The organism is [Borrelia] turdi (genome assembly GCF_030439285.2).
In the GTDB taxonomy this organism is placed as follows: Bacteria; Spirochaetota; Spirochaetia; order Borreliales; family Borreliaceae; genus Borreliella; species Borreliella turdi.
This window is the reverse complement of sequence record NZ_CP124018.1, coordinates 288,358-346,028: the sequence shown is the minus strand read 5'-3', so window position 1 is coordinate 346,028 and position 57,671 is coordinate 288,358. Positions and strand designations below refer to the sequence as shown.

60 protein-coding genes (2 of these 60 only partly in view) are annotated in these 57,671 nt (G+C 29.2%); 48 read left to right on the top strand and 12 right to left on the bottom strand.

The features are described from left to right. Positions 1 to 320: the 3' portion of a 50S ribosomal protein L13 gene (gene rplM / locus QIA31_RS02195; RefSeq protein WP_301394075.1), read on the top strand. The gene continues 145 nt to the left of window position 1, outside the view; 320 of the gene's 465 nt are visible here — the last part of the coding sequence; the start codon falls outside the window, past its left edge; its stop codon occupies positions 318 to 320. Beyond that, positions 317 to 727 carry a 30S ribosomal protein S9 gene (gene rpsI / locus QIA31_RS02190; protein ID WP_301394074.1) on the top strand — a complete coding sequence of 137 codons (411 nt, stop codon included), beginning with the start codon at positions 317 to 319 and terminating at the stop codon, positions 725 to 727. Before rplM ends, rpsI begins: the two co-directional genes overlap by 4 nt. A gap of 51 nt (positions 728 to 778) precedes the next feature. On the opposite strand, the gene eno is transcribed toward rpsI, so the two are convergent. Continuing rightward, entirely contained in the window at positions 779 to 2,089 is a 1,311-nt protein-coding gene (gene eno, locus QIA31_RS02185) for a phosphopyruvate hydratase (RefSeq protein ID WP_301394073.1), read from the bottom strand. 114 nt (positions 2,090 to 2,203) lie between these two features. Here eno and QIA31_RS02180 point away from each other — a divergent pair, with 114 nt between their 5' ends. Beyond that, positions 2,204 to 2,959: an early set domain-containing protein gene (locus tag QIA31_RS02180; protein WP_301394072.1), complete on the top strand. Its 756-nt coding sequence runs from the start codon at positions 2,204 to 2,206 to the stop codon at positions 2,957 to 2,959. Between the two features lie 4 nt (positions 2,960 to 2,963). Here the strand turns inward: QIA31_RS02180 and QIA31_RS02175 are convergent, their stop codons facing one another. The 7 genes from QIA31_RS02175 to QIA31_RS02145 form a co-directional block, all read right to left on the bottom strand. Next, positions 2,964 to 3,944, bottom strand: a complete 981-nt coding sequence (locus QIA31_RS02175; RefSeq protein ID WP_301394071.1) for an ATP-binding cassette domain-containing protein — start codon at positions 3,942 to 3,944, stop codon at positions 2,964 to 2,966. Beyond that, positions 3,945 to 4,817 carry an ABC transporter ATP-binding protein gene (locus QIA31_RS02170; protein ID WP_301394070.1) on the bottom strand — a complete coding sequence of 291 codons (873 nt, stop codon included), beginning with the start codon at positions 4,815 to 4,817 and terminating at the stop codon, positions 3,945 to 3,947. A gap of 11 nt (positions 4,818 to 4,828) precedes the next feature. Then, a complete protein-coding gene (locus tag QIA31_RS02165; RefSeq protein ID WP_301394069.1) occupies positions 4,829 to 5,878 on the bottom strand; it encodes an ABC transporter permease in 1,050 nt (349 codons plus the stop codon). Positions 5,879 to 5,890: 12 nt separating this feature from the next. After that, positions 5,891 to 6,811: an ABC transporter permease gene (locus tag QIA31_RS02160; protein WP_301394068.1), complete on the bottom strand. Its 921-nt coding sequence runs from the start codon at positions 6,809 to 6,811 to the stop codon at positions 5,891 to 5,893. Between the two features lie 356 nt (positions 6,812 to 7,167). Further along, positions 7,168 to 8,793: a peptide ABC transporter substrate-binding protein gene (locus QIA31_RS02155; protein WP_301394067.1), complete on the bottom strand. Its 1,626-nt coding sequence runs from the start codon at positions 8,791 to 8,793 to the stop codon at positions 7,168 to 7,170. Between the two features lie 137 nt (positions 8,794 to 8,930). After that, positions 8,931 to 10,517, bottom strand: a complete 1,587-nt coding sequence (locus QIA31_RS02150; protein WP_301394066.1) for a peptide ABC transporter substrate-binding protein — start codon at positions 10,515 to 10,517, stop codon at positions 8,931 to 8,933. Between the two features lie 97 nt (positions 10,518 to 10,614). Continuing rightward, on the bottom strand, positions 10,615 to 12,186 hold the full coding sequence (locus tag QIA31_RS02145; protein ID WP_301394065.1) for a peptide ABC transporter substrate-binding protein: 1,572 nt from the start codon (positions 12,184 to 12,186) through the stop codon (positions 10,615 to 10,617). 419 nt (positions 12,187 to 12,605) lie between these two features. On the opposite strand from QIA31_RS02145, the gene QIA31_RS02140 reads away from it, so the two are divergent. Genes QIA31_RS02140 through QIA31_RS02130 form a run of 3 tightly spaced genes read left to right on the top strand, consistent with a single transcriptional unit; the run spans position 12,606 to position 17,486 of the window. Continuing rightward, complete coding sequence (locus tag QIA31_RS02140) at positions 12,606 to 13,499, top strand: 1-acyl-sn-glycerol-3-phosphate acyltransferase (RefSeq protein ID WP_301394064.1); 894 nt, start codon at positions 12,606 to 12,608, stop codon at positions 13,497 to 13,499. A gap of 22 nt (positions 13,500 to 13,521) precedes the next feature. After that, positions 13,522 to 16,326, top strand: a complete 2,805-nt coding sequence (flcA, locus tag QIA31_RS02135; RefSeq protein ID WP_301394063.1) for a periplasmic flagellar collar protein FlcA — start codon at positions 13,522 to 13,524, stop codon at positions 16,324 to 16,326. A gap of 50 nt (positions 16,327 to 16,376) precedes the next feature. Further along, on the top strand, positions 16,377 to 17,486 hold the full coding sequence (locus QIA31_RS02130) for a vWA domain-containing protein (RefSeq protein ID WP_301394062.1): 1,110 nt from the start codon (positions 16,377 to 16,379) through the stop codon (positions 17,484 to 17,486). A 13-nt stretch (positions 17,487 to 17,499) separates the two neighbouring features. Here QIA31_RS02130 and QIA31_RS02125 read toward each other — a convergent pair whose 3' ends face one another. Together QIA31_RS02125 and QIA31_RS02120 are read right to left on the bottom strand one after the other, a co-directional pair. Then, a complete protein-coding gene (locus tag QIA31_RS02125) occupies positions 17,500 to 17,853 on the bottom strand; it encodes an outer membrane protein assembly factor BamD (RefSeq protein WP_301394061.1) in 354 nt (117 codons plus the stop codon). Between the two features lie 95 nt (positions 17,854 to 17,948). Beyond that, positions 17,949 to 19,085, bottom strand: a complete 1,137-nt coding sequence (locus tag QIA31_RS02120) for a LysM peptidoglycan-binding domain-containing protein (protein WP_301394060.1) — start codon at positions 19,083 to 19,085, stop codon at positions 17,949 to 17,951. Positions 19,086 to 19,373: 288 nt separating this feature from the next. On the opposite strand from QIA31_RS02120, the gene QIA31_RS02115 reads away from it, so the two are divergent. The 5 genes from QIA31_RS02115 to QIA31_RS02095 all read left to right on the top strand — a co-directional run bounded on the left by QIA31_RS02115 (position 19,374) and on the right by QIA31_RS02095 (position 24,962). Continuing rightward, on the top strand, positions 19,374 to 20,417 hold the full coding sequence (locus tag QIA31_RS02115) for a hypothetical protein (protein WP_301394059.1): 1,044 nt from the start codon (positions 19,374 to 19,376) through the stop codon (positions 20,415 to 20,417). A gap of 299 nt (positions 20,418 to 20,716) precedes the next feature. Continuing rightward, positions 20,717 to 21,766 carry a BMP family ABC transporter substrate-binding protein gene (locus QIA31_RS02110; RefSeq protein ID WP_301394058.1) on the top strand — a complete coding sequence of 350 codons (1,050 nt, stop codon included), beginning with the start codon at positions 20,717 to 20,719 and terminating at the stop codon, positions 21,764 to 21,766. Next, the gene (locus tag QIA31_RS02105; RefSeq protein ID WP_301394057.1) at positions 21,766 to 23,226 is read left to right on the top strand and encodes an ATP-binding cassette domain-containing protein; all 1,461 of its coding nucleotides are present in this window, start codon (positions 21,766 to 21,768) and stop codon (positions 23,224 to 23,226) included. Before QIA31_RS02110 ends, QIA31_RS02105 begins: the two co-directional genes overlap by 1 nt. Then, complete coding sequence (locus tag QIA31_RS02100) at positions 23,223 to 24,155, top strand: ABC transporter permease (protein ID WP_301394056.1); 933 nt, start codon at positions 23,223 to 23,225, stop codon at positions 24,153 to 24,155. The genes QIA31_RS02105 and QIA31_RS02100 overlap by 4 nt, the downstream gene beginning before the upstream one ends. Beyond that, positions 24,156 to 24,962: an ABC transporter permease gene (locus QIA31_RS02095; RefSeq protein ID WP_301394055.1), complete on the top strand. Its 807-nt coding sequence runs from the start codon at positions 24,156 to 24,158 to the stop codon at positions 24,960 to 24,962. A gap of 1 nt (position 24,963) precedes the next feature. Here the strand turns inward: QIA31_RS02095 and QIA31_RS02090 are convergent, their stop codons facing one another. Further along, positions 24,964 to 25,647 carry a tetratricopeptide repeat protein gene (locus QIA31_RS02090; RefSeq protein WP_301394054.1) on the bottom strand — a complete coding sequence of 228 codons (684 nt, stop codon included), beginning with the start codon at positions 25,645 to 25,647 and terminating at the stop codon, positions 24,964 to 24,966. Continuing rightward, a complete protein-coding gene (locus QIA31_RS02085) occupies positions 25,647 to 26,690 on the bottom strand; it encodes a polyprenyl synthetase family protein (protein ID WP_301394053.1) in 1,044 nt (347 codons plus the stop codon). The genes QIA31_RS02090 and QIA31_RS02085 overlap by 1 nt, the downstream gene beginning before the upstream one ends. Before the next feature lie 50 nt (positions 26,691 to 26,740). Here QIA31_RS02085 and QIA31_RS02080 point away from each other — a divergent pair, with 50 nt between their 5' ends. The 37 genes from QIA31_RS02080 to QIA31_RS01900 form a co-directional block, all read left to right on the top strand. Further along, positions 26,741 to 27,319, top strand: a complete 579-nt coding sequence (locus tag QIA31_RS02080) for an SAM-dependent methyltransferase (protein WP_301394052.1) — start codon at positions 26,741 to 26,743, stop codon at positions 27,317 to 27,319. 45 nt (positions 27,320 to 27,364) lie between these two features. After that, positions 27,365 to 27,895, top strand: a complete 531-nt coding sequence (locus tag QIA31_RS02075; protein WP_301385569.1) for a chemotaxis protein CheW — start codon at positions 27,365 to 27,367, stop codon at positions 27,893 to 27,895. Next, positions 27,885 to 28,724 (top strand): NAD(+)/NADH kinase, encoded by an 840-nt coding sequence (locus tag QIA31_RS02070; protein ID WP_301394051.1) that lies wholly within the window; start codon positions 27,885 to 27,887, stop codon positions 28,722 to 28,724. The genes QIA31_RS02075 and QIA31_RS02070 overlap by 11 nt, the downstream gene beginning before the upstream one ends. A 318-nt stretch (positions 28,725 to 29,042) precedes the next feature. Next, entirely contained in the window at positions 29,043 to 29,801 is a 759-nt protein-coding gene (locus tag QIA31_RS02065; RefSeq protein WP_301394050.1) for a hypothetical protein, read from the top strand. Between the two features lie 29 nt (positions 29,802 to 29,830). Further along, entirely contained in the window at positions 29,831 to 30,907 is a 1,077-nt protein-coding gene (locus QIA31_RS02060; RefSeq protein ID WP_301394049.1) for a hypothetical protein, read from the top strand. After that, the gene (locus QIA31_RS02055) at positions 30,904 to 31,740 is read left to right on the top strand and encodes a hypothetical protein (protein WP_301394048.1); all 837 of its coding nucleotides are present in this window, start codon (positions 30,904 to 30,906) and stop codon (positions 31,738 to 31,740) included. Before QIA31_RS02060 ends, QIA31_RS02055 begins: the two co-directional genes overlap by 4 nt. After that, positions 31,733 to 32,623 (top strand): 16S rRNA (cytosine(1402)-N(4))-methyltransferase RsmH, encoded by an 891-nt coding sequence (gene rsmH / locus QIA31_RS02050; protein WP_301394047.1) that lies wholly within the window; start codon positions 31,733 to 31,735, stop codon positions 32,621 to 32,623. Before QIA31_RS02055 ends, rsmH begins: the two co-directional genes overlap by 8 nt. Next, positions 32,620 to 32,901 carry a hypothetical protein gene (locus tag QIA31_RS02045; protein WP_151059971.1) on the top strand — a complete coding sequence of 94 codons (282 nt, stop codon included), beginning with the start codon at positions 32,620 to 32,622 and terminating at the stop codon, positions 32,899 to 32,901. The genes rsmH and QIA31_RS02045 overlap by 4 nt, the downstream gene beginning before the upstream one ends. Positions 32,902 to 32,923: 22 nt before the next feature. Next, positions 32,924 to 34,315: a UDP-N-acetylmuramoyl-tripeptide--D-alanyl-D-alanine ligase gene (locus tag QIA31_RS02040; RefSeq protein ID WP_301394046.1), complete on the top strand. Its 1,392-nt coding sequence runs from the start codon at positions 32,924 to 32,926 to the stop codon at positions 34,313 to 34,315. Between the two features lie 17 nt (positions 34,316 to 34,332). Next, the gene (gene mraY / locus QIA31_RS02035; protein WP_301394045.1) at positions 34,333 to 35,388 is read left to right on the top strand and encodes a phospho-N-acetylmuramoyl-pentapeptide-transferase; all 1,056 of its coding nucleotides are present in this window, start codon (positions 34,333 to 34,335) and stop codon (positions 35,386 to 35,388) included. Positions 35,389 to 35,430: 42 nt separating this feature from the next. After that, complete coding sequence (ftsW, locus tag QIA31_RS02030) at positions 35,431 to 36,489, top strand: putative lipid II flippase FtsW (RefSeq protein ID WP_301394465.1); 1,059 nt, start codon at positions 35,431 to 35,433, stop codon at positions 36,487 to 36,489. 35 nt (positions 36,490 to 36,524) lie between these two features. Next, the gene (locus tag QIA31_RS02025; RefSeq protein WP_301394044.1) at positions 36,525 to 37,268 is read left to right on the top strand and encodes a cell division protein FtsQ/DivIB; all 744 of its coding nucleotides are present in this window, start codon (positions 36,525 to 36,527) and stop codon (positions 37,266 to 37,268) included. Beyond that, a complete protein-coding gene (gene ftsA, locus QIA31_RS02020; RefSeq protein ID WP_151059967.1) occupies positions 37,268 to 38,509 on the top strand; it encodes a cell division protein FtsA in 1,242 nt (413 codons plus the stop codon). The genes QIA31_RS02025 and ftsA overlap by 1 nt, the downstream gene beginning before the upstream one ends. 21 nt (positions 38,510 to 38,530) lie before the next feature. Next, positions 38,531 to 39,730 (top strand): cell division protein FtsZ, encoded by a 1,200-nt coding sequence (ftsZ, locus tag QIA31_RS02015; RefSeq protein WP_301394043.1) that lies wholly within the window; start codon positions 38,531 to 38,533, stop codon positions 39,728 to 39,730. Further along, positions 39,731 to 40,423 carry a tetratricopeptide repeat protein gene (locus QIA31_RS02010; protein WP_301394042.1) on the top strand — a complete coding sequence of 231 codons (693 nt, stop codon included), beginning with the start codon at positions 39,731 to 39,733 and terminating at the stop codon, positions 40,421 to 40,423. Between the two features lie 9 nt (positions 40,424 to 40,432). Beyond that, positions 40,433 to 41,380 carry a DNA-processing protein DprA gene (dprA, locus tag QIA31_RS02005; protein WP_301394464.1) on the top strand — a complete coding sequence of 316 codons (948 nt, stop codon included), beginning with the start codon at positions 40,433 to 40,435 and terminating at the stop codon, positions 41,378 to 41,380. A gap of 8 nt (positions 41,381 to 41,388) precedes the next feature. Next, a complete protein-coding gene (hslV, locus tag QIA31_RS02000) occupies positions 41,389 to 41,937 on the top strand; it encodes an ATP-dependent protease subunit HslV (RefSeq protein ID WP_151059964.1) in 549 nt (182 codons plus the stop codon). Further along, the gene (gene hslU / locus QIA31_RS01995) at positions 41,930 to 43,276 is read left to right on the top strand and encodes an HslU--HslV peptidase ATPase subunit (protein ID WP_301394041.1); all 1,347 of its coding nucleotides are present in this window, start codon (positions 41,930 to 41,932) and stop codon (positions 43,274 to 43,276) included. Before hslV ends, hslU begins: the two co-directional genes overlap by 8 nt. Before the next feature lie 32 nt (positions 43,277 to 43,308). Continuing rightward, positions 43,309 to 43,716 (top strand): flagellar basal body rod protein FlgB, encoded by a 408-nt coding sequence (flgB, locus tag QIA31_RS01990; protein ID WP_301394040.1) that lies wholly within the window; start codon positions 43,309 to 43,311, stop codon positions 43,714 to 43,716. Positions 43,717 to 43,739: 23 nt separating this feature from the next. Next, complete coding sequence (gene flgC, locus QIA31_RS01985) at positions 43,740 to 44,198, top strand: flagellar basal body rod protein FlgC (protein ID WP_301394039.1); 459 nt, start codon at positions 43,740 to 43,742, stop codon at positions 44,196 to 44,198. Between the two features lie 12 nt (positions 44,199 to 44,210). Then, a complete protein-coding gene (gene fliE, locus QIA31_RS01980; RefSeq protein ID WP_301394038.1) occupies positions 44,211 to 44,546 on the top strand; it encodes a flagellar hook-basal body complex protein FliE in 336 nt (111 codons plus the stop codon). Positions 44,547 to 44,560: 14 nt separating this feature from the next. After that, the gene (gene fliF, locus QIA31_RS01975; protein WP_301394037.1) at positions 44,561 to 46,270 is read left to right on the top strand and encodes a flagellar basal-body MS-ring/collar protein FliF; all 1,710 of its coding nucleotides are present in this window, start codon (positions 44,561 to 44,563) and stop codon (positions 46,268 to 46,270) included. Between the two features lie 15 nt (positions 46,271 to 46,285). After that, positions 46,286 to 47,320 carry a flagellar motor switch protein FliG gene (gene fliG / locus QIA31_RS01970; RefSeq protein ID WP_002556889.1) on the top strand — a complete coding sequence of 345 codons (1,035 nt, stop codon included), beginning with the start codon at positions 46,286 to 46,288 and terminating at the stop codon, positions 47,318 to 47,320. 14 nt (positions 47,321 to 47,334) lie between these two features. Beyond that, positions 47,335 to 48,255 (top strand): flagellar assembly protein FliH, encoded by a 921-nt coding sequence (gene fliH / locus QIA31_RS01965; RefSeq protein WP_301394036.1) that lies wholly within the window; start codon positions 47,335 to 47,337, stop codon positions 48,253 to 48,255. Positions 48,256 to 48,273: 18 nt separating this feature from the next. Next, positions 48,274 to 49,584 (top strand): FliI/YscN family ATPase, encoded by a 1,311-nt coding sequence (locus tag QIA31_RS01960; RefSeq protein ID WP_301394035.1) that lies wholly within the window; start codon positions 48,274 to 48,276, stop codon positions 49,582 to 49,584. Then, complete coding sequence (locus QIA31_RS01955; protein ID WP_301394034.1) at positions 49,581 to 50,012, top strand: flagellar protein FlbA; 432 nt, start codon at positions 49,581 to 49,583, stop codon at positions 50,010 to 50,012. The genes QIA31_RS01960 and QIA31_RS01955 overlap by 4 nt, the downstream gene beginning before the upstream one ends. Continuing rightward, positions 50,005 to 50,622 carry a periplasmic-type flagellar collar protein FlbB gene (locus QIA31_RS01950; protein WP_301394033.1) on the top strand — a complete coding sequence of 206 codons (618 nt, stop codon included), beginning with the start codon at positions 50,005 to 50,007 and terminating at the stop codon, positions 50,620 to 50,622. The genes QIA31_RS01955 and QIA31_RS01950 overlap by 8 nt, the downstream gene beginning before the upstream one ends. A gap of 7 nt (positions 50,623 to 50,629) precedes the next feature. After that, entirely contained in the window at positions 50,630 to 51,817 is a 1,188-nt protein-coding gene (locus QIA31_RS01945) for a flagellar hook-length control protein FliK (RefSeq protein WP_301394032.1), read from the top strand. Between the two features lie 13 nt (positions 51,818 to 51,830). Further along, on the top strand, positions 51,831 to 52,274 hold the full coding sequence (flgD, locus tag QIA31_RS01940; RefSeq protein WP_301394031.1) for a flagellar hook assembly protein FlgD: 444 nt from the start codon (positions 51,831 to 51,833) through the stop codon (positions 52,272 to 52,274). Between the two features lie 4 nt (positions 52,275 to 52,278). Beyond that, a complete protein-coding gene (gene flgE, locus QIA31_RS01935) occupies positions 52,279 to 53,607 on the top strand; it encodes a flagellar hook protein FlgE (protein ID WP_301385550.1) in 1,329 nt (442 codons plus the stop codon). Between the two features lie 21 nt (positions 53,608 to 53,628). Continuing rightward, entirely contained in the window at positions 53,629 to 53,853 is a 225-nt protein-coding gene (locus QIA31_RS01930) for a flagellar FlbD family protein (RefSeq protein WP_301385549.1), read from the top strand. Next, complete coding sequence (locus QIA31_RS01925; RefSeq protein WP_301385548.1) at positions 53,850 to 54,632, top strand: motility protein A; 783 nt, start codon at positions 53,850 to 53,852, stop codon at positions 54,630 to 54,632. Before QIA31_RS01930 ends, QIA31_RS01925 begins: the two co-directional genes overlap by 4 nt. Continuing rightward, entirely contained in the window at positions 54,632 to 55,414 is a 783-nt protein-coding gene (gene motB, locus QIA31_RS01920; protein ID WP_151074278.1) for a flagellar motor protein MotB, read from the top strand. The genes QIA31_RS01925 and motB overlap by 1 nt, the downstream gene beginning before the upstream one ends. A gap of 47 nt (positions 55,415 to 55,461) precedes the next feature. Further along, positions 55,462 to 55,998, top strand: coding sequence for a flagellar basal body-associated protein FliL (gene fliL / locus QIA31_RS01915; RefSeq protein WP_151059948.1), 537 nt, complete (start codon positions 55,462 to 55,464; stop codon positions 55,996 to 55,998). Positions 55,999 to 56,018: 20 nt separating this feature from the next. Next, positions 56,019 to 57,077, top strand: a complete 1,059-nt coding sequence (fliM, locus tag QIA31_RS01910) for a flagellar motor switch protein FliM (protein ID WP_151059947.1) — start codon at positions 56,019 to 56,021, stop codon at positions 57,075 to 57,077. A gap of 45 nt (positions 57,078 to 57,122) precedes the next feature. Further along, positions 57,123 to 57,464, top strand: coding sequence for a flagellar motor switch protein FliN (fliN, locus tag QIA31_RS01905; protein WP_151073456.1), 342 nt, complete (start codon positions 57,123 to 57,125; stop codon positions 57,462 to 57,464). Beyond that, positions 57,457 to 57,671, top strand: the 5' end (the start) of a protein-coding gene (locus tag QIA31_RS01900) for a flagella biosynthesis regulatory protein FliZ (RefSeq protein WP_301385547.1). It continues 412 nt past the right edge of the window; 215 of the gene's 627 nt are visible here — the first part of the coding sequence; the start codon lies at positions 57,457 to 57,459; its stop codon lies off the right edge, out of view. Before fliN ends, QIA31_RS01900 begins: the two co-directional genes overlap by 8 nt.

The window sequence follows — 57,671 nt, the reverse complement described above, 5'->3', positions numbered from 1 at the left end:
ATTATGCTCCCCATCAAGATTTAGGTGACAATGTTATTATTATTAATGCTTCTAAGGTTAGACTGACGGGGAAAAAATATCAACAAAAACTTTACTATAGGCACTCAAGATATCCGGGAGGTCTTTATTCTGACACCTTTAGAACATTGTTAGAGAGAAAGCCTTGTGCGCCTCTCGAGATTGCTATTAAGGGGATGTTGCCAAAAGGCCCTTTGGGGCGCAATCTTTTTAGAAATTTAAAAGTCTTTTCTGGTTCAGAGCATACTCTTAAAGCTCAAAATCCTATAAAACTGGAAGCTAATTTAAGAGAGGTAAAATGAAGAAATCAAATTTTAGCAATGTTAATTTGTCAATGGGAACTGGTAGGAGAAAATCCTCTGTTGCTAGGGTTTATATTAGAGAGGGTAGTGGCAATATCAAAGTAAATAATAGAGACTTTGACTCTTACATTCAACTTGAAAATTTAAGGACAATGGCGCTATCGCCTTTAGTTATGACAAATACACTTGGGAAATATGATCTTTATATTAATGTTTATGGGGGAGGAATTTCAGGTCAATCCGGGGCAATAAGGCATGGCATCTCAAGGGCTCTTTTTGAGCTTGATGAATCTAATAAGATGGCTTTGAGATCTAATGGGTTTTTAACAAGAGATTCAAGGAAGGTTGAACGTAAAAAATTTGGGAAGAAAAAAGCGCGAAAAAGTTTTCAATTTTCCAAAAGATAATTTTATTTTTTATACATTTTGTATTTTTATTTAAGCAAAAAAATCCCTCTTCTAAAGGGATTTTTTTTGCTTAATGGAATAAAATACGTTTTTACCGTGGTATTCGGCAGTTGTTTCTAATTCTTCTTCTATTCTTATGAGTTGATTATATTTTGCTATTCTGTCTGTTCTTGAGAGTGAGCCTGTTTTAATTTGCCCTGTTCCAAGAGCTACAACAAGGTCAGCTATTGTAGTATCTTCTGTTTCTCCTGATCTGTGGGAAACTATTGCTGTATATCCTGCTTTTTTGGCCATTTCCACAGCTTCAAATGTTTCTGTTAGTGTGCCAATTTGGTTAACCTTGATAAGAATTGAATTAGCGACCCCCATTTCAATTCCTTTTTTAAGGAATGAGGTATTTGTTACAAATAAATCATCCCCAACAAGTTGAATTTTGTTTCCAATTTTGTCTGTAAGTTTTTTCCATCCATTCCAATCTTCTTCGGCCATGCCATCTTCAATTGAAATGATTGGATATTTCTCTACCCATTTTGACCAATATTCAACCATTTGTTCAGAAGTAAGCTCTTCTTTTGTTGACCATTTAAGTACATATTTTTTTGTTTTAGAATCATAAAGCTCAGATGTTGCTGGATCAAGAGCTATCGCTATGTCTTTTCCAGGTTCATATCCTGCTTTCTTTATTGCTTCTATAATCATCTCGCAGGCTTCTTCATTTGATTTTAAATTTGGAGCAAATCCGCCTTCATCCCCAACAGAAGTTGCATACCCTTTCCTATTTAGAATGCCTTTTAGTGTATGAAAAACCTCTACTGCCATTCTTATTGCTTCACTAAAAGTTTTTGCTCCTATTGGCATTATCATGAATTCTTGAAAGTCAACAGAGTTGTCAGAATGTGCACCACCATTAATAATATTGCACATAGGCGTAGGCAAAATGTTAGCTTTGTATGCTCCAAGATATTGATAAACCTTAAGTCCAAGGTAATTCGCAGCAGCTTTAGCTGTAGCCATTGAAACTGCTAAGATTGCATTAGCTCCAAGCTTTTCTTTTGTAGGGGTACCATCAAGTTCAAGCATTTTTCTGTCGATTGCAACCTGATTTAAGGCGCTCATACCTTCAAGTTCTGGGGCAATGATGTTTTTTATATTTTCAATTGCTTTTAAAACCCCTTTTCCCATATATACAGACTTATCACCATCTCTAAGCTCAACAGCTTCGTTAATTCCTGTTGATGCACCTGATGGTACTGCAGATCTTCCGCAAGTTCCATCCTCTAAAATGACATCAGCTTCAACTGTTGGATTCCCTCTGGAATCAATAATTTGTCTGGCTTTGATTTCATAAATGTGAAAATCCATTTTTCTACTCCTCGTATTATTTACTTTAATGTATGTTTTTAGTATAATGTTAAAAAGTTTAAATGTGTAGTCTTCTCTAAAAGAATTATTTATTGTGAGCTTTGTATATAATCTATGAAAGTAAGGTGTTTGTATTTATTTGTTTTTGTGGCTTTATGTGTTGACAATCTTTTCTCAGATGGTTATTTGATGTATAATTTTGATTTAAGCTTAAATGAATTTTTAGAAGTTTCAACAAGGAAAGACAACTTTGAGCCTGTGGTTGATTCCAAGCGTATATTATTGTTTTATCCTCCCAATAAGGAGATTAGAAAAATTTTTGCTGCTTTTGACTTTGATCAGTATTCTAAGAAATATTTATTTAAAAAAAATGAGTACGGAGTTTTTTTTGTTAAAGTTAATATTCCTCATGGCACAAGCAATATAAAGTATAGGCTTATTGTAGACGGTGTTTGGACTAATGATGAGTATAATAAAAATGTGGTTTATAATGAGGATTTAACCCCATTTTCTAAAATTGAGGTTACTAAAGAGAAGGCAAGTTATATTTCTTTGAGAAATCCAATACAATCGTATGATAATAATGAGGTTGAAATTTTTTATATAGGTCGCCCCGGACAAATAGTTACGATAGCTGGTAGTTTTAATAATTTTAATCCTTTTTTGAATAGGCTTGTTGAAAAAGAAGACAATAGAGGGATTTATACTATTAAGCTTAAAAATTTACCCAAGGATAGAATTTATTATTATTTTATTGATTCTGGTAACAAAGTAATAGATAAAAATAATGTTAATAGGATTAATTTATACTTTGTTGAAGGGATTGATAATAAAATAGATTTTGAAGTCTCCTATTTTGACCATAAATAAGCTTTTAAATTATTTGTTTATTCATCTCATCAAAAAGGTATTTAGATACAAAGTGATCTTTTTCTACTTCTTCAAATTTTGGGCACACTTGTGTTGATAAATGAATTTTTCTAATGTTTGCTAGAGTTTGTTCGTCTAGTTTTATATTTTTGTTGTTTCTTTTTTCAGGGTTGATTTCAGGAATTGATGCTATTAGCATTTTAGTATATGGATGAATTGGGTTTGAAAATAGCGTTTCTCTGGGCGCAAGCTCTAGAATAACCCCAAGGTACATTACAGCAATTTTGTCACTCATATATTTTACTACAGCAAGATCGTGAGAAATAAATAAATAAGACAAATTAAATTCTCTTTGTAGAGTTTTAAGCAGATTTAAAATTTGAGCTCTGATTGACACATCAAGGGCAGAAACAGCTTCGTCTAAAAGTAAAAGCTTGGGATTTAAAGCTAGTGCTCTAGCAATCCCTATTCTTTGTCTTTGTCCTCCTGAAAATTCATGAGGATATCTAGCTAGCATACTTTTATGTAGCCCAACAATATCTGTTAGTTCGTTTACTCTTTGTTCTATTTCTAGCTTTGTTTTTGGAAGAATTTTGTTTTCACTGTATATTTTTAGTGGTTCTGCTATTATTTCTTTTATTGTCATTCTTGGATCAAGTGAAGTATGAGGATCTTGGAATACCATTTGCATATCTTTTTTTGTTTTTAAGAGTTCTTTTTTTGAAAGTTTAGTTATGTTTTTTCCATTAAAGTAAATATTTCCAGAAGTTGGCGTGTAAAGCTGCATTATTGAGCGAAGAGTAGTAGACTTGCCACAACCAGATTCCCCGACAAGTCCTAAAGTTTTATTTTTTTCAACTTCAAAACTAACATTGTTTACTGCATTTACTTTTTGCTTGTTTTTCCAAAATAAAAAATCTTCTCCAGTTGTGAATGTTTGTATTAAGTTTTCTACTTTAAGAATTATTTCTTTTTTACTGTTCATTTAAAACTCCTCAATACTGGTTTTTGTGGTTTTAATAGAATTTTCTTTTATCGAATAAAGTTTTTTATTCGGATCTTGTTCTAGCGTAAGAATTGATTTTAAAAGCCCAATAGTGTAAGGATGTTTGGGATTATTAAATATTTCTTCTACTGTTCCTTCTTCTACAATTTTTCCTTGATACATAACAGATACTGTGTCACAAATTTCAGCAACAACTGCAAGATCATGAGTTATAAATATGGTAGAAGTATTGAATTTTTTAGATAGGTTTTTGATTAATAATAATATTTGTTCTTGAATTGTAACATCAAGGGCTGTTGTAGGTTCATCTGCTATTAATAAGGATGGATGACAGCTAAGCGCCATGGCGATCATGACTCTTTGTCTCATTCCTCCTGAAAATTGATGAGGGAAATGTTTTATTCTCTCTTCTGCATTTACAACACCAACAGTTTTTAACATTTCTATTGCTTTTTCTTTGGCTTCTTTTTTCCCTAATCCTTGGTGTAAGATTATTGTTTCTTCAAGTTGAGTTGATATTCTTAAAAATGGGTTTAATGAAGTCATTGGGTCTTGAAATATCATTGATATTTTATTCCCTCTAATTTTTAAAAGTTCTTTTTCGCTAAGTTTTAGCAGATCTTGATTTTCAAATAGTATTTCTCCACTTTTATATACTGTTGTAAGTTCTGGTAATAGTTTTAAAATAGCCATGCTTGTTACGGATTTTCCACTCCCAGATTCTCCAACAATAGCTTTAATTTCTCCTTTTTTTACAGATAGGTTAATATTGTTTACGGGATGAATTGTTGTATGTTTTAATCTAAATTCAATTGCTAAATTTTTTATTTCTAGTATATTTTCTTTTTCCATTCAATTTCTCCTTAGATACTATCTTTTGGATCAAATGCATCCCTTAGCCCGTCTCCTAAAAAGTTCATAAATAATAGAAATATTGTCATAACTATAGCTGGAATAAAAACTTTCCATGGATATTCAACAAATGTAGCAATTCCATTTTGCACTAATTCTCCCCAGCTTGTCATTGGAGCCGAAATTCCAAGTCCTAAAAAGGATAAAAATGCTTCAGCCATAATAAAGCTTGGAACTCTTATTGTTGTGAATATAACTATCATCCCAATACTATTAGGGATTAAGTGCTTTAAGATTATTCTTTGATTTGTTGCGCCAAAGGTCTTGGCTGCTTGTATGAATTCTGAACTTGATAGTGATTGTACTTGCCCTCTTACAACTCTGGCTACTGTTAACCACGATACAAATGCGAGCGCTATAAATAATCCTACTATACTTCTTTCCATTATTGCCATTAGTATTATCACAATAAGTAAATAGGGTAATACATAAAGAATTTCGACTGCTTTAGTGATTATTTTGTCAACCAATCCCCCAAAAAATCCTGCTATTGAGCCTAGAATAGTTCCTATTATCATAGACAAGAAAGCTCCAATAAATCCTACAGAAAGAGAGATTTGACTGCCCTGTATTAATCTTGCAAGCAAATCTCTGCCAAGATTGTCTGTGCCAAGCAAATACACTCTTTTATGTATTTTTACTTCCCTTTTATCTATTATTTGAACTTCATTTTCTATTTTTCTTTTTATGTCTTCGAGTTTTTTTAGTTCGTCTTCATTTATTTCTCTTTTTTCTTTTTTTGCTAATTTTTCAATAAATTTTTTTTCTTTCTTATACCATAGTTCTCCAGCAGCTTGGAAAGATGGTGGTAAATCGGAATGTTCTACTATTTGAGTATGGTATTTATATATTGGCAATATTGGTTGCAGAATGGCGATTAAGATATAAAACCCAATTACAAAAAGACTGCCAAATGCTAGTTTATTTTCTTTAAATCTTGACCAAGCTCTTCTTTCGGGTTTAGAATTGTTTTTTTCATTTTGTTTTTCAAGGCTATTCATTTTGATTTCCCCTTATACTCTTGGATCTAATATTTTATATATAATGTCTGATATTAATATGGAAATAAGCAGTATTATTGAATATAATAACAATCCTCCCATTAATACTGGATAATCTCTGTTTAGTGCAGATTCTGTTATAAACATTCCCATCCCAGCAATTCTAAATATTTTTTCAATAACCACGCTTCCAGATATTATAGCAGCAAATGCTGGGCCTATATAGCTTACTACGGGCAGCATTGCTCCTCTTAGCATGTGCTTTATAACTATCTTTTTGAAATTTAGCCCTTTTGCACGTGCAGTTCTTATAAAGTCACTCTGTATTATTTCTAGCATCGAGCCTCTGATTATTCTTGCAAAAATAGCTATATTAGGCATACTAAGAGTTATTATAGGTAGAATTAAATTTGAAAATCCCCCTCTTTCTGTAATCCATCCAGAGGTGTAAAGTAATCCCCATTTAATTGCAAAAAAGTATTGTAAAATTGGTCCTATTACGAATAATGGTATAGAAATCCCTAATATTGCTATTGATGTTATTATGTAATCTATATAAGTATTTTTATAAATAGCAGCCAATATTCCTATTGGTATTCCTATTGATAGCGATATGATTAAAGATATTACTCCGAGTGTAAGTGATTTTGGAAATCCTAATTTTATGTATTGATTAACCGTAAGGTCTTTCTTTTTTAAAGAAGGTCCCAGATCTCCTTTGAGAACGTTTGAAATATAATAAAAGGCTTGAATATAAAAAGGTTTGTCAAGATGATATTTTTCCATCAATCTTGCTTTTACTTGAGGATCAATAGGCTTTTCAGAATCAAATGGACTTCCAGGAGCCATTCTCATTACAAAAAAGCATAAAAAAATTATTGCTAGTAAAGTTGGTATCATTCCTATTATTTTTTTTAAAGTAAACCTTAACATTTTTGCTCCTTTGTAAATAGATATTGGCAACATTATGTATTAGTCAATTATATCATATCATATAGTATTTATTGTTTTTCAAGCTATAATTGATAATTTTTAATTTAATAGAAGTTTGTTTGCATTGTGATTAATAATTTAATTTTAATAAAAATATACTTTATCTTTTTTATTTAAAATTTTGTTATGCTAATTAGAGGAGGATTTATTTTTTGTTTAAAAATTCTAAGGTAATTTAGCCTTAGAATTTTTAAACAGGGCCCATGTATTTTTACTTTATATATAATAATATATAAAGTAAAAATTTTATTTAAGTCTAATATAACTTGTTTAAAGCCTTTTTAATAAAAAATTAATTAATTGCGTTTTGCATTCTTAATTGGCTTTAATTCAGATAAATAATAAACTTCTGATACATTGGGATTCCATCCAGACCATTTGTCGTTTCTGAAAAGATAATGTCCAGAATATATGTATATTGGTGCAGCAGGAAAATCTTTTTCAATAATTATTTCTTCTGCTTTTCTGAGTAATTTCTTTCTTTTTGTAGGATCTTTTTCATAATCTGATTCTCTGAGGAGTTTGTCAAATTCTAAGCTTGAATATCTGTATGATGCAAGTTGTGAATTTTCGCTTGTGAATATAGTGAAGTATGTGTGTGGATCCAAATATTCTCCAATGCGACCAATTCTTATTATTTCAAAATTGCCCGTATTTCTACTATTGGTAAGAACAGGCCAATTTTCATTAGTAAGCATAATGTTTATATTTAAAATTTTTTTCCATTGGTTTTGAATAAACGCAGCAACTTTTTTATGAGTTTCGTTTGTATTATATTTTAGTGTTAGCATTGGAAATCCTTTTCCATTAGGATATCCAGCTTTTGTTAAAAGCTTTTTAGATTTTTCAGGATCAAATAAGGCTAATTTTTTACCGTAATTGTAATTTTCAAGATTAGGAGTTATTTCTCTTGTGGGAACTGTGCCGTCATTGAGTACTTTGTAAGTTAAAGTTTCTCTGTCAATAGCTAATGTTAAAGCTTCTCTAACTCTAACATCATCAAGGGGTTTTATTTTTGTGTTAAACGAGTATAAATAAATTGCATTACTTTTGTGTTGATAGTAGTCGTTTTGTAGTTTTATTTCATTTACAATGTCTGGCGGAATGCTGTTAAAAATAGCATCAATTTCGTTGTTTTTGTACATATTGTATACAGTTAGATCATTGTCAGATGTAATGTAGACAAGCTCTTCGAGTTCTACTTCTTTTGAATTGTAATAGTGTTCGTTTTTTTCAAATATAATTTTTTCATTAGGTAATCTTTCTTTCAATTTAAAAGGACCACTGGTAACCATGTTTTCAGGGTTTGTCCAATTTTTCTTATATTTTTCAATAACATGAATAGGTACCGGCATGAATGCGTGATGTAGAAGTAATTCAAGAAAATAGGGTTTTGGAGATTTTAGCGTTATTTCTAATGTTTTGTTATCGATTGCCTTAATTCCAAGTTCAGAATCAGATACTTTTCCGTCAAAATACTCTTGTCCATTTTTTATTATTGATTTAAGCATGTCAACATGTATAGATTCTGTTGTTTTATTTAAAATTCTTAAAAAAGATTTTCTTATCCCTTCAGCAGTAATTGGTATTCCATCACTCCAAACAAGGTTGTCTCTTAGGTAAAATTGATATGTTTTTTTATCTTTTGAGGCTTCCCAATTTTTAGCAAGTCCAGGCTTAAGCTTTCCTGTTTTGGTGTTTAATGTCAAGAGTCCTAAAAATACTTGTTCTAAAATTCTTGCCCCAATTGTTTCATCCACTAAGTGTGGGTCAAGTGATGAAGGTGCTCCCCCTATATATACTTTAAATGTTAATTTTCCCTTTTCCGAATTATTGTTGCATGTAATTAAAGCCATGGTAAGTATAATTAGTGTTGTTATTTTAATTTTTTTATTGATTTTTTCAGTTTTATTAAAGCTCATTTTAACCTTTTCCCAAATAAAATTGTTTTATAAGCTTTAAGCTATCTTCTTTTTAGAAGAAAGTCAATAAAAATCGTCTATAAAAAATAAATTAATAGACGATTTTTAATTAATTAATTAATTAATTAAAAAAATAATTAATTAATTAATTTTAGTAGAGATAAATCAAATCTTTCTGAAATATTAGTATTCCAGCCCGTCCACTTGTCATTTCTGAAAAGGTAACTATTTCCATATATGTATATTGGAGCTATTGGAAAATCTTTTTCAATAATTATCTCTTCCGCTTGTCTTAGAATATCTTGTCTTTTTATTGGATCAAGTTCAAGATCGGATTTCTTAATAAGTTCGTTGTATTCTGGATTTGAGTAATTGTAAGATGAAAATTGTGTGTATCCTTGTGTAAATATATTTAAAAATGTTGAAGGATCAGCATAATCGCCTATCCATCCTGCTCTTGCTATTTCGTAATTTCCATTTGCTCTAGCGTTTAAGTAGGTTGTCCACTCTTCGTTTTCAAGTTCTACATCAATATTTAAATTTTTTTTCCATTGGTTTTGAATAAATTCACAAATTTTTTTATTTGATTCATTTGTATTGTATTTTAATTTTAAAATAGGAAATCCATTGCCATTAGGGTATCCAGCTTCAGCTAGAAGGGTTTTTGCAATTTCAGGATTAAATAATTCTAAATTTTTAGCATAAGAATATGAGCTAAAGTTAGGAGTTGCTCTTCTTGTAGGAGTAGTTCCGTTATCAAGAACTTTATACGTAAGCGTTTCTCTGTCAATAGCAAGAGTTAAGGCTTTTCTAATTTTAACATTGTCAAGCGGTTTAATGTGTGTGTTGAATGCGTAAAAGTATACGGCATTAATAGCTGATGAGTAATAATCGTTTCTTAATTTTAGATCTTTAATTAAATCGGGTGGTATAGCTGTAAAGATTGCATCTAATTCTTCATTTTCATACATTTTATATGCTGTTGAGTTGTCATTTGTTGTATAAAATATAATCTCTTGTACTTCTACTTGGTTTGAGTTGTAGTATTTATCATTTTTTTCGACCACATATTTTTCGTTAGGAATTCTTTCTTTTAATTTAAAAGGACCGCTAGTAACTATGTTCTCAGGACTTGTCCAGCTTTGTCCGTACTTTTCAGTAATATGAATTGGTACTGGAACAAATGATTGGTGTACTAACATATCAATAAAATAGGGTTTTGGAGATTCTAGTGTTATTTCTAATGTTTTTTCGTCAATCGTCTTAATTCCAAGTTCGGAGTCAGACACTTGTCCATCAAAATATTTTTGACCATTCTTAATCACTGATTTAACCATTTCAACATACTTTGAGCCAGTTTCTTTATTTAAAATTCTAAGATAAGATTTTCTGATTCCCTCCGCAGTGATTGCAACCCCATCACTCCAGGTTATGCTTTCTTTTAGAGTAAATGTGTAAACTGTTCCATCAGGAGAAATATCCCAACTTTTTGCAAGTCCTGGTTTGTTCCCCCCTGTGTTAGGATCGCCTGTAATAAGACCTCTAAACATTGTGTCTATCATTTTTGACCCTACATTATCTTCTGCTAATTGAGGATCAAGGCTGCTTGGTTCTGATCCTAAGCTTATTTTAAATGATACTATTTCTTTTTTTACCTCGTTAGTGGTACAGCAAAGAAAAGTTAGAAAAAATATTATTAAAAATAATGACTTTTGTAATTTCATAATTTTTTATACCTCCGTTTTAAAGCTAACTTTGATTTTATAATTGCTCTTCTATAGATATTAATTTTAAATCTTAATTTTTAAATTACTTATTTTATTATTTTTTAGTTTTAATATCTTCGTATAAATAGCTTTCTGCAATATTTGGCATCCATCCCGTCCATTTATCATTTCTGAAAAGGTAATGAGATTTGGGTATAAATAAGGGCGCCACGGGAAAATCTTTTTCTACTATTATTGCCTCAGCTTCTCTTAGGATGTCTTGTCTTTTTATTGGATCTAATTCTAAATTAGATTTTGCTATTAAAGCATCATACTCTTTATTAGAATATTTGTATGCTCCAAAAAAATGATTTTCTGTTGTAAATAAACTTTCTAAGAATGTTAAAGGGTCAAAATAGTCTCCTATCCATCCCACGCTTGAAATTTGGTAATTTCCAGTTCTTTTGCTTCCTAAAAATGTTGTCCATTCTTCATTCTCGATTTCTAAGTTGATGTTTAGTATTTTTTTAAATTGTTCTTGGAAGAATTCTGCTGTTGTTTTGTTTCCTCCCGAGATTTTATATTTTAATGTAGGAAATCCTTTTCCATCTGGATATCCAGCTTCAGCTAAAAGTTTTTTTGCATTCTCAGGATCGAATAATATTAAATTTTTTCCATAAGAATAATCGTCAAATTTTGGAGTTAAATTTCTTGTTGGATCTGAACTTCCTTTTAAAACTACTTTAGATAAAGTTTCTCTATCAATAGCAAGTGAGAGGGCTTGTCGAACTTTTGAATTGTTTAGTGGCTTTAAGGTTGTGTTAAATGTTACGTATGCCATTGCATTTTTTAATCCTGAATAATAATCATCTCTTGTTTTAATTTTCTCTAAATTGTTCTGTTCTACTGATTGCAGAAAATCAATTTCACCGTTTATGTACATGTTGTAAGCCACGTTGCCTTCTATTGGATAGAATATCACCGTATCAATTTCTACATTTTTTAGATTATAATATTTTTCATTTTTTTCTATTACGATTTTATCGTTAATTAATCTATCTTTGAGTTTGTATGCGCCGCTAACAACTATATTTTCAGGATTTGTCCAATTATCCCCATACTTTTCAACAATATGCATTGGAACTGGTATGTATGCTGGGTGTGTTAGCATATCAGGAAAATAAGGCTTTGGAGATATTAATGTTATTTCTAAAGTTTTGCTGTCAATAGCTTTTATGCCAAGCTCAGATTCAGGTATCATCTCATCAAAATATTCTTGTGCGTTTTTTATTGTAGATTTTATTAAATTAGCATACAATGCAGCTGTTTTTTTATTTAAAATTCTTAGATATGATTTTTTTATATCTTCAGCAGTAATTGCAACTCCATCGCTCCAAACTATATCTTCTCTTAGGCGAAATGTATAAATAGTTCCGTCATCAGAAATATTCCAACTTTTTGCAAGTCCTGGTTTATATTTTCCAGTTTGTGAATCTTTTACTGTTAGTCCTAAGAATAGGTTTATAATGATGCTGCTACTGTAATGATCTGTTGAGAGCTGGGGGTCAAGTGATGATGGTTCGCTTGTGTTTGACACCCTGAAAACTATTTTTTCTTTTTTGGTATTATTAATACAGGCTATTAAAGAGAAAATAGTTAGTATTAAAGCTGTTTTTATGTATTTCATTGGATTCTCCTTTTTTCAATAGTTTACATATTTGTTGTATTGATTTTTATTAGTTTTTTTAAATAAAGAATATTTATTTTGTTTTGCTTTTAAATATTAGCGTTTCTAGTGCTTTTATTCGTCTTATATTTAAATTTTACTTTAATTTTTGCAATAAAAAAAGTTTTGCAATAAAAAAGTCTATTAAATTAAATAGTTTTTAGTGCTATTTTGTCTATTGTTGTAAGTTAAATTTTTACTTTAACTTGTGTAATAAATAAGGTATAATGGGTATTAAATGTTTTTAAAAATGTATGCCTTTTTAATATTAGTTTTAGTTATTTATTGTTAGCTTTGTAAAATTGTTTATTTTTAATAAATAAAATGAGGTAACTAATAATTAAGTGGCAATATAAAATGCTTTAAAAGGTGCTAGTTTTATGTTTGTACAAAATGAAAGTTTTGATAAATATTTTAAAGACATGGAGAGCGACTTTGTAAGTCAATTTAAGTCTGCTGAAAATGTTAATTATTTAGATAAATCTTATCGTAATGCAGATTCTAATAGTAGAAAATTGGCAGATAGAATGATAGAGAGGCTTCTTGAGGGGGGATCTACCATTATTGGCATGCAAAATATTTTAGAGCTTTACCAAAAGGCCAAATCTGGCAAGTCTTCAATTATATTAATGGAGCATTATAGTAATTTTGATTTTCCTTGTTTCCAATTTTTACTTTATAAAATGGGTTATCATGATATTGCAGATCATATTATTCCAATAGCCGGAGTTAAGCTTTTCAGAGATAATTTATTTGTTAAAACTATTTCTTTGGGATATAATGCAATATTAGTGTATCCGCCGCACGCATTTGTTGGGGTTGGTATAGAGCATGCTAGGCAAAGACGAGTTTTTAATTCCAATTCTATGAAATATATTTATGAAAAGAAAAATAGTGGGTACATTATACTTATTTTTCCTACGGCTACTAGATATAGAAAAGGAAGGCCTGAAACAAAAAAAATAATTTTAGAAATTGGTAATTATTTTAAAATTTTTGATTATTATTTGATGATTGGAGTCAATGGAAATGTTTTAGAAGTGTCTGAAGATGGAGATATGTCTCATGATGTTTTTAAAAGAGATCGTCTTATATATAATGCTGATAAGGTTATAAGCATTGTTGAGTATAAGGAGAATCTTTTAAATACTTTAAAAGATTCTCAGACAGAAGTTACAAAGGAAGCTTTGGGATTAAAAATTGCTGAGGATTTGGAAAATAGCTTTAATGCGCTGCATGCAGAAGGGTTCGAAGTTTATAAAAAGAGTTTTTGATGAGCTAGGAACTTAAACAAATATGCCTGATATAGATAAGATAAAACAGTTTAAAAGAGACATATTAGATGATCTTTCTAATGAAAGATCATCTAAAGAAGCTTTTGGTGTTAGTATGGATGTTAAGCCTCCTGATCCTGGAGAGAATATTGTTCCTTGGGTAAGTGAAGATCTTACTTTAGAGGAAGATGATGATGAGCTTGATTTAAATTTTATGCTTGATGCTCTTGAGAGCGAGGATAGATTGCCTTACTCTGACATTCTTAATGACAATTTGCCTTTAAGCAGTTCTGATTTGAGAGTTGATATTGATTCAGAGCTTTCAACTTTGGATAACGATTTTGATGTTTCTTCTAGTAATTCTTTTGAAAATAATATTGACAAAGTTCTTGATGATAATTCTATTGATTTAGAAATCGCTTCTAAACTTGATTTTGATAAGTTAATCAATTCTTCAGAATTAAATTCTGAAGAATTGATTAACAATCAAGGCAATAATAATTTTTTTAAATCTAGTAATGATTCTTTTGTTTCGGTGGAAAATGATTTTTTAGAATCTAATAAATCTAACGAAGTTAATATTGATAATACTGTAAGCGACAAAAACCATAAAGATGAACAATCAGAGATGTTCGCCGGAGACAATTTAAATTTAAGTACTGATTATAATGATTTTGAAAATGTTGTAGATGATTTTAAGTTTTTAGAGTATGAGCAAAATGCAAATTCCAAACGCTTTGAATTTAAGGTTAATTATCCATTATTTTTAAAACATTTGAATTCCTATCCTAGAAATTTAAGAATTGCAATTGCTGAGGCTTTAACTAAGGAGAATATTTCAAGATATAAACTTGAAGCATTAATTGATCTTGTCGAAAAAAATAAAAAAGGGTTAAAATTTATTGCTAAATTTGCAGGGGATATTGTTGGTCGATCTATTAAATTGCCTTTAATTTATTTTAAGGCGGAAGAATTTAGTAAGCTTCAGCAGAAATTGAGCTACAGAGTCTCAAGGGCTTTACTGCCGTTAATAAAAATAGCTTCTCTTTTTGTTGTTTTAGTCTTAGTTTCTTTGTATTTTATAGTAGATGTAGTATTTTTTTATGTTGCTTCTGAGAGCAAGTATAAAGAGGGTATAGAATCTATATATGCAAATAAAAGAGAGCTTGCAAAAGCTATCTTTAGAGACGCTTATTATATTAGGCCTGATGATAAATGGTTTATAAATTACGCTAAAGCGTTTGAAGAAGTCAGAGATTTTGATAGTGCTGAAGAGAAGTATGAGGAATTGTTCACAATTGAGCCTTTTTCTAAAGATTCTAAGAGTAGAAGGCGAAAAAAGTTTAATAAGGAAGGATATATTGCGTATGCTTCTATGAAGATTGATCTTGGAGAATATTCTCAGGCCAATTCAATACTTGATGAGGTTATATCATACAATCTTTACGATTATGATGCCTTGGTATTAAAGGGAGATAATTATTTTAAATGGGCTAAGACAAATTCTAACTACTATAAAGATAGTATTAATAGCTATACGGTTGTTCTTTCTAAGTATGGTCAGAAAAAGAATATTTTATTTAAACTTTTCAATGCTTATATTGAGGCCGATTTAGATACTGAGTCTAATAACGTTAATAATTTTATCAAGTCAAACGAAATTCTAGATGTTGATGAAGTTGTTTACACAAAATATGCTAAAAGGCTGATAGACAAGTATATTTCTTTTGTGGCTTATAATCAGAGGGCAAATAATCTTGCTATAAACCTAAATTACCTTAATGGGCAAACAAATTTATTGAATAAGGAATTCTCTGATTTAAAAAGAAATGATGGCAGAACTATTTTTAAGCTTGACACGAATGTTAATATGAATTCTGAGATTGAATACATTCTCAAAAAAATATTGAATAAAAATCCCAATTACGATAAGGCACTTTTTGAAAGTGGAAGATATTCGTATTACATAGGAGATTTTAAGAAAGCCGAAATATATTTGCTTAAAGCATTAAATAGTTTTAGGCGGAAAAATTCAATTGAAGATGCTGGGGATAAGATATTAGCTTACAAAATTTTAGCAGGCATTTATGAAAAATCTAGAGACTCTCTTAGAGCTAGCAATATTATTGGTTTAGCCTTAAATGATTATTCTTTTTATAAAAAACATAATCTTATAAAAGGATCTAAGGAGATTTCTTCAATTTATGAAAAACAGGGCGATATTCTTAGATCTTTAAACGACTTTAAGTCTGCGATATCTTCTTACAAATTGGCAATAAATGAGGGGGTTGATTGTCCAGACGTTTACTATAAAGTTGGGTTACTTAGTTACAAAGAAAATAATTATGATGATGCATTAAAATATTTATTTAAAGTAGAGAGTATGGCGGGGTTTTCAAGTAGTAACGAAGTTTTGAATTCTATTGCTTTAACTCTTTATAAGATAGGTGATTTTTTAGCTTCCAGGAGTTATTATTTAAGGGTTATGCGGAATTTAGAGCTAGAGAAGGCCAATGTTTTGAATTTTAATCCTAAAGAAAATGATTATCATAGAATTCTTTTGCTAAAAGAAATTGAGACTTATAATAATCTTGGAGTTGTAGAAGTGATGGCTTCTTTTTCATCCATAAGAGATACTAAACTTTTTAATTCTGGGGTTAGTAATTTAAGCGAATCAGCTAAGATTTTTGATATATTAAATAGGGATGAAGATATGGTAAAAAGTGTTAAAAAAGATCTTGCTAGTTTGAATCTTAGGAATATTTTTAAGAATAGTTTTTCTAAATCGAATGTTTTGTTTTATGAAAATTTATCCGAAAAACTTTAATTATAGGTCTTATTGTTTCGTTTTTAGTGATTTATGAAGGCGGTTTTCTTATGAAGAAAATTTATTTATTTCTTTTTATTAGCTTTTGTTTGTTTGGATTTGAAGATAATTCTTTGAAAATTAGCATTGATGATGTTTATGTTGAGGCTCATGAAGAGGGATTTCATCTTTTTATTAGGAAAAAACCTTTAATCAAATCAGTAATATTGACAGAGTCTTTTGAAATTCCTGACAAGAAAAAAGATGTAGCTACTTATTCATTTCGTACATTAAGTTACAATAAGGTTAATGGAGATGAAATTCGAATTTTAAATGGAAGGGTTATTAAGAATAAAGAACTTTTGTCATTGACGTCTTCCACACCTGTTCCTAATAAGAAGTTCGGAGAAGCTTTTCATATATTGATTCCAAAAAAGTTAAAATATGGATTTCCAAATTTTTCAACAAGAAGCGGTGAGATTGATTTGGAAATATTGAAAAACAAAAAAGAGCCCTTTTGGTTTTCTATAAGATCTTTTGAGAAAAAATATAATGATTATTTAGGTAGATATCAAGACAATGCTTATGAATTGTTTTTCAAAGATACTCAAAATCAAGGAAAAATTGAATTTAATGAATTAAGGGATACTTTTACAAAGTTTTCGGATGAGGTTGTTATTGCTAATAATGGTATTGATATTGTTGATAAGATAAAAAAAATTTTAAAAGACTCAGAAGATTCAATCTATGATTTAGATTTAGTGCTTGTTATTGATGTTACTGATAGCATGAAAGGTAATATCGAGATTCTAAAAGAGCATTTATTTTCAATAATAGAGCCACAACTGCAAAAGTTTAAATCCTATAGAATAGGACTTGTTTTTTATAAAGACTATCTTGAAGATTTTTTAACCAAAGCTTTTGATTTTAATACTATTCCTTATTTAAATAATATTCTTAAACATGTTAATGTTGGTGGTGGTGGGGATTATCCAGAAGCTGTATTTGAGGGAATTGATGCTGCTGTAGCTCAGTTTGATTGGAGAGCAGAAAGAAGATTTGTTATTGTTATAGGGGACGCGCCTCCTCATGAGTATCCAAGAGGGCCTATTGTTTATAAAGATGTTATCAATTCTGCAAAGGAAAAAGATATTACAATTTATGGAATAATATTCCAGTAAAAATTTTTATTTTTTAATTTTTTTCTATTTTGTTTAATATTTTTTTAGCCAAAGGCTTGATCCATTTGGGCATTTCTGCCTTATTATCTATTAGTTCTTCAAATATTTTTTTTGCTTTTTCTGTCTTATTTATTGTGTAGTATATAAATGCAATTTCATATCTACCAGTAGCAACTATATTTGGATTGTGAGCGAAATTTTGAATCATTTTTTCATATGCTTTTAACGCAGAGTTGTAATCATTAACATTGATAGCCTTTTGAGCTTCTCTGAGATAAACCTCATAAGGAGTTTCTTTTGTTAACTTTTCTAAGTTAATTGTGTAGCATGAAATAAGTATTAAGTTTAATAATGCTAGTTTCTTCATTTTCTATCTCTTTTAGAATATTTTTACTATCTAATTTTATTAGATATAAAATAAGAAAGCAAGGCTTTAAAGCCTTGCTATGTGATTGTTTTTGCTTATTTGGCAGGAATTATTATTTTCCAGTTAGAACGAATCAGGTCTGGATTTTGTATTTTTTGTCTGTTAGCAAACCAAATTTTTGGCCATAAGTAAGGATCGCTGTATAATTTTTTAGAAATGCCCCACAATGTATTGCCTATTTTTATTACATAAAGCTCATTACTTGCATTGCTTTGATAGGCTTCTAGGTATCTTGCAGATTCTAAAAATAATTCATTGGCAAGTCTAAAGTTTTTGACATGTTTAGCCTCAACTCCTTTTTCCCATAACTTTCTAGATCTCTCAATAAGTTCTAGTGTTTTAAATTGTTCTTGAGATTTATAGTTTTTTGCTATTTCTACCTTTTCTTCATATGCTAGTACTATTGGAATTGGAGTTTTTGTTTTTCCAAGAAGATAGGTGTTTTCATTAATATTTAAAAAGTTTAAGTGGCTGTTTCTTTCTTTAATAAATGCTCTGCCATTCCATGGTGATGGCTTGATAAGCTTATTATTGCTATAAATTGGCAAGTTAGAAGCTGCTTCGAGTGCTTTTAATTGTTTATACATTCTCTCATCAGTTTCTTTTAAAGCTTTAGCTTCTTTAGCATTTTTTGCTGCCTGCTGTGCTCTGTTGAATGCTTTGCTATACATATCAAGGGCATCGTCAAGATCATAATTTTTATATTTCCTTGTTGCTTCAAAATACAAGTTGTTTACTTCGTCTATTTCCAGCGGAATCCATACGTATGCCTCATTCGCTTCTGCATCGTTTAGATACTTTTCGATATTTTCTTTAAGGTAATTTGTTTTTTCTTTTTTTTCTTTTGTTTCTTTTATTATTGTTTTGTACCTTTCAAGTACCTTTAGCGCAAGTTCATTTCCTTCTTTTAATTTTTTTTTAGAAAAATTTTGTCTCATTGCTTCTTCTAATTTTTCAGCGTCATTAAACTCTTTAGAATAAAAAAGATGACCTCTTTCTTTTATTAGTTCATTTTTAATGTCTTTTATATCTCTTAATTGAAAATTTTTATTATCTGTCTGTGCAATTTTAGCATTTTTATTCTCTCTTGCTTCTGGAGGCGTTTTGCATGCGATAAAAGAGATTACTGCTACAATGCACAGCATCAATATTAATTTATTCTTTATATTCATAAATACACCCTTCTAATAACTTAGCTTCTATTATCTCTTAGTAAGAACTTATAAATATTAGCATTCTTTTTTACTATTTTATTATTATAGCATGTCAGTAAAAACTTAATATTTTTAATTCTTAAGTTAAATTATAGTTCTTTTTCATCATTGTTCAAGTGTAATAATTTTATGTAAAACAAGGTATAATTAAGTTTATAAGTTTTTTAAATATTAGGATATTAGGAGAGCTATATTTTTAGAATATATCATTTTGTCCTTTTAATATTATTGTTACTTTCAAGTAATATGTTATTTTCTCAAGTGGCAGTTGTAAAAGAAATAGAAGGTAAAGTTGGTGTTTTTAGAAATACATTTCCTGTTAAGTTGGATTTAGATGACGAAATTTTTGAGTACGATTTTATAGAGGTTGGAGAAAATTCAAAGCTCAAAATAAATTTATACGACATAAATGGTATTTCTGCAGATTTAATTTTTTATTCCAATACAAATAGTTTTGTGTTTTATTCTTCTTTTAAAGATTCTCAAGATGCAAAAATATATTTATTTAAAGGAAGTGTTGATGCGGTAATTCATAAGATTGTTAAAGGATCTTCATTCTCTGTTATAGTAGATAATAACTTATTTAAAGCTGAAAATATTGCAAAATTTTATGCCAATAGTGATTATTTTAATAATTATTTTATTAATGTTTACAAAGGTAGTGTAAGATACATTAATAAAACTGAATATTTAATTTTTCCCAATACTAGTCTTTTGCTTTTTAATGGAAATTCTTTTTTACATAAAGTTAATGAAGGCACTCTAAAGGGCATTAATCAAAATTTTATAAGGATGGCTAAAGATAATTTCATGTCCTTAAATAAAGGTTTTTTATATTTTTTTATTTTAAAATATATTGAAGATAATTTTAGATTTAACTTTATGTATAATTATTTAATGAAAGATTTTAAATTTAACTCTATATATTCAAAATGGAGCTTGGAAGATAAAAATTATAAACTTGGGAACAGGGTTGATATGATTAAAAATATTAATTATCTAAAGGGTAGAATTGGTATACTTTTCAATAATTTTGTTGATTTGGCCAATAGGTTTTATTTTGTGGATGATGTTTTTAAATATTTTCCTACTTTTTTCGACAAGTCAATGACTGTTAAAAGCCCTATTGAAAAATTTTTAAAAGATTACAAAGCTAATAAAGATGTTTTAAAAAATAAGTTTTTTAAAACAATACATTCTCTAAAGATGTATTTAAGACGCTCAAATGATGATATTACTAGCAATTTAAATGTTAATGAATTGTATTTGTTGCGTCCTAGAGAGTTTTGATTTTTCATATATTTAGCTTTTTATGTTAAAGTTATTTGTTAGATAAAATGATATATTCCTTGAAAATTCACATTCAGAATTTGTTTAATATTTTGTTAAATTTGGATTCTGAATTTTTTTGCCAAAGTCTTATACCAAAATCTTATAATAAGGGGGAAAAATGTGTTCTTAGAATGTTTAGATAATTTTTTAATTGGTTTTAGCAGTTTTATTTTTATAGGTTATTATCGATTTTTTTATTTGACTTTCGTGGCATTAAGGTGAATTTAATAATATAGCAAAAGGATGTTTTATTGGTTATGAATAAAAATGTGTTTTTTAAAGGGTTTTGGATTTTATTTACTATATTCCATTTATATTTATTTGTTTATTTGATTTTTTTAAAGAAGCGAAAGGTTGATATTTCTAATAAAACGAATATTGCTTTATTTGTTCCAGGAGTTATCTCAGGGTCTCCATCTTATAAAGAAATGTATGATTCTTTGTTTGAATTTAAAAAAAAGCATGAAAATCTTGAAATTAAAGTTTTGGAAGCCGGATTTAATCAAAGCGAGTGGATAGAAATGCTTGAAAAATTATTAACTTCAAAAAAATATGATTTTTTAATAACTACCAATAATGCTATGCAAGATATTGTTGATAGTGTTTCGAGCAATTATCCTTACGCTAAGTTTCTCATTTTTGATTCTTTAGTTAAAAACACTAATAATCAAGTTTATTCAGTGTCTTATAATGTTGCAGAAGAGGCATATGTTTTAGGGTATTATGTAGGCCTTTTTTTAAAGGAATATAAATCTGGCCTTGGTAATGTTGCTCTTATTGCAGGTCAAGACTATCCTGTTATGAGGGATTATATTTATTCTTATTTCAAAAAAGGCATTTTTGACGTGGGCACACATTCTGAAGTTTATTATCGAACTTTGGGCAATTGGCATGATAGCAATTTAGCTAAATTGTTGTCAGACTCTTTAATTAAGGATTCGGGGACCTTGGTAATACTTCCTATTGTAGGGCCTGCTGTTGAAGGAGTACTTTCCTCTGTTAGAGAGAATAATATTTCTGCTGTTCTTTTCGATAGTGAAGATTATTTGGATAATAAAGAAAATATTATTGGTTCAGGAATTACAAATCAAAAATATTATGTTTCATATATTTTAGATAAGGCTCTTAAGTCAGAGATTAACTATGGAAAATCTGATATTTTTGGCATAAAGCACAAAGGAGTTTTGTTTAATTTTTTAAATGTTTTTTACTTAGAACAAACCAGTCAAAAGTTAAAAGAAGATCTTTTAAAGAAAATAGAAGAGGTTAGTGCAAATGGTATAAAAATTAATTTGGAACAAAATTAATGGTAGAGTTTAAAAATATAGTTAAGTATTTTCCAGACATTGATAAACCTATTTTAAACAGTATTAATTTAAAAATTGGAGAAGTTAAAATTTTTACAGTAGTTGGTAAAAATGGAGAAGGGAAAAGTACTCTAGCTAAAATTATTGCCGGGCTTGTTGAATTTGATAGTGGTGAGATATTGGTAAATGGCATTAAGCAGAAAAATTGGAATGTAGATAAAGCTAAAAATAATGGTATTTATCTTGTTTCTCAAGTTCCTAATTTGAAAATGAACTTAAGAGTATGGGAATACTTGAGTATCTATTGGTTTGGTTATGCATTTTTTATGCCAATGAATAAGTCTAAGACTTATAAATATTATAAATGGCTTATGCAATTTTATAATATTTCTTTTGATCTAGATAAGAAAATTAAAGATTTGAATATTAAAGAGATTTATTTTTTACTTATTATTGCCTCTCTTAAAGAGAATGCAAAAATAATTATTTTTGATGAGAGTGCTGCTTATTTTTCTCAAAAAGAAGCGCAAGCTTTTATAAAATTGCTTGTATTGCTTAAGAAATCAGGAATCGCTTCTCTTTTTATTACTCACAGTGAGATAGCAGATGCTGTAAAATTTAGTGATGAGTTTATTATTTTAAAAGATGGTAAGTGTTTCAGAACAATAAACAAAGAATCAATTTTGAGTAAACTTGATTCTTCTAGCGATAAAACATTTTTTGCAAATATTAATTTTAATAAATTTGAAAAAGATTCTATTAAAGTTAATTTGTTTTTTGAAGATTTTTGGAAGTACGATGTTAGTTTTTCTTTAAATAAAAGGGGTGTTTTAGGAATAATTGGCGAAGAAGCTACAATTAAAACTTGGGAAAAATTATTCTTAGGAGAGCTTATTTTTGTCGGGTGTATAAAAATTGATGGCATAAGATATGAGCGAGTAAATATTTTTGAGTGCAAAGCGGGATTTTTACCCCTAGGCATTGGTAATTTATTCCCCGATAATAGCAGTATATTAGATAATTTTTTAGCTAAATTTATGAATTTTGAAAATAAAATTTTTATTAAGCAATCTTATATTAGTAAGATTAAAGATTTTTTTAAAAAAAAAATGGAATTTTATAGTGAAGAGAAGATATATAGAATTCTTTATTCTAAATCTTTGGCATTTTCTGGAGGAACTTTGAAGAAGTTCGCTCTTTACAGAGAGATGTATATTGCAAAAAGTTTTTTAATTTGTTTTTCTCCTTTGAGTAATTTAGATCACAAAGTTTACAATGAAATGTCTATTGCTATTCGTAATTATTCAAAAGAAAAGCCAGTTCTTTTGATTACCTCCAATTTAGATGAATTATTTTTACTCTCTGATAACATTTTGGCAATGAAAATGGGAGAAGTTTTGTTAAACGTATCTAGAGAAAAGATTAGTAAAAAAAAATTAAAGGAATTGCTATTTTTATGACCATGTTTAAAAATAGCTTAATGGCATTAATTTTTTCTTTTTTGATATTAAGTATCAGCTATTTTTTTGGTGATTTTTTTCAATTTTCTTATATTAAGATGATATCTTGGCGCTTTGTTTTATTCTTAATCATGGCTACTGGCATTGTTACCTGCGCCAAGAGTAATTCATTAAATCTTGGGAATGAAGGTCAGGTTTATTTTGGAGCATTTTTCGTTTATATATTTTCAAGTTTTTTTGGATTAACTTATTTTAATTTTATATATTTGATATTTTTGAGTTCTTTTTTTGTAGGGCTTTTGGGACTTATTCCTTTTTTTATTACGTTTTTCTTTGGATTAAATAGAGCTTTAACAGGGCTTTTAATATCTTATGGAAATCAAAGGTTGGTAGATGGATTTATTTTAAATATGTTAAAAACAGGTAGTTTTTCTAATCAGACAAAAAGAATTAATGGTTTATTTTCTTTAGATTCATCGCTTATTTACTTATTTTTGTTTGGTATGTTAATTTGGCTTTTTTATGTTTTTATGCATAAAAAAACTATTTATGGGCTTCAGCTTGAAATATTAAGCAATAAAAAAAAGATAGATATTTTTTTCAATATAAATGAATTTAAATATAAGCTTTTTGCTGTATTTGGCAGTGCTTTTTTAAATGGTCTTGCAGGTTCTATGTTTGTATTATTTTTTAAACCATATTTGGTTTTAGGATTGACCTCGGGGCTTGGTTGGAGTAGTTTAATTGTTGCTGTAATTTCAGGATTTAATTATGTTTATGTATTATTTTTTAGCCTATTGTTTTCAATATTAATTGAATTTAATAATTTCCTTAATATAAACTATGACTTTAAGTATGAATTTATTGGTCTTTGTCAGTCAATTGCCATTTTTCTCTCTTTATTTTTAATTAAAGCTAGGAAAAAGTAGATGTTTGGTATTTTTGAGCAGGCTATTGTATTTTCGTATTTAGCGCTTGGAGTTCTTTATACAGAAAGAATAGGGCTTTTAAATGTATCTATTGAGGGTATTTCGTATCTTTCAATATTTTTAACATCTTTTTTTATTTATTTTGGATATGGAATTTTTATGTCTACCATTTTTACTCTTTTTATCAGTTTTTTGTTTGGATTTTTTTTATCTTTTATAGTAAAGAAAAATTATGATATTTTTATAGCAGGAATAGGCATTAATATTTTTTGTTATTTTTTTGTTGATTATTTAATGAAGAGTAATTTTAATTTCATTCCTGGTTTTACCTTAAATTTATCTGGAAATTTTGAGATTATTGTTTTTATTGCTATTTTTTTCATTTTTTTATTTATTACTGTTTATATTATAAGTTATTCAAGAATTAGGGCGGTTTTTGAATTTATTTCTTCAGAGAATTATGAAGACATTTTGGGTGAAAAAATAAGCACTCGTTTTAAATCTTTTGCAATTTTTGTATCAATTTTCACAGCAAGTCTTGCTGGTTCATTTGTTGCGGTAAATCTTAATGCTTATTCTTATAATTTGGGATTAAATAATGGTTGGCTTGCTATTTGCATTCTTTATATTGCATTTTCAAATCCTTTATTAATTTTTCCGATTTCTTTTTTGATAGTTTTTTTTGAATATCAATTTTTTCATACTCAAGAGTATATAAATTCTTACTTTTCTCTTTCTTTTTCATTTTATATGGCAATAATAATAAATATATTGGTTTCGTTTATTAAGAAAAAAGATAAATTTTAGTTTAAGCTTTGCACATTGTGTTTTGAATTGTTTTTAGGGTACTAATTTGTAGATATAACTCTTTTATTTTTTTCCTATTAAAATAATAGAAGGGTATTTGTTTTATTATTTCTAAATTATTTAAAAAAATTATAAATAAGGTGTCGTCATTGAGTGCTAATTGAAAAGTTGAGGTTAATATTGTATTAAATGTTGCATTTTCATTGTTTATAAAATGATAAATACTTTTTTTAAAAAGAGCATCAATTGCTATAAATATATTTTCTTTGAACAATTCTTTACCGCTTTGGAAAAATTTAATTATGTAGTCTATTGAATTTTCAATTTCTCCTATTAAAAAGTATGCCCAAGAGATATCTAAAAAGTTTTTTTTATCTTTAAAGTCTATTATTTTTAAGTAGTCTTGAGATTTAATAATCGCTTTCTTCCAGTTTTTATTTAAATATTCTAATTCTGAGAGCAAAAGATGAGCATCAACTTGATTTTGATCCATGTTAACTATTTTTTTTAAATTTGCTATAGCTTTGTTATATTTTTTTGAGTTTTTTAGTAGCATTGATTTTTGATAAAGTTTTTCTATTGTATGCTTGTTTGCTTGCTCATCGAGTTTTAGTTTTGATGTTATTGCAGCGCAAATATTTGTGATCAATCCACAAAAAAGCGCCATTAGTATTGTTTTTCTCATTATATTCCTTCTTTTATTTGATCAACAATATCTATTAGTAGATTTTTATATTTATTTGTTAATGGGTATAAATCAAGTTCAGTTTTAAATTCGTTTAAATATTTTAAGGCAATAATAGTTGAGTTTTTTATTGATTTTGATGAATTTATCATCTCTTTTAGTTTAAATATTTCTTTTTTTGCTGTAGTAAGTTTGGCGTGTTTTATTTTATTAAATTTTGAAATAATTTTTGGTTCAAGTTTTTTTTCTTGTAAAAAATAAATTATTGGCAAGCTTTTTTTTCCTTCAAGTAAATCGTCTCCGAATTCTTTACCATTAATTTTATTTTTGATATTTTTAATATCGTCTATTATTTGGAAATAAACACCAAGTTTTAAGAATGTACTGTAAATGTTTTTAGCTTTGTCCTCATTATTTGTGAGTATTGCAGCTATAAAGCTAGCCATTCCGAAAAGCGAAGCTGTTTTTAATTCTACTAAAGAAATGTATTCTTTAATGCTTGGAATGTATGATTCATTGTGAAATTTAATGTCAATTCCTTGTCCTAAATGGAGATTTGAAAGAGTTGTGAAGAAATTTTCATAAATTCGTAATTTTTGATGTTCTTTTAAATTTGATCTTTCTATTAATTTTACAGGTAAAAAATAAATTAAATTACCAGCATTTATACTATTATCTATTCCATAAATTAAATGTATTGCTGGCTTGCCTCGTCTTTTTATTGAATTGTCTTCAATGTCATCAATAATCAAACTTCCAGAATGAGGAAGTTCAAGCAGTAAACTTAATTTATATATCAATTTGGCATTTTTTTCTTTTAAACCCAATGCGTATGCCAAAAGAATCATTATCATTGGTCTTATTCGTTTTCCACCTCTATTAATAATTTCAATTGCTGGCGCTTTAATATAATCAAGGGTTTTCTTTTTTATTTTAAAAGTAAATTTTAAATCTTTATCTTTGAATAAATTTAGAAAATTAGTTGTTGAAAAGATATTATCAATATTTTTTTCAATATTATTTAAAAATAGTTTATTTTGCATAATAAGAATTATAATGAAAAAGTATAATAAAGTGTATTAAAAGGATTAATGTGTATCGCTTGGGTGATGAGTATTCTCAAAAGGCTAAAAGAGAAGGGTATTTGGCAAGATCTGTGTACAAGTTGATAGAAATTGATGAAAAATTTTCTTTATTTTCTTCTGGCAACATTTTGGATGTCGGCGCATCACCTGGCAGCTTTTCTCAATATGCTTATAAAAAGCTTAAAAGAGGCGTTCTTATATCTGTTGATATTAATGACATTGGTCTTAAGTATGTTGATAATTTTTATTTTGTAAAGGGAGATATATTCTCAGATGATACAGTTTTTAAAATTAATACTTTTAGACCTTATAGTCTTGTGATTAGCGATGTGGCCCCTAAAACTACCGGAAATAGACTTGTAGATACCAGTAATTCTTTTAATTTGGGTATGAGAATAATAGATTTATCGCTTGATGTTTTACTTAAAAAAGGAAATTTACTTATTAAAGTTTTTCAGGGGGGAGATGAGATGCAAATTTTTAAAAAGTTTGAAAAATATTTTAAATTTGTAAAAAAAATTAGGCCTAAAGCTGTAAGGAAAAATTCTTTTGAAATTTATTTTTTAGGTAAAGGTTTTGGCAAATAGTAATTTAATCAAATTGTTATAAGTATTAATTTAAAGGTATAAAATATGTTGAGAAAAGAAATATCTAAAGACAGAAAGTCACAGCTTCAAGTTGCAGGTTTTAAAATAGGCAAAGAAAGTTATGGAGTGTCAATAGAGCATATTAGAGAAATTATTAAAGTCCCATCAGAAGGAGTTTATGCCATTCCAAATGTTCCTGAATATATTATAGGGATTTATAATCTTAGAGGGAGTATTATTCCTTTAGTTAATTTAAATATTAAATTTGGGGTTCCTTCTATTTCAATAACAGAAGAAGATATGCTTTTGACAGGATACTTAATAGTTAAGATTAAAAATAAACTTTTGGGCATTTTTGTTGACAGGGTTCTTAAAGTTATTAGTTTTGATGATTCTAGAATTCAAATCCCCCCTGCTACCTTGCAAACTTTAGATAGAAAATATATATCTGGAGTTGTAAAGCTTGATGATGCTGATAATCTTGAGAGCGAATATTTAGTATTAATTGATATTGCAAAAATTTTTGATAAAGGAGAATTTGAGAATATTCCTTATAAAGATCAACATGAAGAATAAGGTTCTTTTTTGCATTAATACTTTAAAGTCGGGAGCTAATATTTTAGGCAATGATATTAAGGTTTATTTAGAAACTAAGTATTTTGTTGAGGTGGTGTTAATAGATGTTAGCAAACCTTTATTTGCTTTTCCAAAAGAAAATTTTCTTTTTTTGATAACTTTAGGAGGAGATGGTACGGTTCTTTTGGCTGTTAATTTGCTTCTTGAAAATCAAAATATTGATATTCCAATTATTTCAATTAATCTGGGGAAGGTGGGGTTTTTAGCAGATATTAAGATTGAAGATTTTAAAAAAGTCATAGATAGATTTTTTAACAATTCTTTAGTTATTAATAAAAAATTTTTACTTCATGTAACAATTTATCAGTGCGGTAAAGATTTAATTTCTAAATATGTTTTAAACGATATTATTATTCGTTCAAGCGTTCTTAATAAAATGATTTATGTAGATCTTAGGGTTAATTCTGAGAGTTTTTTATCATATAAAAGTGATGGGATAATTGTGGCTACTCCAACAGGTTCAACAGGATATTCTTTCTCAGCAGGGGGTCCTATTTTAGAAGCAGATCTTGAGGGATTTTTACTTACGCCTATTTCTCCCCATTCTGTTTATAACCGTTCTTTTGTGTTTTCTAAATTAAGCAAACTTTCTATTTCTTTTTCAAAGGAATATTTTATAGCAGCAGCATCAATTTTTTTAGATGGAATTAATTTTGGTTCTTTTGGAGTTGATGTTGTTTTTGAATTTGAAATTTCTTCTAAAAGCTTGAATTTTGTTTCATTTTGCACAGATACTTTTGTTAAGAGATTGAAAAACAAATTATTGTAAGTTTAATGCTTTTTCTAAGCAGTGTTCTTTTTGATAAATATTATTATTGCTTGTTGTTCAAATGTCTTATTTAATCTAGTCTTTAATAAGACTAAAGTATTTTTTATGTTTTAAGATTTGGACTACTTTTAAAAAGTAGTTAAAATTTTACATACTTTATTATAGGTATGTAAATATTTTGTTTATTTGCAGGTTAATATTTCAGAGGTATTTTTTATAAATTTATAACTTGTTAAAATATTTAATATATTTGTTGCTAAAATCAATATATTGGGGAGTTGATAAATCACCTTTTTTATAAGTTTTAGGCAGGTGTTTATGGATTTAATCGATAATGAAAATTATAAAAAAATACTATATATTAATAACCTTGTTTTAAGGACTTTAAATGATATAGCAACTATAAAAGAGACTAGTGAATTTACATCAAATTCTAAACTTTCATTTGATCTTATTGATTTCAATTTGAATGTTTTAAGCTATATCTCGTCTTTGAATTATTTTTATACTAGGCCTAGATTGAAAATAAATTATTCTATAAAAAAAATTTTGTCTGGATTGATTTCTGATTTTAGTTTAGTTATTAGCCCTGTTCTTAGTATTACTCCAAGAGAGTTAATTGAAATGCCTCAGTCTCTTGATTTAAATCCCGAAGAGAGATTTTTGATTGTTAAAAAATTGGGTTATTTAATTGATTTGGCTAAAAATTTTAGCAAAAAAGATTCTAAAACGCTTGTTTTTCTTGAGGATATGTATCTTAAATTTATTGTTTTTTCTAAAAATATTATTGATTTTAGAGATTTTTCTAAAAATTTAAAACCCGAGAGTCCTTATTATAAATTTCAAGTTGAACATCTAATGAAAGTGTTGGAGCTTTTAGAAGAAGGAGCCTTCATTTTAAGGAGCAAATATGAACTTAGTGGATCTCATGAATTTGGAGTGCATTCTCTTGGATATCTTGAGGCCGGAAGAGCTTTGGCTATTATAGCTTCTCAAAAAGAAGCTGCTGAAAAATTTTCAAGGTTTCATGGAGTTTGGTCTTCAAAGTTTAGTTCAGATTTAATTAAAGTAAAATAGATGGATTAAAGTTAGGGAAGGTAGTTATATTGAGTTTTAATATAGAAAAAGGCACAATTAAATTCAGAAAATTAAAAATTTTTTTGATCTTGAGCTTGTTTTTATTATTTATAATTTTAATTGATTTTTTTATAAGATCTACTATGAATGTATCTAATTTTTATGATTTTAAGAATTTTGAAAAAAAATCTGATTATAAAAATATAAATTTAAGCAAGAATGTTTTTGTATCAAATAAGGTTTTAAATCTTAATTTTAGAGAATCTTGTTATTTTATTTTAAGTGATAACTTAATAAGCTATTCAGACTATTATTATGTACTTTTTAAGTATGGCGAGGATTATTCCGTTTTTTCTGCTAAAGACAATAAATTTTTGTTTAAACTCGGGTTTAAAGATTTTGTTTTTGTAATAAACAATTTAATTTTTACTTTGAATAACTTGTATAAAACCTTAGAGGTTTACGATTCTAGTGGAAACAATATACTATTGCTCAATTTTTTATCCTCAATTTTAAGTGTGGATTATAATAATGAATTTTTAGTTTTGGGACTTTCTAATGGTGAGATTTATATATATAAACAAGGCAAAATAATTTATATGGAAAATTTTTTAGAAAAAAAATTTCCAACATGCTTTGTTAAATTAAGTTCTGATAATAAATATTTAGTTTCACTAAAAGGTAATTCCGAGTATTTTTTAGAAATAATTGATTTAGAAAATAATTATAAAAAAATTTTAGAGTTAAACAATTTAACTATTAATAGTTTTGAGACTTTTATAAAAATAGATAATTATCATAATTTGTTTATTGAAGGCAAAAATTCATTTATGGTGATAAATATTAAAAGTGGTAGAATATTTAAAGTTGAAAATAAAAATTCTATTTTAAGAGCATCATATGATTATTTCCAAAATATCTACAGAGTATATCTTTATTTTGAGAGTGAAAAAATTATTAATATAAAAACTTATTCTGCAAATTCTTTTAGGTTGCTTGATAATATCTTTATTAAAGATGAAATAAGCTCTTTTGTTGAATTTGGGAAGGGACTTTTGTATTTTAATAGTAATAATGATTTAAAATATTTGGGATTGGGGCAGTGATTTTAATTGTTTTTATATTTTTCTTTAATATTTTAGATTTATATCCATTTTTGGAATTCAGGAATGATGAAAAGTTTGCTTTAGTTAAAGATTTTGGTGTATTAGATAATAATAAATTAAATATTGGAGTAAGGCTAAGGCCCTTAGGAAAGACCGTATCTGTTTTTTCAAATAATTATAAAATCTTGTATTCAAAAAACAGGTTAGATAGGAATGGTAGCATTTTAATAATTTTTGACAACGATTTAAATTTGAATTTAGAGGTTTTAGGAGGGTTTTTATATAAATTTGGAAAGATTTTTTTAAAGGATGAAAAGAGTGTTATTGATTTAGTAGTTAATGATCCTAGTGCTAAAAAGATTATCAATCCTTTGTTTGTTATCAAGAATAGGAACAATATAGTTGCTGATACAGTCCATACCTTAGATAGAATTTTTTTAAAAGGAAAGGGTGATGATGAAAGATTAGAATTATCAAAAAATATGAATTTAAATGTCGATTCTGGTCAATATAGCCTTTTATTATATTTTCATGCTCAAAAAGTAGAATCTTTTGAAAATTCTCTTAAAGGAATTTATTATTTTGAAGCTATTTTGAATAATAAAAGTATTCTCCGTTCAGATTTTCAAAATATTTTTTTGATTAATAATACATATGCTTTAGCCCAAGAGAAAAATTATGGATTAGATATTTTGAATATTAAAAAAGATGGCGGATGTCTTAAAATAAATGATCTTAATTTTATTAAGGGCAAGAATGAGCTTAAAATAAAATATGGTGATGTTTATGGGAATGAAAAAAAAATAATTTATAGGTTTAAATTAAATGAATAATAATGCTTTTCATTTTCCAGTACTTCTTGATGCGATTTGTAAGCTTATAGAAGATTTGCCTACAAAAAGTGATCTAATATACATTGATTCTACTCTTGGGGAAGGTGTTCATGCAAAAGCGATTCTTGAAAAATATGACTTTTTAAGTTTGATTGGAATTGAAAGAGATACTCAAGTTTTAAAAAGAGCAAAACAGTTTCTTTTTGTTTTTGAAGAGAGAATTACATATTTTAATGATTGGTTTGACAATTTTTTTGCCAATTACCCTTTAAATGTCAAAGCTAATTTTATCTTAGTTGATCTTGGTGTTTCTATGTTTCATTACAAGGGCAGTAAAAAAGGATTTTCTTTTCTTGAAGATGAACCTTTGGATATGAGGCTTTGTTCTTCTTCTCGTAGTATTAGTGCGGCTGAGATTGTAAACACTTTTAGTAAATATGATCTTGAAAGTTTAATCTATGATTTAAGCAATGAGCATTATTCTAGAAAAATTTCTAAGGCCATTGTAGAATATCGAAAAATTAAAAAAATACAAACTACAAAAGAGTTGCAAGCTATAATAAGTAAAGTTTATCCTTTTTCAAAAGCTAAAATAAATCCAGCTACAAAAACTTTTCAAGCGTTAAGAATTTATGTAAATGATGAGCTTGCTAGGCTTAAAAGGAGTTTGCCTTTGTGGGTAGAAAATTTAGCCAAAGATGGAATTTTAGCTATTATTACGTTTCATTCAATAGAGGATCGTATTGTAAAAGATTTTTTTAGAAGTTTAAGTTGTGATTTGTATGCTAAGATTTCAAAAAAGCCTATTATTCCAAGTTTTGATGAGATTAAAAAAAACAAACCTTCAAGGAGTGCCAAGCTTAGAGCTTTAAAAAAAATATGAATAGTATAAGTAAGATTGAGTTTGAAGTTTATTGTATTTTAATTTTAATACTAACAGTTATAGTGTGTTTTAATATTTACTTAAATTTTAGATATGTTGTAAAGCTTAGAGAATTTAATCATTTAAACAATGAACAGGAAAATATTATTGATGATAATTTAAGATTGCTGACAGTAATATATGAACTTGAAAATATTAATAGGATAGAGAGTTTTTGTTTTGGAGAATTAAATTTGGAAAAAAAAGCTAATGAAGATATAAATATTTTTGTTGACTAAAAGATTTTAGAATGAGGTTTGAATGCGTATAAAGATTAAGGATATTTTAATCTCTTCTAAAGATGTGAAGTTTGTAGGAAATATAAAAAATATTGAAAAGGTAGTATCGTTTTACTCTTTAGATAGTCGTGAAATAAAGGATAATAATATCAATGCTAGTCTTTATTTTGCATATAAGGGGAATAAAGTAGATGGATTTTCTTTTGTTAAATATTTAATTGATTTGGGTGTTGAATGTTTCATATGCTCAAGAGAACACGAATCTGAGTGTATTGAATATTTAAATGATAATGAAGGGTTAGTTTTTTTGCTTACAAGCAATGTAATAAAACTTCTTCAAGCTTTAGCATCGTATTTAATTAAAAAGACAAGTTTTAAAAGAATTGCTATTACAGGTAGTAATGGTAAAACTACAACCAAAGAAATGCTTTATAGTATTCTTTCAAAAAAATATAAAACTTACAAAACTTGGGGCAATTTAAATTCTGACATTGGCCTTCCTCTTAGCATTTTAAGGGTAGAAGGTAATGAAGAATATGCTGTTTTTGAAGTTGGAGTTAGTTATGTTGGAGAAATGGATCTTTTATCCCAAATTTTAAAACCAGAAATTGTTATTATTACAAATATAAGTTATGCACATATTCAAGCTTTCAATGAGTTACAAGTTATTGCTTTTGAAAAGAGTAAGATAATTGGCGAAAACATTGAAATCTTTGTTGTAAATGAAATGAATGATTATTGTGTCTATCTTGAAAAAAGAGCAAAAATTGCGAATCCAAATGTTAAAATCGTTTATTTTGATTTTGAAAATCTTAATATTAAATCATTTTCTTTTCTTGAAGGGAAATTTTCTTATAATTTTGTTTACAAGGGGTTTGAATACTCTATTTTATTACCGGGCCGGCACAATGTTTTTAATGCAATAGGGTGTATTAATTTGGCCCTATTTTTAGGAATGAGAGAAAAAGAAATAAAAGAAGGCCTTATTGAAACTGATTTTCAAAAAGGTAGGGCAGAAATTTTGACAAAAAATGGATATTTAATTTTGAATGATTCTTATAATGGCAATATGGGTTCTTTTATGGCCTTAAAAAATATGATTTTAGATATTAATATTCAAGGCAAAAAATTTATAGTTCTGGGGTCTTTTAAAGAGCTTGGGAAATTTGCATGCAAAACCCACAAAGATTTAATTCAAGAGGCTGTTTCAATGAATTTTGATAAAATTTTTCTAATTGGTGAAGAATTTTTAGATGTTAGAGATTCTGAGAATTTAATTGAAAAGTGTTTGTATTATTTTAGCGAGTTTGATAAATTTATTGATTTTTTTTTAAAAAGCTTGGAGCCTTCAGTTTTTATTGTCATTAAAGGTTCAAGGTTTAATAGGTTAGAGAGAATTTTAAATTACATTTAAATGATAATGAGGTTATTATGTTTTGCTTTTTAGGTTTGCGTTTGCTCAAATATATTACCTTTAGAATGGCTTATGCTACAATTTTTGCATTTTTGCTTTCTTTGATTGTAGGGCCTCATATTATTTTAAAGCTAAAAAAATTAAGGGTCGATCAAATTTTAAGAGAAGACGGCCCTAAAAGACATTTGAGTGAAAAAACAGGAATCCCTACTATGGGAGGTATTCTTATTTTTTTTTGTGTTTTTATCTCTTTAGTGTTTTGGAGCAACATTTTAAATGTTTATTTTTTGATTATGGCTTTTGTTATGCTTGGATTTGCTTTCTTGGGATTTGTAGATGATTTTTTGAAAATTAAAAAGAAAACCTCAGATGGGCTTAAAGCACGATTTAAGGTTTATGGGCAAATAATATTTTCTTTTATCTCTGTTAGTATTTTGTATTATTTTGGAGGTGAGCATGTTAGTATGATCTATTTTCCCTTTATTAAGTCTTTTAAAATAGATTTAGGATTGTTTTATATTCCTTTTGGTATGCTTGTTTTAATTTCTGCTTCTAATTCTTTTAATTTAACAGATGGACTTGATGGACTTGCAATTGGATTGAGTATAGTTATAACAGGGGCTTTAATAATAATCGCCTATCTTACAAGCAGGGCTGATTTTGCAGCTTATTTATATATTCCAAATATTAAAGGTTCTGAAGAGCTTGCAATATTTCTTGGAGCCTTGCTTGGAGGTAGTTTTGGATTTTTATGGTTTAATGCCTATCCTGCTAAAATTATGATGGGAGATACAGGAAGTCTGGCCTTGGGCGCTATTCTTGGAATGGCCGCTTTGATTTTAAAAAGCGAAATACTTTTTTCAATTCTTGCAGGTGTTTTTATTATTGAAACCATGTCTGTAATTATTCAAGTCATAGTTTACAAAAAGACTAAAAAAAGAGTATTTAAAATGGCGCCACTTCATCATCATTTTGAAGAACTTGGTTGGTCTGAGATGCAAGTTGTTATTAGATTTTGGATAATAGGGTTAATATTTGCTATAATTGCTTTAAGTACTATAAAAATCAGATAATTTATTATGTTTGTAGAGATAAATTCACTTAGAATGTGTTATTTGCTTGTTTTGCTGCTATTAGTGGCTTACGGTCTTGTAGTTTTTTATACTTCTTCCTTTTTTCTAAGCCTAGAACTAACAGGTAATCCAAATTTTTTATTTTTTACAAGACTTAATTATCTTTTTTTGAGCTTTATAGCTTTTCTTGTTTTTGAAAGAATTTCTTTAAATTTTTTAAAAAAAACAATATTTCCTGTATTGAGCATAACTCTTTTTTTAATTATAGCAACTTTTTTATCCCCAAGTATTTCTGGCGCAAAGAGATGGATATTTTTTCAAGGTATTAGTATTCAGCCTTCTGAGATTTTTAAAATATCTTTTACTATTTATCTTTCAGTTTATTTAAGTAAGTTCGATTTAAGAAAAAATAATAGTATTTCGTACTGGTTAAAGCCAATGTTTATTTTTGCAATTTTTTGGGTGTTGATAATTTTGCAAAACGATTATTCAACAGCTATTTATTTTGCTATTCTTTTTTTTATTGTTTTATTTGTTTCTAATATGGCATTTAGTTATGTTTTTGCTATTGTGATTACTTTTTTGCCAGTTTCTGCTATATTTTTGATGCTTGAGCCTTATAGGGTTTCTAGAATTTTTGCCTTTCTCAATCCTTACGACGATCCTTCTGGTAAAGGGTACCAAATAATAGCATCTCTTAACGCTTTAAAAAGTGGGGGAATTTTAGGTAAAGGTCTTGGAATGGGTGAGGTAAAACTTGGAAAATTGCCAGAGGCTAATTCTGATTTTATTTTTGCAGTTCTTGGAGAGGAATTGGGATTTTTAGGTGTTTTGTTTGCCATAATTTTATTTTTTTTGCTTTTTTACTTTGGCTATTTTATAGCTATTAATTCTAATAGTAGGTTTAAATTTTATATTGCATTTATTTCAAGTCTTGCAATTTTTCTTCAAAGCATAATGAATATTTTAATTGCAATTGGTCTTTTACCCCCTACTGGAATAAATTTGCCGTTTTTTTCATCTGGAGGATCTTCTATTATTGTTAGTATGGCACTTTCTGGCCTTATTTCAAATGTTGCAAAAAACTTAAGTAATAATTGATTGGATTTTTCTAGTACGGTAAATTGGTTTATTTTATGATTTTTGGGAGAAAATTTTTAATTAGGTATATATATTTTTCGACGTCTTTAATTTTTTTTGAAATAATAATTATTATTTTTGTATCTCCTTATTTTTTAATTAGGTATATTAGTATCAATAATGATATTTCTCTTTCTAAAGAAGATATAATCAAGATTTCGGGAATTAAGCCTGATACATATTATCATAATGCTAATGTTAGAATGTATGAGGAGAATCTTAAAAGAGATTTAAGGATAAAAAATGTTAAAGTTGATCTTAAGTTTCCCAATAAAATTAATATTAGAATAGAAAAAAGAATACCCGTTGCCGTTGCTTTAGAAAACGCAAATGATAATATTACTTATTATTTTATTGCATCAGATGGTGTAGTTTTGGAAAAAAGTAAGTATTTACTTTATGATTTACCCGTAATTAGTGGATTAGTTTTAAATGATAATAATGTAGGAGATTTTTTAGAAGATAGAATGCTTAATGTTGTAAGAGGCCTTGATTATCTTAAAATAAATCAAAAATATTTGTATAATTTAATATCAGAGGTCAATTTTTTAAAATTGAATTTCTATGATTATAATGTAATTTTGTATATTAAAAGTATATATAATAAAATATTGATAACAGTTGATATGGATTTAATAGATGTGATGCATAAAGTGTTTCTTGCAGTGGATTTGCTTAAAGGGAAGCCTGGTGTTATAGATTTAAGAAGTGGTAATATCATTTTGTTAGGAGAAGACTAGTGTCTAGGAATTTGATAGTAGGTTTAGATGTTGGAACTTCAAAAATTTGTACTGTTGTTGCTGAGGTAAATTTAAATGATCAATTAGAGATAGTTGGAATAGGCACTAGTATATCAAGAGGAGTTAGAAAGGGGGTTTTAATAAATATTGAAGCGGCTCTTGATTCAATATCTAATTCTATTGAGGCCGCAGAGCTCATCTCAGGATGTGACATTACATCGCTTTCGGTTTCCATGTCTGGAAGTAGTGTTGAGGGAACTAATTCACGTGGCGTTGTTGCAATAAATTCAAGAACAAGAGAGATTAATGAAGAAGATGTTGATAGGGTAATTGAAGCAGCAAAGGCAATTGTTATTCCAATGGATAGAGAAATTCTTCATGTTATTCCCCAAGAATTTATTGTAGATGGAATACCTCATATAAAAAACCCAATAGACATGATGGGGATTCGTCTTGAAGGAGAAGTGCACATTATTACGGGGTCTAGCTCTTCTAGTCAGAATTTAGTCAGATGTGTAAATCGAGCCGGCTTTGCCGTTGATGAGGTTGTTCTTGGAAGTTTGGCTTCATCTTATGCAACTCTTTCTAAAGAAGAGCGTGAGATGGGTGTTTTGTTTATTGATATGGGTAAAGGAACAACGGATATTATTCTTTATATTGATGGTTCTCCCTATTATACAGGCGTAATTCCTATTGGTGTTAATAGAGTAACTCTTGATATTGCGCAAGTTTGGAAGGTTCCTGAGGATGTTGCTGAGAATATTAAAATAACAGCCGGAATTGCTCATCCGTCTATTTTAGAGAGTCAAATGGAAACTGTAATTATCCCAAATCTTGGAACTCGGCCTCCTCAGGAGAAAAGCAGGAAAGAGTTATCTGTAATAATTAATTCAAGATTGAGAGAAATTTTTGAAATGATGAGGGCAGAAGTATTTAAACGGGGACTTTATAATAAAATTAATGGTGGGATAGTTTTAACAGGTGGAGGAGCTTTATTTCCAGGTATTTCTAACTTGATAGAAGAGGTATTTAATTATCCTGCAAGAATAGGTTTGCCAATGAGTATTAATGGGATTGGTGAAGAGCATATAGATCCTAAGTTTTCTTCAGCCCTTGGTCTTGTTCTTTATAAGCATGAGCAACAAAAATTCAATAAATTAAAGAAGGTAAGCAGTAAAGTTAAAAGAAAAAATAAAATATCTTCAAAGTTGAAAGGTTGGTTTTTGAAAGAATGGTTTTGACCAATCGTGGAGGAAGCGTTAATGAAAGATTATAATATGATTGATAGCCATACAAGAAGATTCGATTCTACCACAAATCCTACAATTCTTAAGGTGATTGGTGCGGGAGGCGGAGGTAGTAATGCCGTTAATCGTATGATTGAATATGGAGTAAGAGATGTTGAATTTATTGTGGCCAATACTGATCTTCAGGCTCTCCAAACTTCTATTGCTCCTATAAAAATTGCTCTTGGAGCAAAAGTTACAGCAGGGCTTGGTGCTGGAGGAAAGCCCGAGATTGGACAAGCTGCAGCAGAGGAAGATATAGACGTTATACGAAATCATCTTTCCGGTGCCGATATGGTGTTTATTACTGCTGGTATGGGGGGTGGGACAGGAACCGGAGCAGCTCCTGTTATTGCGCAAGTTGCAAAAGAGCTTGGCATTTTAACAGTTGGAGTTGTAACAAAGCCTTTTAAGTTTGAAGGGCCTAAGAAGTTGAGACTTGCCGAGCAAGGAATAAATAATTTAAGGAAATCTGTAGATACATTGATTATTATTCCAAATCAAAAGCTTTTAACTGTTGTTGACAAAAGGACTACCATTAAAGATGCTTTTAAGCGTGCAGATGATGTTTTGAGAATGGGCGTTCAAGGTATTGCAGGGCTTATTATTGAACACGGAGAGGTTAATATTGATTTTGCTGATGTTAAAAGCATTATGCAAGGGCAAGGCGATGCTTTAATGGGAATCGGATATGGCAAGGGAGAAAACAGAGCTGTTGATGCTGCAACTTCTGCTATTAGCAATCCACTACTTGAAGAGGTTCGTATTGAAGGGTCTAAAGGTCTTCTTGTTAATGTTACTGGAGGGGATGATTTCTCATTGCTTGAGCTTGAAGAGATTATGGGAATAATTACTGTTAGTGTTGATGATGAGGCTACTGTTATATATGGTCATGCCATTAATTCAAATCTTGATGATGAGATTTATGTTACAGTTGTTGCTACAGGTTTTGCATCTAAAAAGCAAAAAGAAATATCAAATGCACCAGAAAACAATACTTTAAGTTCCAAAGAATTTGATACTTTAATGTCAGGCAATCAAAATATTCCTTCTGGATCTTATAAACATCAAGATTCTTCTTTTGCAGCAAAGTCCAAAGATGTTAATTATTTTGATGATGATATTGATGTTCCAACATTTCTTAGAAATTTAAATAAAAAAAGTAGCGATGATTAGATGAAAATTTTGTCGTTAATAATATTTATTGATTTATTTTTGTCTTGTGGTAGTGAATCTAAAGAAAAATTGAATCTTGGGCTTAGGTTAAGAGAATTGGAAATTGCAGGCGGTGGATCTGAATCTAAGATTGAACTTTATAAGGAATTTATCGAAAAAGAAGATAAAAACATTTTAAAAATAGTTAATTCTATTGATAAGAAGGCCAGATTTTTCAATTTGATTGGCCTTGAATTTTTTAAGCTTGGTCAGTACGGGCCTGCGATTGAGTATTTTGCTAAAAATTTAGAAATCAATTCTAATAATTATTTATCTCATTTTTATATAGGTGTTGCTTCTTATAATTTAGCTAAAAATTTAAGAGTAAAAGATGAAGTTGAAAAATACATAGTTCTTGCTGAAAATTCTTTTTTAAAATCACTGGCAATTAGGGATGATTTTAAAGAATCTCTTTTTGCTATTTCTAATATGTATGTATATGATCTTGACAAACAACTTGAAGCTAAAAATTATTTAAATAAACTTGATGATATGGGTGAAAATTATTTTGAGTTTTTCATGTTAAGAGGTGCAAATTATTATTCACTAGGTGATCTTGGTAATGCTATATTGTTTTATGACAAAGCTAGTAAAAACGCTTCAACTCAAGAACAAAAAGAAGGTGTTTCTAGGATTATGAGTAATTTGAAGTAATTATTTATGATGAAATTGCTTTATATTGATAATTTGAAATTTTTAAAAAGCAAGGAAAAATTAAAACTTTTTAATAATTTTGATTTTAATGATATTATTAAATTGACCCAAAAGGATATTGAGTCTTATATTTTAAGATCATTTAGAAGACCATTTAGGTTGCCCGGTTTAAAATTAGTAGAATTACAAGAAAAAGTTATTCGAAGGACAAAGGCTAAAATTGCTATTCTAGGGTCTAAACTTTATCCTAATAAGCTTGAAAGAATTTATGAGCCGCCTTTTGCTATCTACTATAAAGGCAATTTACCAAATTTTTCTTCATTGTCTTGGGCTGTTGTTGGTTCTAGGAAAATTAGCAAAATTCTTGCTGAGAGAACAAGAGAATTTTCCTCACATCTTGCAAAAAATGGCATAGAGATTATTTCTGGATTTGCAATTGGAGCTGATATTGAAGCTCATATAGCAGCAATAAATGAGAATAGTAGAACATTTGCTGTTATTCCAACAGATATTGATAATATTTACCCTAAGCAAAATCGAAAATATGTTTTTAAGCTTTTAGAACAAGGTGGAGGAATAATTACTGAGACTTTGCCATTTGATAAAATTCAAAATTATTTTTTTGCCAAAAGAAATAGATTAATCTCAGGTTTATCAGATGCTATTTTTATAACTTATGCTCCCTTAAAATCGGGGGCTTTGATTACAGCTGAACTTGGTCTTGACTTGGGACTTGACATTTATGTTTATGATTTAAATTTTTGTGGTGATGGAGGCGTAAAATTATATAGTTTTGGCGCTCAAGAGATAAAAACTGTTAAGGATCTTTATACTTTATTGAATATTAAATATGTGGATTCTACTAATATTGAAGATGATGATCTTAAAGAGTTTTGTGATTGTAAAAAAGTATCTGATGTTCTTATTGGAGAGCTTTTAAAAGAGATATATAAATAGGGGGTAATATGGGATTTAAAGGAACTACAGTTATCGCAATAAAAAAAAATGGGAAGACTGTGGTAGCAGCAGATGGGCAAGTAACTTTTGGGCATACTGTTTTAAAGCGTAATGCTATTAAAATACGGAAATTGCTTAATGGGAAAATTTTAGCAGGATTTGCAGGTTCAACGTCTGATGCAATCACTCTTTTTGAAAAATTTGAAGAAAAAATCAAGGCAAAAGGTGATGGTTTGATTGACATTAAAAGGGCGGCTGTTGACCTTGCAAAAGATTGGCGTTCTGATAAAATACTTCATAAGCTTGAAGCCATGATGCTTGTTGCTGATTCTAAGAATATTCTTTTGATTTCTGGCACTGGTGATGTTGTTGAACCCGAAGAGGATGTTATTTCGATTGGTAGTGGTGGTAATTATGCATATTCAGCAGCTCTTGCTTACATGGATAACAAAAAATTAAGTGCTTTTGAGGTTGCGCTTAGATCTTTGAAAATAGCAGCAAGAGTGTGCATATATACTAATTCTAATATTGTGCTTGAGGAGATTGAAAATGAATAAATTAGAAGAGCATTATATAGTTCCCAAAGATGTGGTTTCAGAACTTGATAAGTATATAATAGGGCAAGACGAAGCTAAAAAATTAGTATCAATTGCTCTTGTTAATAGATATATAAGGTCCAGACTTCCAAAAGAAATAAAAGACGAGGTAATGCCTAAAAACATTATTATGATTGGGTCAACTGGCATTGGAAAGACTGAAATTGCAAGACGACTTTCTAAGTTAATTAAGGCTCCTTTTATTAAAGTTGAAGCTACAAAATATACCGAGGTTGGTTATGTTGGTCGTGATGTTGAATCTATGGTTAGAGATTTAATGGGCATTGCAGTTAATATGGTAAAAGAAGAGATGTATAGCACCGTAAGAGATGATGCTTTAGTAAAAACAGAGGAGAGAATAGTTGAGAGCCTTTTTAAAGGATCTGGTAATTCTGAGAATATAGATCCAAATGAAATAAAAGCAGAAGAAAAGGTAAAAGAGAAACTTAGAAAAAAGCTTAGAGCAGGCGAGCTTGATGATACTACTATTGAAATACAAATTTCTAGCAAAATGCCATTTTCTACAATAGAAATATTTACAGGTGGTAATTTTGAAGAGATTGACATGGGAATTGGTGGGTTATTAGGTAATATTTTTGATAGAAAAAAGAAAAGAGAATTAAAGATTAAAAAGGCAAAGGAAATAATTTTATCAGAAGAGCTTGAGAAATTAGTCGATCATGAAAATATCTCAGATATTGCAAAATATAAAGTCGAAAATATGGGAATTATTTTTATTGATGAGATCGATAAAATAGCTGCTAAGAATAGGAGTGGCAATGATGTATCTAGAGAGGGTGTTCAAAGAGATATCTTGCCAATTATTGAAGGCTCTAAAGTTAATACAAAATATGGAATAGTTGATACTTCTCATATTTTATTTATTGCAGCAGGGGCATTTAATTTGGCTAAACCTTCTGATTTAATACCTGAGCTTCAAGGGAGATTTCCAATTAAGGTTGAGCTTAAGAGTTTAAGCATAGACGATTTGAAGAAAATTTTAAAACAAACAAAAAATTCTTTAATAAAGCAATATGTTGCAATGTTTAAGGTTTATAATTTAGATTTAAAGTTTAGCGAAGAGGCTATAGATAGAATTGCAGAGCTTACTTTTAATATGAATCTTGAGAATGAAAATCTTGGTGCCAGAAGACTTCACGGTGTTATGGAAAAATTGCTTGCAGATCTTTTTTTTGAGGTACCTGGTAGTAAGTTGAAAAAATTTGAAATAAACTTGGATTATGTTAATAAAAAAATACAAATTAACGAACAAAAAGATTTAAATTATTATATAATTTAGTTGAAAACGATTTTAACAGAGGGGGTTTTAATTTGAATGATTTTGAAAGATCTGTGGATTTTTCACATAGGTATTTAGATGTTCTAAGTTTAAGACAAAGTGTTATTTCTGATAATATATCAAATGTAGATACTCCAAATTTTAAAAGAAGTAAAATTTCTTTTGAGTCGGAGTTTGAAAAGGCTTTTTTAAATAAAGATAAAAATAATTTAAGCTTGATTAAGTCTAGCGATAGGCATTTGTCTGGGTTTAAAAATATGGAGTATTCAGATGTTAAGCCCCATAGGGTTCTTGACCATTTTTCAACTATGAATAATAATGGCAATAATGTTGATATTGATTCTGAGATTAAGGCACTTGTGCAAAATCAAATGATGTATCATCTTATGACTAATGTGCAGGCGCATTATTTTAAAAGTATAAATATTGTATTAAAATAAATTAATATCTTAAGGAATGTAAAATGGGATTATTTTCAAGCATTAATATAGCTTCAACGGGATTAACAGCACAAAGGTTGAGGATTGATGTTATTTCTAATAACATTGCAAATGTTTCTACTTCTAGAATTCCTGATGGTGGGCCTTATAGAAGGCAAAGGATTGTTTTTGCTCCAAGGATTAATAATCCTTATTGGAAAGGGCCTTTTATTCCAGATTATCTTGATAATGGTATTGGGCAAGGAGTTAGGGTTGCTAGTATTGAAAAAGATAAGTCCCCATTAAAATTAAAATATGATCCAAGTCATCCTGATTCAATAAGTTTTGGAGAGAAAAAAGGGTATGTGGAGCTTCCTAATGTTAATTTAGTTGAAGAAATGGTAGATATGATTTCAGCTTCTCGTGCTTATGAGGCAAATTCTACTGTTATCAATAGCAGTAAGTCTATGTTTAGAAGTGCGTTGGCTATACTTCAAAGCTAAAGGGGAGATCATTTGGTGAGAATAGATGCTTTTTTTACAGAGAATAATATTAATTTGGTTAAAAAAAATCCTTTGCATTTTGATGTAAATCTTTCTAGTTCTAAAGGCAGTACTAAAAACAATGATATTAAAACATTTAAGGATGTTTTAATAAATACGATTACTGATGTCAACAAAACCCAATTAAATGTTTCTAAAGTCATGGAACAGGCTATTCTTAGGCCGAATAGCATTGATGTTCATGATCTTGTAATAGCTATGTCTAAGGCTAATATGAATTTAAGCATTTTAAAGGCCGTTGTTGAGAGAGGTGTGAAGGCTTATCAAGATATAATCAATATTCGTTAAGGAGCTATAAGATTTTGAGCAAATTTTTTACTAATTTTTTTGTTTCAGCAAAAGGAATCTTCAAAAAAGCTAGTACGGTTCAGAAAATAGCCTTGGGATTGATTATTTTTTTTGTGATTCTCGCGCTTGTTTTTTTGGTAGGGTTTTCTACTAAAAGTCAAAGTATTGCTCTTTTTGGAGTTGAAATCAAAGATCAATATCTCTTAGATAGAATATCTCAAAGACTTGATAGAGAAAATGTTAAATATTTTTTGAGTTTTGATGGAAGAATTTATTTAGATGATGAAAAGCTTGCAAAAAAAATGAGAGCAATTCTTGTCAGAGAAGAACTTGTGCCTGTCCATATGGATCCATGGGCTTTGTTTGATATTGATAGATGGACTATTACTGATTTTGAAAGAAGCATTAATCTTAGAAGGTCTATTACAAGAGCGGTTGAACAGCATATTGTAGCTTTAGATGATGTTGATGCTGTTAGTGTAAATCTTGTTATGCCAGAGAAAGTTCTTTTTAAAGAAGCACAAGAGCCTGTCAAGGCATCTGTTAGGATTACTCCAAGGCCAGGTTCTGATATTATTACAAATAGAAAAAAAGTTGAAGGACTTGTTAAGCTTATTCAGTATGCCATTGAAGGTCTTGAATCTGATAATATTGCTATTGTTGATAATAGCGGAACGATTTTAAATGATTTTTCTAATTTAGATGGAATAGATAGAATCGACTTAGCAGAAAAAGAGCGTAAATTAAAGCTTAAGTATGAAGCTATGCTTAGAGGAGAAATCGACTCTGCATTAAGTAAGGTTTTATCTGTTGATAGATTTATGATAGCAAGAATAAATGTAAAACTTGATACTTCAAAAGAAACTACAGAATCTAAAGAGTATGCTCCTATTGAGCTTCAATCCCAAGATCCAAAAGCTTCTTATAACACTAGAAAAGTAAGTGATTCAACTATTATATCTTCTCAAACTCAAAAAAAAGAATATCAGGGTCAAGGATATAGTCCATGGGGGCCTCCTGGACAAGAAGGCAATACTCCCCCTGAATACCAGGATTTAAGCGATATTACTGGTAAATATAATGAGTCTCAAGAGATCAAAAATGTTGCTTTGAATGAAAAAAAATCTACAAGCGAAAAGGAGCCTGCTAGGATAGTAGGTGTTTCTCTTGGTATTTTCGTAGATGGTATTTGGAATTTTGTGTATGATGAGAAGGGAGATTTCGTAATAGAAAATGGAATGAGAAAAAGAGAATATAAGCCTATGGCATTAGAAGAAATAAAAAATATTGAAGATGTTTTGCAAAGTTCTTTTGAATATAAGCCAGAAAGAGGCGATTCAATAACGGTTAGAAATATATCTTTTGATCGTATGAATGAATTTAGAGAAATAGATGAAAATTATTTCTCAAGTGAAAGGTTTAAATATTTTTTATTTATTGCAAGTATAATATTTTCACTATTAATTATAGCATTTACAATATTTTTTGCTATTTCTAGAGAACTTGAAAGACGAAGGCGTCTTAGAGAAGAGGAATTGGCAAAGCAAGCACATTTAAGACGTCAACAAGCCTTAATGGATGGTAGTGACGACATTGGCGTTGATGATGTTGTTGGTGGGATTAGAGAAGGTGATGAGCTTCAAAATAATGCTGAGCTTTTAGCCAGAGAAAAGCCAGAAGATGTTGCTAAGCTTATAAGAACATGGCTTTTGAAAAACGCGTAGAAGGTAGTAATTGATATGGAAGAAAAAAAAGAAAAGGAGATTCTTGATGTTTCTGCTTTAACGGGTAAGCAAAAGGCTGCTATTTTATTGGTTTCAATAGGTTCTGAAATCTCTTCTAAAGTGTTTAAGTATCTTTCTCAAGAAGAGATAGAGTCTTTGACATTTGAGATAGCAAAGCTTGAGACAATTACTTCTGAGCTTAAAGACAATGTTCTTTTAGAGTTTAAAGAATTAATGATGGCTCAAGAATTTATTCAAAAGGGTGGAATTGATTATGCAAGAGAGCTTCTTGAGAAATCTCTTGGGACTCAAAAAGCAGTTGACATTATTAATAATTTGGGGTCCGCTTTACAGTCTAGGCCTTTTGAATTTGTAAGAAGAGCAGATCCTGCAAATATTTTAAACTTTATTCAACAAGAACATCCCCAGACTATTGCTTTAATTCTTTCATATCTTGATCCCCAAAAGGCTTCTTTTATTCTTTCTAGCTTACCTACAGAAGTGCAGACCAATGTTGCAAGGAGAATTGCATTAATGGATAGAACTTCTCCTGAGGTTGTAAGAGAGGTTGAGAGGGTTCTTGAGAAAAAGCTAGCTTCTCTTTCTTCAGAAGATTATACATCAGCAGGAGGAGTTGACAATGTTGTTGAGATAATTAATATGGCTGATAGAAAGACTGAGAAGTTTATTATTGAATCTCTTGAAGAAGAAGATCCAGAGCTTGCAGAAGAGATTAAGAAGAAAATGTTTGTATTTGAGGATATAGTTTTGCTTGATGACAGATCTATACAAAGGGTTTTAAGAGAGATAGATGGTCAAGAGTTAGCAAAAGCTTTAAAATCCGTAGACATTCCTGTCCAAGAAAAAATTTTCAAAAATATGTCAAAAAGAGCAGCTTCAATGCTTAAGGAGGATATGGAATTTTTGGGACCTACTAGGCGAAAAGATGTTGAGGAATCCCAGCAAAAAATTGTTTCTCTTATTAGAAAATTAGAAGAACAAGGAGAAATAGTTATTTCAAGAGGTGGTGAAGAAGATGTGCTTGTCTGATAAAGGAGTTTTGTTTGCCTAAGGTTTTATATAAATCATCAGAAGTTGATAATTCAGTAAAGTTTGAATTTGTTGAGATAGCAAAGCCTGTTTTTGAATCTTTGGAAATTAAGGAAAAGGAAGGCAAGGTTCATGACATAGAAAGTAAAATTGCTGATCTTAAAGAAGAATTGCAATTTTTAAGAGATGAAAAATTACGACTTGAAGAGGAGCTTGTTAAAAGGCAAGAACTTGCTAAAGAAGAGATCCAAATTGAATCTAAAAGGCTTATCGAAGAGGCTAAGGTAAAAGCCAATGAAGTATTAGAGGCAGCCAAGCAGGAGGCAGATCTTTTACAAAGGGAAGCTATTTATAAGAAGGAGTCTATTGAGGCTGAATCTAATGCTGAGATTGAAAGGCTGGCAAGAGAGTATGAAGGAAAATTAAAAACGGATCTTGAGATAGCAACAGCTAAAGGCAGAGAAGAAGGATATAGTAAGGGCTATGAAAGTGGCTTTGAGGATTTTGACAAAGTTATGAGGAAGTTGAATAGCATAATAGCATCTTTGATAGTCGAGAGGAAAAGTATTCTTGAATCCTCGGGTGGTCAAATAGTAAGTCTTGTTATGCAAATTGCAATTAGGGTTGTTAAGAGAATTACGGATTCTCAAAAAGATATTGTCTTAGAAAATGTTAATGAGGCGTTAAAAAGGGTAAAAGATAAAACACAGATTACCATTCGTGTAAATCTTGATGATTTAGATATTGTTAGACATAAAAAAAGCGATTTTATTTCTAGATTTGATGTTATAGAAAATTTAGAAATAATAGAAGATCCCAACATAGGTAAAGGTGGCTGTATAATTGAAACTAATTTTGGAGAAATTGATGCTCGTATTTCTTCTCAACTTGATAAAATAGAAGAAAAGTTTAAAAATTTTTCTTTATTAAGTTAAGTATCTAAAGGAATTTTAGTGAGCAATTTTTTTGAAAATTATTTAAGGCAATTAGATGATATTGAAACTGTCTCTTTTGTTGGCAGGGTGCAAAAAATAAAGGGTCTTTTAGTTGAAAGTTTGGGACCTCAGTGTGCTGTTGGAGATTTGTGTTTAATTGATCAAAGAAATAATAAAAAGGTATGTGCTGAGGTTTTAGGCTTTAATGGTCCTTATGTTAGTCTTATGGCTTATGAAGGATTTAGTGGGATTGAAGTTGGAAATAAAGTCTATTCTTTAAATAAAGGGCTAGAAATAAATCTTAGTGACGAGCTTTTAGGAAGAGTTATTGATTCTCTTGGTAGGCCTATTGATAATAAAGGGTCATTTTTAAACAATAGATATAAAGAGTTAATTTTTGAAAAAATTAACCCAATCAATAGAAGTATTTTTGAAGAGCAAATATTAACAGGAGTTAAAGTTCTTGATGGATTTTTGCCAGTTGCAAAAGGACAAAGAGTTGGTATTTTTTCTGGGGCTGGCGTTGGCAAATCTACTTTGCTTGGTATGATTGCAAAAAATTCAAATGCAGATGTAAATGTTATTGCTTTTATCGGAGAGAGAGGTCGAGAGCTTAATGAGTTTATTGAATATGAACTTGGTGAGGAGCGTTTAAAAAAAAGTGTTTTAGTTGTTTCAACTTCTGATGAATCGCCCATATCAAGGTATAAGGGAGCTTATGTTGCTACCATGATAGCAGAATACTTTAGGGAGCAAGGTAAAGATGTGGTTTTGCTTTTTGATTCTATTACTAGGTTTGCAAATGCTAAAAGGGAGATGTCTCTTTCTTTAGGAGAGCCTCCGGTGGCTAAAGGTTATCCGCCTTCTGTTTTTGTTGAAATTCCAATTTTACTTGAGAGATCAGGTTTTAATGGTAATGGAGGAAGCGTTACTGGATTTTATACTGTTCTTGTTGAGGGAGATGATTTTGCAGAACCCGTGGCTGACAATATTAAGGCTGTTTTGGATGGTCATATTATTTTAGACAGAGATTTGTTTGATAGAGGAATTTATCCTTCAATAAATATTCTTAGTTCAACTTCAAGATCTATTCATAGAATAATAAGTTTAGAAAAACAAAAATTAATAATGAAAGCTAGAAATTTATTGTCTGTTTATAAAGATTATGAAGATCTTGTTAGAACAGGAATTTATCTCAAAGGATCTAATAAGGATGTTGATTTTGCAATTTCTAGGTATTCTAAAATTATTGATTTTATTTCTCAAGGAATAAATGAAACATTTGATTTTGAAAATTTAGAAGATGAAATAAGGAAAATATTATCTTGAATGATTTAAACTTTAGAAAACAAAAGCTTAATAAAATATTGACCATTAGAACTTATTATCGAAAGTTAAGTGAGAGAGACTTAATGAATTTAAATAAAAAAATTTCAAAAATAAATCAATTTTCAGATGGGATTCCGAATCTTTTAAAAAGTATGAATAGCTTTGATAATCTTTCCATAAGAGGTTATATAGACTGTTTGAATTATAAAAAAAAACAAAATTTTAAAATTCTTGAAAAACTTAAAAAGTATCATAATGAGTGTTATGATGTTTATGTGGATAAATATAGGGATGAAAAAAAGATTAAGATATTAATAAAAACCTTAAATGATTCTATAATTAAAGATAGAGAAAAGAAGGAAAGCTTACTGCTAGATGAGCATATAAATTATAAAGTTTGTCAAAATCTGAGGATTGAAAGTGAATAATTTTTTATCTTTCTGCTTTAGGGCATTTTTTTTGTTATTTTTAATTGTTATTTTATTTTTCTTTATATTATTCTTTGTTGATTTTCTTGGGATGTATAATACTAAGAGATATTTCCCTGACTTTGTTAGAACTAAGTTTTTAGGAGAAACTTCTCTAGCTTTTAATCATAATTCTAATATCATTCTTGATGAAGCTAGACTTATTAAGGAAAGAGAGGCTATTGATATTAAGAATCAGGAGATTGAAAAGCTTAAAGAAGATCTAAAGTTGAAAGAAGACAGTTTAAATAAGCTTGAATTTGAGCTTAAGCAAAAGCAGAAAGATTTGGATTTGAAACAAAAGGTAATAGACGACATTATAAATAAATATAATGACGAGGAAGCAAATATTTTACAAACAGCTATATATTTAATGAATATGCCACCAGAAGATGCTGTTAAGCGACTTGAGGGTTTAAATCCTGAGCTTGCTATATCTTATATGCGGAAAATTGAAGAGGTTTCTAAAAAAGAAGGCCGGCTATCAATTGTTCCTTATTGGCTGTCTCTTATGGATTCTAAAAAAGCTGCTATATTGATTAGAAAAATGTCTGTTAGTTCATTGGAGTAGTGCTTATATGAGTAATTTATTAAATTTAAGTAAAGCTTATAACAATAAATTTAATCTTTTAAATACAGTTAAAGGGTTAAGTTTAAATGTATCTAAAGTAGAATCTATAGGGAATGCAAATTCTTTTTTAAATATTATTTCTTCTGAATCTAAAAAATTATCAAAGCTAAAACCAATGATATTTGATTTTTTAAATTTTTTTAAAGATAATGGGCTTATTTCTAAAAATTTAAAAAAATCGACTTTAAACAAATCCCTTTTTTTAAAAAAACTTGAAAATGAGGCTTTTGTTTCTGATCTGAAATTCTTGATTTCTAAAATGAATGTTTTTTCAGATTTTGAAGGGTTAAATAGCATTAAAGAAAATCTATCATTTAATTTTGATAATTTTGATTTTTTAAATAAAGAAAAATTTTTTGAAAAAATTGAAAGACTTTGTTTGGCGTTTAATGATTTAATTTCTTTTTTGGGTTTTAATTTTTCAACTTCCTTGATTAATGATTATTATAATCAGATAAGCTTGAATGATAAAAAGGAAGAAAAAAATGTTATTAACATTGATGTGAAAAATTTTAAGAAGAATAATAGTGATCATAATGATTTTGTTTTTTTAAAGTTTAGTTTAAATTCAATTGATGGTCAAAATTTTGTTGGCAAGTATAAGGTTAAAGAAATATCGGACGATTTTTTAAAAGGTTTTGTTGAAGAATTTGTTAATTATAACATAAAAAACTCTAAAGAGGTTGATAATTTTGATTTTGTTAGTAGTTTAAAGCCAGAGTGGAACCTTAAGATTAATAAAAATATTGTGGATAAAGCTAAAGTTGTGTTAAAATCGAATAATACAGGAGAGATCAAGTTGGTTTTAAAGCCCAAAGAGCTTGGTAGCATACGAATTAATTTAAACCTTGATTCTAATAATAATTTATTGGGAAAGATTGTGGTGGACAATCAAAATGTTAAAATGCTTTTTGACCAAAATATGCATTCATTAAATAAAATGCTTGGTGAGAGTGGTTTTAATGCTAGCTTGAATCTTTTTCTTGCAGGTGAAAATTTAAATTCTTTTTCTAAAAATTTTAAAGATGACTCTAAAGATCAAAATTTCCATTTTGGTTATAATAAATTTTTTCAAATTGAAGAAGAAGTTGAATTTTCTTTCAATTTGGATAAAAATGTTAATTTAATTGTTTAGAGGATGGAGCTTAATGAGTAAAATGAATAGCGTTGAAAATGTTTCTAATTTGACTATTAGTAGTAAAATTAAAAAAGAATCAGATTTTAAGGTTGACAATGTAGCTAATAAAGTTAATCTTGGCAAGGATGATTTTTTAAAGTTGCTCGTTACTCAACTTAGGTATCAAGATCCTACAAATCCAATGAAGGATAAAGAGTTTATTGCTCAAATGGCGCAATTTTCGGCTCTTGAGCAAATGACCAATATGAGCAAATCATTTGAAAAATTGTCATCTTCTTTAGAAGGAAGAAGAGATTTGGATTTATTGGGTAAAGTAATTAAATTTCAGCATATTGATGGGGAGATCGTTGAAGGTCGTGTTACAAGCATTAAGACCGGAGCAATACCCCAAGTTATGGTTAATGGTAATTATTATGTATATAAAAATATATTGTCGGTAGGTTTGGAGGACTAATTATATGATGAGATCTTTATATTCTGGTGTTTCTGGTCTCCAGAATCATCAAACAAGAATGGATGTTGTTGGAAATAACATCGCGAATGTAAATACAATTGGATTTAAAAAGGGAAGAGTAAATTTTCAGGATATGATATCTCAGTCTATTTCTGGAGCTTCTCGTCCTACTGATTCTCGTGGTGGGACTAATCCTAAGCAAGTTGGATTAGGCATGAATGTTGCCTCAATTGACACTATTCACACTCAAGGAGCTTTTCAAAGTACTCAAAAAGCATCTGATCTTGGGGTTAGTGGTAATGGATTTTTTATTTTAAAAGACGGTGATAATTGGTTTTATACAAGAGCTGGTGCTTTTGACGTAGATTCTGATCGACATCTTGTAAATCCTGCAAATGGAATGCGAATTCAAGGTTGGATGGCAAGAGATTTAGAAGGTGAAAAGGTTATCAATACAGCCTCTGATGTTGAAGATCTAATTATCCCTATTGGAGATAAAGAGGGGGCAAAATCTACCAAAAACATTACTTTTGCCTGCAATCTTGATAAGAGATTACCTGTAATTCAAGAAGGTGCAAGTTCAGCAGATATTGCACGCGGAACTTGGGTTGTCAATAAGTCATTGTATGATAGCTTTGGAAATGTTAGTGTTCTTGAACTTAGAATTGTAAAAGATCTAAATACTCCTAATTTATGGAATGCAACAGTGTTAATAAATGGTGAGCAAAATTCAAATTTTACACTTGGGTTTGACAATGAAGGAGCATTGGCATCTTTAAATGGGCAACCAAGTCAAAAAGGAGATATTCTCCAAATCCCCATAACATTTAATGTTTTAGGCGCAAATGTAGGAGAAGTTGGCGAGCAGCAAACTGTAAATTTGAAATTAGGAACAGTTGGAAGTTACACCGACTCAATCACTCAGTTTGCTGATTCTAGTACTACAAAGGCTATTATTCAAGATGGATATGGCATGGGATATATGGAAAATTACGAAATTGATCAAAATGGTGTTATAGTTGGTGTTTATTCAAATGGTATAAGGCGAGATCTTGGCAAGATTGCTCTTGCTTCTTTTATGAACCCCGGAGGACTTGCAAAATCAGGCGATACTAATTTTGTAGAAACAAGTAATTCAGGTCAGGTTAGAATAGGTGAAACTGGACTTGCTGGGCTTGGTGATATTAGATCTGGTGTTTTAGAAATGGCTAATGTTGATCTTGCAGAACAGTTTACAGATATGATAGTGACTCAAAGAGGGTTTCAGGCAAATGCCAAAACTATTACCACTTCTGATCAATTATTGCAAGAACTCGTAAGATTAAAAAATTAAGCTAAGATTATTTTTTAATATATGATTTTTGTAACTAAGCTTAATGGTTATGGATATTATTTAAATCCTTGTCATATTGAAAGTATTGAGGCTAATCCTGATACTACAATTCTTCTTATGAATGGCAAAAAGTTAATTGTAAAAGAAAAAGTTGAAGAGGTGGTCAATAGAATTAAGCTGTATAGGAAAGAGGTTGCTTCTTTTGAAAAAATCGTAGGAGGAGGAAATGGGGGAGTTGAATTATGAATTTAGCTAGTATAATTGGGTGGGGAGTTGGATTTGGAGCTATTTTAATTTCCATGGCATTTACTCCTACAGGACTTGGTGTTTTTTGGGATTTAAGCTCTGTTTTTATTACTGTTGTTGGATCTTTTTCTGCTCTTATGGCTTCTTCAGAAGTTATTGCTGTAAAAAAAATTCCAACGTATTTGGGATTTTTCTTTAGAAGGAATTCTTATGCTAAGATTTCTATTATAAAAATATTAGTAGAACTTTCAGAAAAGGCTAGAAAAGAAGGTCTTTTATCTCTTGATGATGAGCTTGAACAAATTAATGATCCATTTTTTAAGTCAGGAATGAGGCTTGTTGTTGATGGTGCAGATCCTGAGGTAATTAGGACTATGCTTTATTTAGAGCTTGATCAAATGCAAGAAAGGCATAAAGTTGGTTCAGAGCTTTTTAAGACTTGGGCAAAGCTTGCCCCGGCTTTTGGTATGACGGGGACTCTTATTGGACTTGTAGCTCTTCTTGGTAATTTAGAGGATAAGTCTGCGCTTGGTTCTTCTATGGCTGTTGCTCTTATTACAACTCTTTATGGAACTATAATGGCAAATTTAATGTTTATTCCTGTCCAACTTAAGTTGGAGAAAATTGATTCTGAGGAAGCTGCAGTAAAGACAATGATAATTGAGGGGGTTTTGTCAATTCAGTCCGGAGATAATCCTAGGATTTTAGAGCAAAAATTGATGACTTTTTTAACTCCCAAAGATCGTAGTCATCTTGGCAATAGCATTGGGGGTGAATAATGGCCTTGCGAACTAAAAAGCCTTTAAAATGTGATGAAGGATCACCAGATTATATGTTGACCTATGGAGATATGGTTACTTTGCTACTTGTATTTTTTGTTACAATGTTTTCATTAAATGATATTATTTTTCAAGAAAATGTAATAAGGATAATGTCTGCTTCTTTCACCGGTGCAGGATTTTTTAAAGGCGGTAAAACTTTAGATTTTAATAAATTATCTTATCTGAGCAATAGTTTTATGTCTTTACCTTCTACTGTACGCAATAAGCAAGCATCTCAGACTGCTAAAAATAAATCTATGATTGAATTTATTGAAAAAATCCAGTCTAAAAATATTATGGTTAGACAGGAAGAGAGAGGTATTGTTATATCTCTTGCAGCAGACGCATTTTTTGATTCTGCTAGTGCAGATGTTAAGCTTGAAGACAATAGAGATTCTATTCAAAAAATAGCATCTTTTATTGGGGTTTTAAGCTCTAGAGGATATAATTTTAAAATAGAAGGGCATACGGATAATATTAATACTGATGTAAATGGGCCTTGGAAAAGCAATTGGGATCTTTCGGTTGCAAGATCTGTTAATATGCTAGAACATATTTTAAACTATTTAGATGAATCTAATGTTAAAAGCATTGAAAATAAATTTGAAGTGTCTGGTTTTGGAGGAAGCAGACCTATTGCAACAGATGATACTCCTGAGGGCAGAGCTTATAATAGAAGAATTGATATATTGATTACTACGGATGCATCTTTAAGTTTTCCTAAGGAGATTAAGCAGTAATAATTCTTTTTAACTATAAATAAGAAATTAATAGGAGGGATTTTATTATGCCAAATAAGGATGATGAAAATTTAGACATAGGGGATTCTAATGTTAGTAGAAAAGGCGGTTTATTGCCTGATATTATAATAAAAATTTTGCAGATACTTGCGATAGGAATATTTACTGTTGCGATAATGATAATTGTTTCTTACTTTGTATCTAAAATGGTTGTAAGCCAAAGTGGAGCTCCTAGTGATTTTCCGGTTTTTTCTAATGAATACTTGGGAAAGCCGCCTATGCTTATATGGTATGAAAGTATAGACGAGATTAGAGGCAATACTTTAGATGTTCCTCCAAAAACTTTTGTTGTAAAGCTTGCTTTAGGATATGCAGAAAATAACGTTAATATTCTCAATGAGCTTGGAAGACAAAAAGTGCGCTTGAAAGATATTATTAGAGAATATTTTAGCCAAAGAACTGGTCAAGAAATAAAAAATGAAAGTCAAATAAAAGCAGAAATTAAGGCAAGAATTAATAGTATTCTTAGAAATGGAGAAATAAAAGAAATAGCATTAACCCAAATTGATATTTTCGATATGTAATAAATTTAAAGGAATTTTAAATGGCAAATAATCCAGGAGCTTTATCTCAAGATGATATAGATAGTCTTTTAGAGTCTATTAACTCATCTGAGAGTTTATCGTTAGACGAATCCCTTTCTAATGTTATATCTAGCCCTACAGGCAAAAAGCAAAAAGTTAAAATTTATGACTTTAAAAGGCCAGATAAATTTTCAAAAGAGCAGGTCAGAACGGTTTCAAGTTTTCATGAGGCATTTGCTAGGTACACTACTACCTCACTTTCTGCTCTTTTGAGAAAAATGGTTCATGTTCATGTGGCTTCAGTTGATCAATTAACCTATGAAGAGTTTATTAGGTCAATACCCAATCCCACAACTTTAGCAATAATAAATATGGATCCCCTTAAAGGATCTGCTATTTTTGAGGTTGATCCAACCATAGCATTTGCTATAGTAGATAGGCTTTTTGGGGGAGATGGAGATACGATTAAAGATAAAAGTAGAGATTTAACAGAAATTGAGCAGTCTGTCATGGAAAGCGTTATTATTCGTATACTTGCTAATATGAGAGAGGCTTGGTCTCAAGTAGTTGATCTAAGGCCAAGATTTGGGCATATTGAGGTCAATCCACAGTTTGCTCAGATAGTCCCCCCTACAGAAATGATTATTTTAGTAACTCTTGAGGTTAAAATAGGAAAAGTGGAAGGGCTTATGAATTTTTGTTTGCCCTATATTACTATAGAACCTATTGTTTCAAAATTGTCAACAAGATATTGGCATTCTTTGATTGGGGTCGGCACTACTAGTGAGAATCTTGATGCTTTGCGAGAAAAGCTGGAAAATACAGCTATGCCTTTGATAGCAGAAATAGGAGAAGTTAAACTTAAAGTAAGAGAAATTTTATCGCTTGATAAAGGGGATGTTTTAAATCTTGAATCTTCTCTAATAAATAAAGATTTAACTTTAAAAGTTGGGACTAAAGAAAAGTTTAAATGTAGAATGGGTTTAATGGGAAATAAAGTTTCAGTACAAATTACAGAAAAAATTGGAGATATAAAAGGTTTTGATTTGTTAAAAGAGCTTACAGAAGAGGTTGAGTGATAGTTATTTTTTTTATTATAGTTTAAATTATTAAGAGGTTAAATTATGAGTGTAGATGAAAAAAGTGATAGTGTAGAAAAGCCAGAAATAAAAGGGGTTAAACTTCCTGATTTAATTGATACTTTGCCAGAAGGAGTTGATCCTAGTAATTTTGGGCTTTTAATGGATGTTTCTATGCAGCTTACTGTAGAGCTTGGAAGAACAGAGCGCAAAATAAAGGATATACTTGGTATGTCTGAGGGTACGATTATTACTCTTGATAAACTTGCTGGTGAGCCCGTAGATATTTTAGTAAACGGCAAAATAGTTGCCAGGGGAGAAGTAGTTGTAATTGATGAGAATTTTGGAGTTAGAATTACTGAGATAATTAAAACTAAAAATGAATAATAGATTTTTATTTTTAGTTTTTTTGGCGTTTTCTAATTTTTTTACATATGCTAATTCACAAGAGCAAGTAAATTCAACATTTACTGATTTAGAAAATGAATCTAGCTTACCAATCTTTGAAGAGGATAAAACAAATCTTGCTAACAATAATAGCGTTCAGCCCGTTTCTCTTTTTAATGTTTTTGATTTGGTTAAGATAGTTTTGTT

Bases quoted from the DNA above. Each gene is read 5' to 3' on its own strand.
- fliG (WP_002556889.1), top strand. From the start codon at position 46,286: ATGGAAGAAAAAAAAGAAAAGGAGATTCTTGATGTTTCTGCTTTAACG.
- motB (WP_151074278.1), top strand. From the start codon at position 54,632: ATGGCCTTGCGAACTAAAAAGCCTTTAAAATGTGATGAAGGATCACCA.
- QIA31_RS02075 (WP_301385569.1), top strand. From the start codon at position 27,365: ATGTTGAGAAAAGAAATATCTAAAGACAGAAAGTCACAGCTTCAAGTT.
- hslU (WP_301394041.1), top strand. From the start codon at position 41,930: ATGAATAAATTAGAAGAGCATTATATAGTTCCCAAAGATGTGGTTTCA.
- QIA31_RS02140 (WP_301394064.1), top strand. From the start codon at position 12,606: ATGTTTGTACAAAATGAAAGTTTTGATAAATATTTTAAAGACATGGAG.
- QIA31_RS02040 (WP_301394046.1), top strand. From the start codon at position 32,924: ATGCGTATAAAGATTAAGGATATTTTAATCTCTTCTAAAGATGTGAAG.
- QIA31_RS02025 (WP_301394044.1), top strand. From the start codon at position 36,525: ATGATTTTTGGGAGAAAATTTTTAATTAGGTATATATATTTTTCGACG.
- dprA (WP_301394464.1), top strand. From the start codon at position 40,433: ATGAAATTGCTTTATATTGATAATTTGAAATTTTTAAAAAGCAAGGAA.
- fliM (WP_151059947.1), top strand. From the start codon at position 56,019: ATGGCAAATAATCCAGGAGCTTTATCTCAAGATGATATAGATAGTCTT.
- QIA31_RS02145 (WP_301394065.1), bottom strand. From the start codon at position 12,186: ATGAAATACATAAAAACAGCTTTAATACTAACTATTTTCTCTTTAATA.
- QIA31_RS02155 (WP_301394067.1), bottom strand. From the start codon at position 8,793: ATGAGCTTTAATAAAACTGAAAAAATCAATAAAAAAATTAAAATAACA.
- hslV (WP_151059964.1), top strand. From the start codon at position 41,389: ATGGGATTTAAAGGAACTACAGTTATCGCAATAAAAAAAAATGGGAAG.
- QIA31_RS02095 (WP_301394055.1), top strand. From the start codon at position 24,156: ATGTTTGGTATTTTTGAGCAGGCTATTGTATTTTCGTATTTAGCGCTT.
- QIA31_RS02165 (WP_301394069.1), bottom strand. From the start codon at position 5,878: ATGAATAGCCTTGAAAAACAAAATGAAAAAAACAATTCTAAACCCGAA.
- QIA31_RS02110 (WP_301394058.1), top strand. From the start codon at position 20,717: ATGAATAAAAATGTGTTTTTTAAAGGGTTTTGGATTTTATTTACTATA.
- mraY (WP_301394045.1), top strand. From the start codon at position 34,333: ATGTTTTGCTTTTTAGGTTTGCGTTTGCTCAAATATATTACCTTTAGA.
- QIA31_RS02065 (WP_301394050.1), top strand. From the start codon at position 29,043: ATGGATTTAATCGATAATGAAAATTATAAAAAAATACTATATATTAAT.
- QIA31_RS01945 (WP_301394032.1), top strand. From the start codon at position 50,630: ATGAGTAATTTATTAAATTTAAGTAAAGCTTATAACAATAAATTTAAT.
- QIA31_RS01930 (WP_301385549.1), top strand. From the start codon at position 53,629: ATGATTTTTGTAACTAAGCTTAATGGTTATGGATATTATTTAAATCCT.
- QIA31_RS02045 (WP_151059971.1), top strand. From the start codon at position 32,620: ATGAATAGTATAAGTAAGATTGAGTTTGAAGTTTATTGTATTTTAATT.
- QIA31_RS02085 (WP_301394053.1), bottom strand. From the start codon at position 26,690: ATGCAAAATAAACTATTTTTAAATAATATTGAAAAAAATATTGATAAT.
- QIA31_RS02105 (WP_301394057.1), top strand. From the start codon at position 21,766: ATGGTAGAGTTTAAAAATATAGTTAAGTATTTTCCAGACATTGATAAA.
- QIA31_RS02125 (WP_301394061.1), bottom strand. From the start codon at position 17,853: ATGAAGAAACTAGCATTATTAAACTTAATACTTATTTCATGCTACACA.
- fliL (WP_151059948.1), top strand. From the start codon at position 55,462: ATGCCAAATAAGGATGATGAAAATTTAGACATAGGGGATTCTAATGTT.
- QIA31_RS02160 (WP_301394068.1), bottom strand. From the start codon at position 6,811: ATGTTAAGGTTTACTTTAAAAAAAATAATAGGAATGATACCAACTTTA.
- QIA31_RS02120 (WP_301394060.1), bottom strand. From the start codon at position 19,085: ATGAATATAAAGAATAAATTAATATTGATGCTGTGCATTGTAGCAGTA.
- QIA31_RS02070 (WP_301394051.1), top strand. From the start codon at position 27,885: ATGAAGAATAAGGTTCTTTTTTGCATTAATACTTTAAAGTCGGGAGCT.
- QIA31_RS02180 (WP_301394072.1), top strand. From the start codon at position 2,204: ATGAAAGTAAGGTGTTTGTATTTATTTGTTTTTGTGGCTTTATGTGTT.
- flcA (WP_301394063.1), top strand. From the start codon at position 13,522: ATGCCTGATATAGATAAGATAAAACAGTTTAAAAGAGACATATTAGAT.
- QIA31_RS01925 (WP_301385548.1), top strand. From the start codon at position 53,850: ATGAATTTAGCTAGTATAATTGGGTGGGGAGTTGGATTTGGAGCTATT.
- QIA31_RS02130 (WP_301394062.1), top strand. From the start codon at position 16,377: ATGAAGAAAATTTATTTATTTCTTTTTATTAGCTTTTGTTTGTTTGGA.
- flgE (WP_301385550.1), top strand. From the start codon at position 52,279: ATGATGAGATCTTTATATTCTGGTGTTTCTGGTCTCCAGAATCATCAA.
- eno (WP_301394073.1), bottom strand. From the start codon at position 2,089: ATGGATTTTCACATTTATGAAATCAAAGCCAGACAAATTATTGATTCC.
- flgD (WP_301394031.1), top strand. From the start codon at position 51,831: ATGAGTAAAATGAATAGCGTTGAAAATGTTTCTAATTTGACTATTAGT.
- flgC (WP_301394039.1), top strand. From the start codon at position 43,740: ATGGGATTATTTTCAAGCATTAATATAGCTTCAACGGGATTAACAGCA.
- QIA31_RS02010 (WP_301394042.1), top strand. From the start codon at position 39,731: ATGAAAATTTTGTCGTTAATAATATTTATTGATTTATTTTTGTCTTGT.
- QIA31_RS02175 (WP_301394071.1), bottom strand. From the start codon at position 3,944: ATGAACAGTAAAAAAGAAATAATTCTTAAAGTAGAAAACTTAATACAA.
- ftsZ (WP_301394043.1), top strand. From the start codon at position 38,531: ATGAAAGATTATAATATGATTGATAGCCATACAAGAAGATTCGATTCT.
- QIA31_RS02170 (WP_301394070.1), bottom strand. From the start codon at position 4,817: ATGGAAAAAGAAAATATACTAGAAATAAAAAATTTAGCAATTGAATTT.
- fliN (WP_151073456.1), top strand. From the start codon at position 57,123: ATGAGTGTAGATGAAAAAAGTGATAGTGTAGAAAAGCCAGAAATAAAA.
- QIA31_RS02115 (WP_301394059.1), top strand. From the start codon at position 19,374: ATGTTATTTTCTCAAGTGGCAGTTGTAAAAGAAATAGAAGGTAAAGTT.
- QIA31_RS02090 (WP_301394054.1), bottom strand. From the start codon at position 25,647: ATGAGAAAAACAATACTAATGGCGCTTTTTTGTGGATTGATCACAAAT.
- QIA31_RS02100 (WP_301394056.1), top strand. From the start codon at position 23,223: ATGACCATGTTTAAAAATAGCTTAATGGCATTAATTTTTTCTTTTTTG.
- rsmH (WP_301394047.1), top strand. From the start codon at position 31,733: ATGAATAATAATGCTTTTCATTTTCCAGTACTTCTTGATGCGATTTGT.
- QIA31_RS02150 (WP_301394066.1), bottom strand. From the start codon at position 10,517: ATGAAATTACAAAAGTCATTATTTTTAATAATATTTTTTCTAACTTTT.
- rpsI (WP_301394074.1), top strand. From the start codon at position 317: ATGAAGAAATCAAATTTTAGCAATGTTAATTTGTCAATGGGAACTGGT.